Genomic DNA, 57671 nt, shown 5'->3' with positions numbered 1-57671 from the left:
CGGGCGCACGCATAAAGTGGGGAGATTGCTTAAATTTAGGATTAGCAACACACGCCGTTGCTGAAACTGAATTCGATATGATTAGAAAAGCTGTTATTGAGCAAGGAGATCCTACTTTAGCTTTAAACGAGCGAGCAATTACAAAAGACTATGAAACAAGTCATGAAATACGTTGTATTATTAACAGTTGTTTTAGTGCCCATAGCTTAGAAGAATGTCTTGAGTTGCTACATAAAAAAAGCAATGAAGATGTTTTATTTGCTAAAGAATGTTATGATATTTTGCAGTCACGTTCCCCGACAAGTTTAAAAGTTATCTGGAAACAAATGAAACAAAATTCATCTCAAACGTTGGAAGATTGTATGAAAATTGAAAACCGCATAGCGCATCATATGATTCATTCACATGATTTTTATGAAGGTATACGTGCTATGTTAATCGATAAGGATAAAAGACCTCAATGGCAGCCAGATAAACTTTCAAATGTGACAGATGAAATGGTAGATTCTTACTTCCAACCTGTTGAACAAGAGTTATTATTGTGAAAAATAATTCTCACAAACAGATTTCAAAAATCAATTTAATCTATAACTGTTACTTACGGTTTTTGGCACTTATTTGCTTAGTTCTAGGTATTTGTTATTGGATACGCCTTGTTGGTGTTTTTCCAGGTATTCTATGGCGTTTTGATCTTATGCCTTGGCAGTGGCAATTTGCATCAGTTATATTGGCTATTCTCTATCCTATTGCCTTAGTTGGACTTTGGATGTATTCACTATGGGGCATCATTGTGTGGTGTATTGCAGCATTGATTGAAGCAATAACAATGTATTATTCCGATTTTATTTATCAGCCATTTGTACCATTATTTCATGGAATATTGTTTTTAGCTTTTATAGCACTACAAATTGTGATGATTTTTTTTAAAAGAGTAAAAAATAAAAAACATTGTGATTGAAATTTTCAAGCCAGAATAACAGGCTCGATTTTCAATCTTAGCTAACTTAAGTAGCTCATTTTAAAGATTCGTTCTTCAAAGCGCTGATGCTAGATATACTTTTTCTATAAAGTTCCATAATATATATTATGCGATAATATGATACAGAAGATAAATCCTTTATCCAAAAAGAAAACCCTACTTTAAAACATCATCATAATATTTATATCATACAATTTACTTTTAAAATAAAATTTGGTCTTTAAGGTATATACCTTAAAGACCAAAATAGTGATAACGAAATTACGTATAATAAAATAAGGAAAATTATTGCATTATTTTACAACGTTTCATACGTGCAAGATCACTCAAAACAGCATTACGGTTATTTAAAGCCGAAATTTCATTACTTTCACTGGATTTAGTATCCATAAAAAACAAAGCAGGTACAAATACAACACTTGCCGCTGCTAAAGCCACGTTTTTATTTCTTGCTTTAGAACGCTCTGCAATTGTATCATTAATCTGACGTTTATTAGCAAAAAACTCCCGTTGAATATCGGCACAACTCATTGATCCGTCATGTAATGTTGTCGTTGCAATATTTTTTTCTAAACGCCCCCCACATGCTGTTAAGGAAACCGCTAAAACCACAATACATACACCCCGCTTAAAATTCTTATACATAAAAGCCTCATTTTTGACATAAAAAACACTAAATATGTCAAAAATTAAATAAAATAAAGGATAAATTTAAAAGTATTTTATTTAACTTAAAATATTGCGCATAATAAGCTTATGCATCTGTTTCAAAAGTAAGACCTTGATATGCAGGTTTTACATAGGATGGAACGTAATTTATAACCTTATTGTAATCCAGCGATCTGTCCATATGTGTGAGTATTGCTTGTTTTGGCTTTAAATATTCTATCCACTGTAATGCTTGATCAACAGAAAAATGACTCGGATGGGATTTAAATTGAAGAGCTTCAATGATGAGAACATCCAAATCCATTAATTTGGATAAAGTTTTTTCAGGAAATTTACTAACATCCGTACAATAGGCAACATTCCCAATCCGAAAACCTAAGGAATGAATGTTTCCGTGGTGTTGTAAATGTGTATTGACGCTTATTTCTCCGCCCTGCCCCTGAATAATAAATTGGCTATCTTCATTGATAAGATGCTCTTTTAAAATGGGAGAATAAGATGAATCTTTTGGAGTTTGAAAACAATATCCGAAAGCACTTTTGAGATGCTCTAGTGTAAATCTGTCGGCATAGATATCTATTAAACATTTTTGTGCAAGTGCATAGCTGCGTAAATCATCAATACCGTGGATATGGTCTGCATGAGAATGCGTGTAAAGAGCAGCATCAAGATGGCTTACACGCGCATCGATCATTTGTGAGCGAAAATCTGGACCTGTATCAATAACGATCGTTGTTTTTTCTCCTGAAGGTTTAATACGTTCAACTAATAAAGAACTTCTGTAGCGTTTATTTTTAGGGTTATTCGGATCACATGTTCCCCAATCACCATTAGGTCTTGGCACTCCTGGAGAAGGACCACAACCTAATATTGTAAATCGGTATTGATCACACATATCTTTTGCCTTATTTCATTTTGCTAAATAAACGAAAAGCATTACGCGTTGTTATTTGAGCTGTTTCTTCAATGCTTAAGCCAATTGTTTCAGCCAAAACAGCTGCTGTATAACATACAAAAGATGGTTCATTTGTTTTGCCCCGATGGGGACTAGGTGCTAAAAATGGAGCATCTGTTTCCACTAACAAATGCTCATGGGGCACAATTTTTGCTATTTCACGGATTTCAAATGCGTTTTTAAAAGTAAGAATACCTGAAAAAGAAATATAACCACCAAGTTCAATTCCAGCACGAGCAAGTTGCATTCCAGACGAATAACAATGAAGGATAAAGGGAAAAGCTCCTTCTTTTGTCTGTTCACGTAATATTTTCTCCATATCGATATCGGCATTGCGTGAATGTATAACAAGAGGAATCTGTGTTTCTCGAGAAGCAATGATATGTTCATAAAAAACTTTCTTTTGCTCTTCTGGAGTAGAATAATCATAATGATAATCAAGTCCCCCTTCCCCAAACGCAACAATTTTAGGGTGATTCGAGAGCTGTATAAGCTCTTCCGCTGTAATATTTTGTTCTTCATGCGCATGATTGGGGTGTGTTCCAACGGAACAAAAGACTTGATCATAGCTTTGCGCAATGGCTAACAGCTTATCTAACTTATAAACATGGGTTGAAATTGTTATCATACGTTTAACGTCAGCATCTAAAGCCCGTTGGATAACATTATCCAAATCTTGTGAAAAATCTTCAAAATCAAGATGACAATGTGTATCAATCAACATGATGAGTATCTTCTTTCTTCAAGATATAACGAGGAAAAATTGGTTCTGGTGGTGGAAGATCAAGCCCTTCTTGAATTTTTGAATGACTTATATGATACAATAACCGATCATCTTCAGCAACCGCAAGGCTATCAAGAAGTTTCGCTGCTGATTGGGGTATGAAAGGCAAAAGCATAATTCCTATTCTCCGCAAGATTTCTACAGTTATATAAAGAACTGTAGAAAATCGCTCTCGATCATTTTTACGTAAACTCCAAGGTTGTTCGTTGGCAAAATAGCGATTGGCATCTGCTACAATTGAAAAAATAGCTGAAAGTGCTAAATGCATACTATAAGAAGACATAGCTTGGTGTACAGTTTCAAGTACTTGAAGAGATTGTTCTAAAAGCTGTTTATCTTGAGCTGAAAATGAAGCTGGTTTCGGGACTTGTGCATTACAATTTTTGGCAATCATAGACAAACAGCGCTGTGCTAAATTACCAAGATCATTAGCAAGATCAGCATTAATACGGTTCACAAGGCTTTCATGACTATAACTACCATCTTGTCCGAATGGCACTTCACGGAGAAGGAAATAACGGACCTGATCAAGACCATAGTGTTCAACCATTTCAAAAGGATCAACGACATTTCCAATAGATTTTGACATTTTTGCACCACGATTAAGTAAAAAACCATGTGCAAAAATATTTTTAGGCAATTCAATTCCAGCAGACATTAAAAATGCCGGCCAATAGACTGCATGAAAACGAATAATATCCTTACCAATAATATGCGTATTTGCAGGCCAAAAATCACGTTTTTTTGAATTTTCATTGAAAAAACCTATTGCTGATAGATAATTTGTAAGCGCATCAACCCAGACATACATCACGTGCTTTGGATTCTCAGGAACAGCAATTCCCCAGTTAAAACTTGCGCGTGAAATAGAGATATCTTTTAAACCTGATTTGATAAAACTTATAATTTCATTACGCCGCTCAAATGGAGCAATAAAATCAGGATGTTTTTCATAATATTCAAGAAGAGCCTTTTCATAATGAGAAAGTTTAAAAAAATAACTTTCTTCTTCATTCCATTCAACTGGAGAGCCTAATTCCTTCTCACGACGGATGTTGTCTGGTCCAACTTCCGTATCTTTTTCTTCATAATAGGCTTCTTGGCGAACCGAATACCACCCCGTATAACGACCGAGATAAATATCGCCATTTGCTTCCATCTTTTTCCAAATTTCTTGACAAGCTTGATAATGGCGTTCTTCTGTCGTACGGATAAAATCATCGTTAGAACAATTTAATACTGCAAGCATTTTTTGAAACACCGCACTATTACGATCTGCAAGCTGCTGAGGTGTCATGCCTAATGCAGCTGCGGTTTGTTGCATCTTGAGACCATGCTCATCTGTACCAGAAAGAAAAAATACATTTTTTCCGTTTAACCGTTGAAAGCGGGCTAAAACATCGCTTGCAATTGCACTATAAGCATGTCCAATATGTGGAGCACCATTAGGATAAAAAATGGGAGTTGTTATGTAATATGTGTCACGCATGTCATACTCGTTGTAAAACGCTATAAATAAAAGATATTATGACATAACGTTTGTTTATCGCATTGTCACGGAAAAACTAATCCTCATGAATGATCTTATGAACTTTAAAAAGCAAGTTAATAACAAACTGCTTTTTATCGAGATTAAACAGTTGTATTTCCTCTATTTCTTGATGAATCTCCCGCCATTTTTCCGCATATTTTTTTGAGAGAAATAAGTCTCCCTTTTCAACGAGCATGATAGCTTTTTTTTGAATTTTATTAAGAATTTCATCACAAAATTGTTGAAATTGGAATGTAGAAGAAACAGATGAAAATGTTTGTGCAAGAGTATGTACAATCATTGCGTTACAAACAGGTTTCTCTAGGAGAGCATCAATTGTTTTAATAATTTCAAAACCGCCATGGCAAACAAGTAAAGCAGCTTTTCGAGGACTTCCTTTAGATTTTTCAATAATCATTTCAATTGTTTTCTCATCAGGTAAATCCTGATTGGCGAAAATATGTGTAATAACTTTTTTCATTTCATCGTTATTCAAGGGACGAAAAGAGATTTTTTGACACCGTGAATGGATTGTTGGAAGCAATTTGCCAGAAGAATGCGCGATAATAACAAATAACGTTTTTGTAGGTGGTTCTTCAAGTATTTTAAGAATTGCATTTGCTGCATTTCTATTCATATCATCTGCAGAATCAACAATAACTATACGCCATCCATTTTCTTGTGATGTTCGGCTTAAAAAATGCATAATATCACGGATATCATCAACGAGTATTCCTGTTTTAAACTTTTGCGTTTTCACATCAAATCGACGTGAAATATACAAAAGACCAGGGTGACTTCCTTGTGTAATTTGGCGCCATGGGGTAGAATAAGGATCGGGTTTCAAGAAAGCACTCTGTTGAAAACTTAAAATGTTCCAAGCAAGATGAAAGGCTAATGTAGCCTTTCCAATCCCATATTCTCCTTCAAATAATAATGCATGATGTAAACGCTCTTCTTTAAGCATTTGTGTCAAAAAATGACGCACATCCTCATGACCAAAGATAACATTGTTCTGGGATGGTGATAAAATTGTATCAATATCATCATATTGGCGTAAGGTATTTACATTACTCATGAAAGCTGATCCAACAATACCTGATGACAAATATTTTTTATTTGATGAGCAATGGCTTCCACTGAGCCAGTGGCATCAATAACTCGAAATCTATGGGGTTCCTGTTTGGCCAATTGAAGAAAAGCCTGACGCCTTTGTTCTTGAATTTCCAACAGATCTTTTTCAAAATAATCAATTTCTTCTGTTTTTTTTCTTCGCAAATTTGCACGCTTCATACCACACATTGCAGGCATATCTAATAAAAATGTTAAATGAGGCAAAATACCATTGAGCGCAATACACTCTAAAACAGAAAGAAGAGAAGAACTGACGGTATCATTGAGTCCTTGATAAACGCGTGTAGAATCAATAAAGCGGTCACATAAAACGATTTTACCTTTTTGCAAAGAAGGTGCGATAACCTCAGTAACATGGTCGACACGTGCAGCTGTAAACAAAACAGCTTCAATCAACGGTCCATACTGTCGCGCCTGCCCCGACAACAAAATATGCCGGATTGCTTCTGCTCCTGGTGTTCCTCCTGGTTCTCGTGTTGTGACAACATCATAACCTTGGTGTGAGAGAGACTCAGCAAGTAAAGAAATCTGCACCGTTTTCCCTACCCCGTCCCCTCCTTCAAATGTAATAAAATAACCTGACACGTATGATCTTAACCTTATTAGCGCGTAACTACAAATATTTTCGTAACCATCCAATTGTTATTTCATAGAATGCATTTTTTACTTTTGCAAAGAAACTTCCTTCCTGAACATTCATTCCGGCAAAAACTGGTTTTTCCAGAAGAACCTTTTTATCTTCTAAAATTTGAATAACGCCAACTGATTGCCCAGAAACGATGGGAGCTTTCAATGGACCATGATATTTAATTTTTGCTTTAACATTTACTTTTTTTTCATTCGAAAGCATAAAACTTATTGGTGTTTTAACAATGAGTGGAACAAAATTTTGTTTACCACCATAAACAGAAGCACGACCAACCGTTTCTTCTTTTGTAAAAATCGTTTTGAGATCAAAAGCCGTCATTCCCCATTGAAGAATGCGTTCTATTTCTTTTGTATATTTTTTACCATCTTGCAAACCATTGATTGCTAAAAAAAGACGTCGATGATTTTTAGAAATGGTGGCAACCATTGAAAAACCTTCTTTTTCACTGTAGCCAAAACCAAATCCTTCTACACCAATTTCCTTAGAAATAAGAGGATTTTTATTACGTTGAAAAATATTATTCCATGTAAAATGAGGCTCACAATAAAGTGCATAATAGTCCGGATATTCCTGAACAATATGACGTGCTAATATAATCATATCACGCACAGTTACAAATTGTCCCTCTTCGGGTAACCCTGTTGCATTAACAAAATGACTCTGAGATAATCCGATTATTTTTGCGCGCTGATTCATCAACTTTGTGAAATGAGCTTCATCTCCCGATATTCCTTCAGCAAGAATAATAGCAGCATCATTTCCATTCACAATAATTAAACCACGCAACAGATCAGAAACACTGATTTCTGTTTTTATCTTTGCAAACATAGTGGTTGTACCGGAAGGTGCTCCACCCTTGCGCCAAGCATTTTCACTGACCTTAAATTTCTGCGTACTTTTTAATAATCCTTTTTTTAATTGATGAAATACAACTTCTGCTGTCATCAATTTTACTAATGAAGCAGGAAAAAAAGGAATAGCACTTTGTTTTTCATAAAGTATTGTCTCTGTATCATCATCGAGTAATAACAATTGTGAAGCAGAAATTTGAAAATCTTCTGCTTTCCCCCACATGACAAATACCAATATCCCCCATAAGGTCAATAAGATCCTTAATATTGTGTACATAGCTGCTCCTCCCATCCCAAAGATCAACATAAAGAATCTTATATAGGAAAAAACTTTTTTATTTCCGCAAATTGAGGAATTATTGATAACTCAAGAAAAGATTTTATTTTTATTCAGCGTTAGCAAAAGTAAAATGATGCACTTCTTATCTTCCACCTAGATTCAATTTTATGTTTTAAAGCATGAGAGACAAAATTTTTTTTTATTTGTTGTTTTATATTGATAGTAGATTGATTTATTATGATAAATTATAATCTTTTAACGTGGATCTGATTCAAAATACTGTAAGATTCTTTCGTTATATTTCCTCTCATATTGAATTCAATAAAATCGCTTGCTTACGCATCATAAGTAGGGTTCGTATATAGATAAAAATTATTAAAAAAGAGAGTAAAAATACTTCTTATCAACCTCTCAAGTGTTAAGAATTATCGCATAAAACATTGGGGCTTGCAAAGTGTATGACGGTGTCGGTTTATATCTTCATAAGTGTGAAGATGGTGATATCTAAAGGCGTTACAGTTATGCCATTCACAGGCGCTGTCGTAAAATAGACCTGTAGCGTGTTGAAGTATGTCTCTTTTAAATAAGTTCGTGAATTGGCAATGTAAGCGTATTTTGTTTGAGACGCTCTGTTTTTCGTGAGGGAACTTACTCCATTAAAGAACATGATAAACAAAAGCATGAGGTAATATATAATCTCTTCATAAGATATTACCGTGGATACTTTGGAAAATTGCAAAGCCGAATCAAAAGAAAATATTTTTTTACTTGTTAAGCTTTTTATTCCTCTCAAATCGATTGTACAGTTGTTTTGGAGATTACACAAACAGACTGATACAATAATCTACCTTCGTCTAGCAAAAGCTATTACAGTAAGAAAAGTACGCGCTTTATTAAGCAAGCAATATCATAAAACGACGAATAGACCAGCAATGGAGTAGAAAGGCCGTACTGAATTTATAATAATAGCACCCCACCACGCTTTTTGAAAAGGACAAAGCGCTTTAAGATGAAAATCTTACACTAAATCCGTAAGTTCTTACCTTTTTTACTAGAAAATTATATAGATAAAAAATCAATGCATTTTTTCTTAAAACAGTTGTAGCCAATTGACCTTTGTTTTTTTGTTTAGCTTATTTATAGAAGCAACTTGATCGAATGGAATCGGCTTATCAACCATGATAGGACCAATTTCTGGCAATTTAACTGCAACAGTTTTATTACGTTGTTCCTGTTCAACAGCAGCTGCTTTAGCTAGTTCCTTTTTGTTTCCTGTATTGCGCTGCTCTTTTAACAAAACAGTTTCTCTTTTTTTCGAAACATTTTCCGACGCTAATGAATATGGGGCAGCATTTCCAGGAGTATAAGAGGACATTAAATATGCACCATCATAATAGCCAACAGGTGCTTCAGCAATATATTCTACTTTAACATCTGCAACCCCCCTATCTACATACCCCAGTATTGTCGCAGCTTGCCTTGATAAATCAATGATTCTGTCTTTCATAAAAGGTCCGCGATCATTCACTCTAACAACGATTGAAGATCCATTTTTCAAATTAGTGACACGAGCATAGCTAGGTAAAGGCATTGTAGGATGAGCAGCAGTCAAAAGATTCATGTCATAAATTTCACCGTTGGCAGTTAAACGTCCATGAAAATCTGAACCATACCATGATGCTTCGCCAACACGTTTATAAGTTGGATCACTTTGAGGATAATACCACTTTCCTTTTATTTGATAAGGTTTACCAACAATCGCTCGTCCACGCTTTTTTTCTTCCGATTGATTCTTCTTATTGGAGACTTGTTGAGGTAGTACAGAAGTGTTTACGTTAATTGGTTTATTATGATAGGAATCTTTTATTGAAAAATTCATAGTTTGGCTTGCGCAACAAGATACCAGTGACTGAGAAATGACGATCATAGAAAACAATTGAAGTGTTGGTTTAATCATAAAAGTAAATTTCTTTTTTCTATTTGAAGGCATCTATTCAGTCCACTTATTTCTGTTAAGTACTACTGTAAAAACCACGTCACGCTTTTTGTACGCAACGGAAGAATTTACGTTTTTAAATGATTCCCCTCGCGCATATACCACTCTTGAATTGGCCCCTTCTATCAAGAAATTAACGTATTGTTAACCTTTTTATGATCTTCATAAGAAATAAATGTACTATAGTAGATGTTAAAAAGAGTAAAAATTAAATAAATCAACATCTTATAGAAAAGTCATTTCATAATATAAAGTGTGAATAAGTGGTGATTTTAGCAACTTGTTTTGCGAATCATGTAATGCAGTGGGTATTAAAAAATCAACCTATAGATTGAGAAAATTAGAAACCACATGTGCTGCCAACGCAGGTACAATCCTATCGTAATCTTAAAGCTCTTTTTTGTTGGACAGGAGACAGCATAGCATCGCTCTATTTCAAAACAGCTGATAGAAAATGACAGGTTATAGAATCAACAAAAAACTTCAAAAAGAATAAAAACAAGAAAGATTCTTAAATTTTTTATAGCCTATTGATATTAATTTAAATTTGGTGAGCGCGCAGGGATTCGAACCCTGGACCTACTGATTAAAAGTCAGTTGCTCTACCAGCTGAGCTACGCGCTCTCATACAAGCTATCTAGTTTGCACACTATCTAATTTGTAGAAAGTGAAGGGAACATACGGTTGACTTTCCATTTGGTCAACACCTTTTGGAGAAAAATATTATTATTTTCTTCAATTATCAATAATTTTTCGTTTTCACCCCTTTACTTCATCATTGTATAAGTACTCTTTAATCTTATTTTTGAAGTTTCAATAAAGGAAAAATTTCACTGCAAAATATTGCATAGATTCGAAGCGTTAAAATTATGAGAAATTACCCCCTTCCCCTCACATGGGTTGTTGAGCATAATGGGTAGAGAAGAAAAAATACCTTTTATTATAATATTATTTTTTATATCTTTATATCTTAGTGTTCAATTTTCAAATATAAATACAGATTTATAAGATAATATATTGATTTATAATAATTTATCATTTTTATCACTTGAGTGATAAGTCTCAAATACTGTAAGCTTATCTCATTTCAAATCTTTTTTATATTGAAACAATAAAAAGCATTTTCTTGACCAATATAAGTGAGAGAATAAAACTATAAAAAAGAAATGAAAATACCTTTTATGCCTCCTTTCAATAATCAAAATTTATCGTAACATTAGGGTTCATGAAAATAGTATATAGCAGTTGACACGTTAGACCTGAAAATGGAACAATGAGCAACAATGGCATTTTGAGAGTATAATTTTATTTATGCATAATGAATATATAACGAAAGCCAGTTTATCCTATAGAATAAAGTAGATATGAAGCAAAAATTTAGTCTCATTGAAAATATCTCGAATGACTATAAATTGTGTTCACTATTAGAGCTGTAGATAATTTTACTAAGAATAAAAAAGCAGAAATAATATGCAGTATGTAAAATGATTTTAAATACCCATAGAGAGTTCTAAATATATAGAATACCTTCTATTTAACTTTTTTATATCAGAAATTACAAAACATGTAGATATATTTTTAGAAGAAAAGGATAATACTGGTCATAAAATTTGGTGTTAGATAATTCAGTCAGAACTATAAAGTATTTTATACATTATTTAATATTAATGTAGCTATATAGTATATAAATAATAATTTAAATATATCTATAAATAAACATATTGCTTTATTAACATATAAGATCAAAAACAAAGAAAATAATTTTGATTTGGCGATAAAAATTGTAAAAATGTTATATATACATGTATTTTTACTTTACTAATTTTTATTATTTTGATTGGAATATTGAATGCTAACATGTAAACAGTATGAGCTACTCTTGTTTATTCATAACCATATAAAAGAAACTGGTGTTCCTCCTTCTTTTGAAGAAATGAAAAATGCATTAGAACTTTCTTCAAAGTCTGGTATTCATAAGCTCATTATAGCCTTAGAACAAAGAGGTTTTATACGTCGTTTGCCCAATCGTGCTCGTGCTGTGGAGGTAATTCGACTTCCTGAGAAAATAACATTTAACCTTTCTTTAGCACGTAAAATTTCTCCCAGTATAATAGAAAGAAATAAAAGGGAAATATCAAAAAGCTTGAGTCCCTTTGATGAAGAAGAAAAAAAAAATATCACCATTCCTATTATGGGACGTATTTCTGCAAGCGTACCCGCCTCTGCTATACTGCAGCAAATAAACAGCCTTTCTCTTCCACTCGATATGGTTAATACAGGTGAGCACTACGCATTAGAAGTTAAAGATGATTCTATGATGGAGGCTGGTATCTTTGATAAAGATACGATCATTGTGAAACGTCAAAATACAGCAATAACAGGTGAAATTATTGTTGCGTTTATTGATAAAAAAGAAGCAACATTAAAACGTTATCGACGCAAAGGAGCTTCTATTGCATTAGAAGCTGCAAATCCTCATTATGAAGTACGGACATACGAATCCGAGCGTGTAGAAATACAAGGCAAACTTACCGGACTTATTCGCAAATATTAAAAAATAAACCTTATAGTACGCGATATATATCGCAATAAGAAGCTGTTGAGTATTTTTTTATTGTGCCACACGCAATTGACTTCTTCTCCACAGCCAAAGGATGCCCCCAATTCGGTTTATAAACAATCCAGATCCTTATCGAGCGGATTTCACTTTCCCTTCCCTCCATGTTCTTCACTTATGCAAGGCTTGGCAAGTAAGCTTTAAAATATTCACCACGTACTTTGAAAAGAACTTGAATGCTTTTAAGAAAGCAGCCTTATATCCTCGTCCTCAATGATGGAATTTTACGATATAATAAGACAAAATTGTATGCATGCATAAAAACACATAAAATTTTGTAGAAAAAAATCAAATAACTTTGTAACAGACTGTATTGCATAGGTATAAAAATAAAGAACATTATTTTTAAGTTAATAAAAACGTAACTGAATCATTCATAGTAATTGTAGGATCATCATGGTAGCACCTCGTATTAGTTTTGTCTCCCTCGGATGCCCAAAAGCACTCGTAGATTCTGAGCGAATTATTACACGCCTTCGCTCCGAAGGGTATGAGATTTCACGTCAACATCAAGGAGCTGATGTCGTTATTGTGAATACCTGTGGTTTTCTTGACTCGGCAAGGAAAGAATCATTAGCCAATATTGATGAAGCTCTTAAAAAAAATGGAAAAGTTATTGTAACAGGGTGTCTTGGTGCTGATCCTGATGCTATTCGCCAAACATATCCTAATGTATTGGCTATTACAAAACCGCAAGCTTATGAAAGCGTTATAGAAGCTGTTCATACAGCAATTCCTCCAATTCATGATCCTTTTCTTGATTTAGTTCCTCCCCAAGGTATTCGTTTAACACCTCGCCATTACGCCTACTTAAAGATTTCTGAAGGATGCTCTAACCAGTGTAGTTTTTGTATCATCCCTACTCTGCGTGGTGATCTCACTTCACGTCCCATCAGCGATGTTCTTCGTGAAGCTGAAAAACTCGTGCAAGCGGGTGTAAAAGAACTTTTGGTTATTTCACAAGATACGAGTGCTTATGGTGTTGATCTTAAATATCTCGAAAATTCTTGGAAAGATCGTACAATCAAAACGAAATTCTTTGATCTTTGTCGCGAACTAGGCGATATGGGTATTTGGGTACGTATGCATTACGTTTATCCTTATCCCCATGTTGATGAAGTTATCGAACTTATGGCTGCAAAAAAAATTCTTCCTTATCTGGATATTCCTTTTCAGCATGCATCACCGGCTGTTTTGCGTCACATGAAGCGTCCCGCACTTATGGAAAAAACAAACCGTAGAATTGAAAAATGGCGGAAAATCTGTCCAGATCTTACTTTGCGATCAACATTTATTGTTGGTTTTCCTGGTGAAACGAATGAAGATTTTAATATACTTCTAGAATGGCTAGAAGAAGCAAAAATTGAACGCGCTGGGTGCTTTAAATATGAAGAAGTAAAAGGAGCTGCCGCAAATGATTTGGGATTAGAAAATATTCCTGAAGAGGTGAAAGAAAACCGCTGGCATCGTTTTATGGCAAAACAACAACAAATTTCTACATATCTTTTAAAGAAAAAAATTGGAAAAAGACTCCAAGTTCTTATTGATGAAAGTCAAGGAAAAGTTGCCAAAGGACGGAGTCAGTACGATGCTCCAGAAATAGATGGTGTTGTCCATATATCATCACGACGCCCACTGCGTGTTGGTGAATTTGTCACCGTTAAAATCGAACAATCGGATGCCTATGACCTTTATGGTATAGCCGTTTAAAAATTTAACTCCTTCTCTGTCCTCAATGATGAAGATTTCTATCAGCATTGGTTTATAAAAGGTCGGCTACTCACAATCGAACTTGATCACTTATGTAACTCACTTCATGAGAATTTACGAGCAATTCTTGCCCTGAGTGTTGCTATACACTCCCAAAATATCAAGCAGTTATATATTCTCTTAATTTAATACCTTAAATGACGGTGATGGCGGCGCAACAGAATAAAATAAAATCCACAAGGTTCACTATTTTTAATTAACAAAAGAGCAAATCAACAATCGTACTATTTTCCTATTTTTGATATTGCGACAGTCATTGGTTAGTGAAAGAAAAATTTTTTCAAGAGAGTTTGATGCACACGAGAATTTCCTTTGTGATATGCAGGCAGATGTTTTTTATAGATGCAATATAAGAGAATTTGAAACAAAACAATCTGACGTATCTAAATTAAAAAACAATAAATTATCATTATAAATAAGTATCTTATCTTAAACTCTTTGAACTTATTTTTTTAAATATCTAATTATTATTAACACGTTTTAAAATCAAAGAATTTCTTATCAAGCAAATGACTTGGGCGTACATTTGTTAAAGCGCGAATCATCGTATCTTTACGTCCTGGCATTTGTCTTTCTATATTTTTCAGCATTTCTTTCATGGCATTACGTTGCAAACCATCTTGACTACCGCAAAGATTACAAGGAATAATCGGAAATTGCATTGCTTGAGAAAATTTTTCCATATCTTCCTCAGCAGCATAAACAAGAGGACGTAACACAAAAAGATCTCCTTCATCATTTTTAAGCTTTCCAGGCATGGCAGCTAATCGGCCACCGTGAAACAAATTCATAAAAAATGTTTCTAAAACATCATCACGATGATGACCTAAAACTAATGCAGAACATCCCTCTTCACGTGCAATACGATAGAGATTACCACGTCGTAATCGAGAACAAAGTGAACAATATGTCTGCGACTCTGCCAATTTATCTGTAACAATGGAATAAGTATCCTGATATTCAATACGATATGGAATTTTATAAGAACTTAAAAAGTCTGGAAGAATATGCTTAGGGAATCCTGGTTGCCCTTGATCAAGATTACAGGCAAGAATTTCAACGGATAAAAGACCTCGCCACTTTAAGTCTAAAAGAAGCGCTAATAAACCATAAGAGTCTTTTCCACCCGATAAAGCAACAAGCCATTTTTCTCCTGTAGAGAGCATAGAAAAATCATCCAAAGCTTGTCGCATATGACGTAAAAGTCGTTTGCGTAATTTATTAAATTCTACGCTTGAAGGAGCAACACGAAACATTGGATGACAATTATCTGCTTCGCTTATTAAAGGATCATCTCTCCCTTCGTTTTCTTCTATTACTTGATATTCAACTGGAACATCATTCATAATACCATATCCTGCACAATAAACAGCTCGTTTTGCAAAGATAAAAACAAATATTAAAGCAAGCTTACATTTATGTTTTTTGAATTTATAAATTAGATACACAAAAAAGAAATGGAACTATATAAGTCTATGACTATAAAACATAGCAATAAACTTAATATAGAACCATTCACAAAAAATACTTACTAACTTCAAAGATTGTAAAAATAACACAATATTTTGAAGTTATCATAATAGAAGAGAGAAACAATTTCTCTTACAGAAAAATTATCGAGAATAAAATTCAACAACCAAATTAGGTTCCATTTGCACAGCATAAGGAACATCTGCAAAAGCAGGAATACGTGTAAAGGTTGCTTTCATCTGTTTATGATCTGCTTCAATATAATCAGGGACATCACGTTCTGCCAATTGCACTGATTCTAAAACTAAAATAAGTTGTTTCGATTTTTCCCGAACCTCAATAACATCACCTGGTTTACAACGATAAGATTGAATGTTTGTGCGCCGCCCATTGACATTAACATGACCGTGATTGATAAATTGGCGAGAAGCAAAAATCGTAGGTACGAATTTTGCACGATAAACAACAGCATCCAAACGTGATTCTAACAGACCGATAAGATTTTCGCCAGTATCGCCCCGTCGACGAGCAGCCTCTTCATAGGTTTTATGAAATTGTTTTTCTGAAATATCTCCATAAAACCCTTTCAATTTCTGTTTAGCGCGCAACTGCACCCCATAGTCAGAAAGTTTTCCTTTACGACGCTGTCCATGCTGACCTGGACCATAATCACGACGATTGACAGGAGATTTTGGACGCCCCCAAATATTTTCTCCCATACGACGGTCAATTTTATACTTTGTTGTTTCGCGTTTACTCATCGCATTTCCTTATAAAATAAAACACGAGATCTTAAGATCCCAAGGAAACGCGCCCTCCTCTGCCTTTAAATACTAAAGACTGACAGAATACCTTAACATATCAATATGCAAAGTTATCCACGGGACACGTCAATTAATGCTATTTTCTTGAAAAAATAGCCAGATCATCATTATTGGTCTCGTAACCCAAAGTCAACTCCTTTCATGAGTTTTAAGCCAAATCCTTTAAACAAATTCTCCGTTAAAGAAGTGATATTTTTAGATGTCAACAACGCAAAATCTTGATATTTCTTTATATATTGATGGTGTATTTTTCCCGACAATGGTAATAAAGATCTGATATGTTTGGCGATCGCTTTCGCCGGATCAATCCACTCAACGGACCATAAAGCATGTTCACGAAAGAAATTAATCAAAAAAGGATAATGTGTGCAGGCTAAAACAATAACATCCGTATATTGTCCATTTTTTTCCACAAAACATGGCAGGATTTCTTTTCTTAACTCTTCTGAATCGATAGATTTTCCCCGTAAATAATCTTCAGCAAGTCCAGCCAGCTTTTTACTTCCCACAAGCTGAACATGACACTGTCCAGCAAAAGAGTTAATTAATTCATTTGTATAAGCACGTTTAACTGTTCCTGGAGTCGCTAATACGGAAATAAAACCAGATTTTGTTTGTTCTGCAGCTGATTTAATTGCAGGAACCGTTCCTACAAAAGGGACATGAGGAAAATTCTGTCGTAAATCTGCTATCATCAGTGTAGAAACAGTGTTGCAAGCAATCACACATAAAGCTGGATTGTAGCGTGTTAAAAGATTTGTAAAAATCTTCAAAATACGCTCTTTCAAAATATTTTCTTTCCAATTTCCATAAGGAAATCCTGCATCATCAGCAACATAGATAAATTGCATTTCAGGAATAAGAATACGCGCTTCCCTAAACACTGTTAAACCACCAATACCGCTATCAAAAAAAAGAACAGGTCGTTCATCCATTAGTTTTCACACTTATTTTTAATTTTTTTACGATCACGTTCTTCAGGTGCTCTACTCCCCCGTGGATATTGTGGCGAAAAATGATCCAAAGAAGATATAATGCCTCGCAATAAACGAACCTCAGGTTCACTAAAGTTAGCGCGCGTAAAAACAGAGCGCAAATTTGCAAGCATTACTTCTTTGCGTTCTGGGGGTCTAAAATACCCACGGATATTCAAAGCCTCTTCTAACTGAGATAAAAAACCATGAAATATTGTTTTATTTGCAGGTTCCATCTCTGCGGCACGAAATGCCGTATCGCTGACATTCTCTAAACCAGTTTTCATCCATTCGTAAGACATTAAAAGAACCGCTTGCGCAATATTAAGTGACGCAAAAGCAGGATTAACTGGAAAAGTAATAATTTCATCAACAAGGCTGATTTCATCATTTTCTAGTCCCCATCTCTCTCTTCCAAAGACAATACCTGTCTTATGTCCGATACTTTCACGCTGACGTAATACGCTTGCTGCTTCGACAGCACTTTTTACAGTTTTAAATCCACATCTTTCACGTGCTGTTGTGGCAAAAACATAGTGTAAATCTGCAATTGAATCACGCAATGTGTTAAAAATCACAGCATTGTTAATGACATGATCAGCTTTACTTGCAGCAGCTCTAGCTTTTTCATTTGGAAACATTTCTCGAGGTTTGACTAATCGAAGCTTAGAAAGCCCAAAATTCGCCATTGCCCTTGCGACCATACCAATGTTTTCAGGAAGCTGCGGTTCAACTAAAATAATAATGGGACCATTTGTTAAATTTTCACGATTCTTATTCGTTCCTGCCATCAATCTTACCTAGTTTCACTTAAACTATCTCCCTCTCCACTATTTTTTACGAAACCTTTTTCACAATACTCTAATGCTGTTTAATAATAAATTATAGACAATGTTATCTTTTCATTCAAAGATAATAGTTTCTAAACCTAATAATAAATTTTAAAAGCCATTAAAGTGAACGATATCGTAGCGTTTTTTACATCAATTTTATCTACTTTTAATAGGAAACAGCCCCTGCAAATCATAATCTCAGTTGAATTATGAAATCATAAATCCTAAAAAGGGATATGCACTTTATTCCCAAACTTTTTCCTGCAAAGCTTATCCGTCGTTATAAACGTTTCCTTGCAGATGTTCAACAAGATGATCAGCATGTCCTCACCGTGTCTGTACCTAATACAGGATCAATGCTTGGATTAACAGCTTTCAACTCCAATATTTGGCTTTCTTATCATAACGACATCAAACGAAAATATGCCTATCAATTAGAAATTATTGAAGCCGATAATACTTTGGTTGGCATTAATACTTCTTTACCCAATAAGCTTGCGTTAGAGGCAATTCAAAACGGATTACTACCAGAATTAAGTGGATATAAAACAATTTTAAAAGAACAACGCTATGGGACACAATCACGAATTGACTTTCTTTTACAAGATGACATTCTTCCTGATTGTTACCTAGAAGTCAAAAATGTTCATTTTATTCGTCAGAAAGGATTAGCAGAATTTCCTGATAGCGAAACAAAACGTGGTGCACGTCACCTTGATGAGCTCATAGGAGTTGTACAACAAGGAAAACGAGCTGCTATGCTTTATATTATTCAACGAGAAGATTGCACAGCTTTTACAATTTGTCATGATCTTGATCCACTCTATGGACGTAAGTTTGATTTAGCATTAAAATCAGGGGTAGAATGTTATGCTGTAAAGTGTCATGTAAGTGTAGAAGGCATTTTTCCGATTCAGAGAGTAAAAATAGAAAATAGAAGAAACAATGACTGAGTATATCGAATATAATAAAATCCCTTTAAAATTTAATGGAAAAATCCGCATTTTCGATGATTATGCTTTTGCTAAAATGCGTGAAGTTGGTCGTATTGCTGCAGAATGCCTTGATGCGCTTACGGATATTATTAAGCCGGGCGTTACTACGCAAGAAATTGATGATTTTGTATTCGTTTTTGGTGCTAAGCGAGGAGCACTTCCTGCTGATCTAAATTATCATGGATACAGCCATTCATGCTGTACATCTATCAATCACGTTGTCTGCCATGGCATTCCCAATAAAAGACCTTTGCAAGAAGGTGATATTGTAAATGTTGATGTAACCTTTATCCTTGATGGTTGGCATGGGGATTCAAGCCGAATGTATCCTGTTGGAAAAATTAGGCGTGCAGCAGAACGCTTGCTAAAAATAACCTATGAAAGTCTTATGAAAGGAATCGCTGTCGTTAAGCCTGGAGCAACGACAGGTGATATCGGGGCAGCCATTCAACAGTATGCAGAATCTGAACGCTGTTCAATTGTGAGAGACTTTTGCGGACATGGTATCGGCCAGCTTTTTCATGATGCTCCTAATATCCTCCATTATGGAGCCCCTGGAGAAGGAGTCGAATTAAAACAAGGTATGATGTTTACAATTGAGCCTATGATTAACCTTGGTAAACCACAAGTTAAGATTTTATCTGACGGTTGGACTGCTGTTACCCGTGACCGTTCTCTGACAGCACAATATGAACATACAATTGGTGTGACAAATGAAGGATATGAAATATTTACGCAATCTCCTAAAAATATTTTTTATATTCCAAATTCGCATACCTAACGCAACGTAGAGATGTTATGGCTAAAAAATTAAATCAAAAGGAAGGTACTCAAAGTAATCACTTTGCATTAACATCGAGTTCTCCACTCACCCCAGTATCAGAAAGAAAAAGTGAAGAGCCTCAGAAAAACGCACAGCTTCATAAACATTATCAAGGACATCGTGAACGTCTTCGGAAGCGCTATTTAAAGTCAAAAGGAAATGCAATTGAAGATTATGAGTATCTTGAATTATTGCTTTTTCGCACAATACCCCGTGCAAACACAAAACCCATAGCTAAAAATTTGATAGCGCGTTTTGGTTCATTAGCTGATGTGTTGGGAGCGGACATTCACCGACTTCAAGAAATTCCAGGATGTGGTCCCGCCACTGCAATTGATTTAAAAATTATTTCAGATGTTGCTGGACGTCTTGCTCGTGCGCAATTGTTTAAACGCGATATTTTTTCATCATGGGATAAAGTTTTAGCTTATTGTAAAGCTGTTATGGCTCACGAAACACGTGAACAATTTCGTATTTTGTTTCTTGATAAGAAAAACGGCTTGCTTGCTGATGAGGTGCAACAAACTGGAACCATTGATCATACCCCTGTTTATCCTCGTGAAGTTATTTCTCGCGCTTTAGAGTTATCCGCCTCAGGACTTATCTTAGTCCACAATCACCCTTCTGGCGATTCCACCCCCTCTGATGCAGATATAACAATGACATATAGATTAAAAGATGCAGCAAATGCATTAGGCATTATTATCCATGACCATCTTATTATTGCACGAAATAACCATACGAGCTTTAAAGCGTTAAAACTTATATAAATCTTATGGGTTAAAAAGACTTCATTCAACTATGAATAACAAATCAATTTTCTAAATCAATATCTAATATAGCCATTGAAAAATTATAGGAGAGCTCTTCTTCATCATCATCTCGATAGATAATGCCTAAAAACTCATCTCCCATATAAACCTCACAAGAATCACTCTTTTTAGGCCGTGCTCTGACTTGCAATGCTGAGTTTTGGAATATATTTTTAAAATAATGATCAAGTTTTTTTATTTCATCAGCATTCACTATGCTCTCCTGTTTTTTGAAACGATTAAAATAATTGCGTGTCGCGCAAATAAGACACTCTTATGATTCTGTAAAGTCAGTAAAAAAGCATAATCTGAATATTTACTTAATGTTACATATATTTACAACGTTCTTTATAAATTCATAAAGAACGTTTACAAAAAGAGTCTATCATTATTAAATATACCCGTATAGATTAAAAAATGGCAAAAAAACTGTATATTTTTAATAATTTTACTTTATCTCCAATTTTAGCATCTGTATTTAGAATGCATATTTGTAAGAATAAATTGATCAATAATTTATAATTTTGTTCCTTTTATAAAAAATGTAAATAACAATATTTTTTTATTTAAAACTACATTTTTTAGCAAAAAATATTTATTACATCATTCAAAAATAATTCTTTTTAATAACTTTTAAAGTATAATTATCTAATCTTAGAAGAGTTACATCTCTGAAAAATATACAAAATAAGCTAATAAGAGTTTATTTTTCTTTTCATTCTTTATAAAAACTTATGTCACAAAAGAAAGATTTTTAAATAAGCTTTTTTAATTTATACGAGATAAAAATATTGGGTATTTCTGTAAATTCTAAAAGCTATGAAGAATTCTTATTTTATAGGATAACGAGAAAGAAAATCGATAACACCTTTTTTATAAACTTTATCGCCTACAGCAAGCATATGATCTCGATCAGGAATTGATATAGCTTCACCACAAGGCAACAAGGCTGCCAATGGCTCTGCAGCACCGCCAATTTCATCTAATGAACCAACAGCAACAAGTGCTGGTTGTTTGATTTTGTAAACTTCAGACGCCGTTAACTCCTGTTTTGATGTAATGATACAAGCAGCAAGAGCACGTCTATCGCTTTTCGTTTGATCTGCAAATTTACGGAACATTAAACCGCGTGCATTGGTAATGGTGGAAATATCTTCTGCTAAAAGGGCCTCAGCAACAGGCTCCCAATTTCCTGCTCCCGTCACCATACCAATACCTAAACCACCAAAAATAACACTGTGTACATATGTTGGATGCAAAAGAGCCATAAAAGCACTAATACGAGCCCCCATAGAATATCCCATAACATGAGCTTTAGATAACTCTAAATGCTGTAGTAACTTTACAGCGTCGCCAGCCATAGCTTGAGGTGTATAAAAGACAGGATCATAACTTTTAACTGAATCTCCGTGACCGCGATTATCAAGAGCAATAACACGATATCCTGCTTCAGTGAGAATACGAAACCAACCCGTTGCATACCAATTCACCCGTGCAGAAGATCCAAAACCATGGATCAACAAAATAGGCGCGCCCTGCCCTTCTTCTCGATAAGCAAATCGCAAACCATTATATTCAAAAAAACGAATATCTTCAGCGGTCATTTTTTATTGCACTTTCCACAAAGTACAGGATGAATAACACGTTGCCCTTTTTGTATCTTTTTTTCAGAAACTTCACCAGCGTTAATCTCAAGTGCAAAAGCTGCAGGAACTTCTGATGAAATGGTCTTTGTTGAAAATGGAGAAGTATTTTCAACAATCGATACAATAACTCCCTCAGAGTTTAAAAAAATCATATCTAAAGGTAAAGGGGTATTTGCCATCCACATAAAAATTTTCTGCTCATCTCCCGATTGAGAACTTTTTAGCTGCTTAAAGAGCATTGCACGATCGCGTGGAAAATCAGTTCGATACATTAAACCAGCTGCTGCTTGAGATGGCGTAAAAGCAATCTCTGCCTTATAAAAAACCGGACCTTGCTTTGTATGTATTTCTAAAGGAATCGGATGCACAGGAATCTCTATGGGCTCCTTTGCTACAACAACACGCATATCTAGCATAAAAAGCATCACCAATAAAGCAATATGCCCCTTTTTAAAAGGCTTTAACATTCTTGTCTCCACCACAGAAAAATTTTAAATTTTGTTTATAAAATAAAAAGTACCAGAGCTTAAAAGTCAAAAAACAAGAGAATTGCTTCCTTGTTATTTTCTAGTTTCTTTCAACGTAATATGCACAATTTCCTTCATTTGGTTTATAGATTCACGAGAGCTATATTTTCTTTAAAAATCTACTTCTATAGCAATTTATGAAACAATCACCTTTAAAAATACAGGAAACATACTGATTTCACTCGTGAAATTTAATGCGTAGCTAAAGGAATGCCTATATCCGGATAAATCTCTGCTGTCATTAAACCTTTTTCTCCTTTACCAAAACGTACAAGAACAACTTGACCGGAACGAAGCTCTGCTAAACCAAAACGGCGCAATGTTTCCATATGAATAAAAATATCTTCCGTTCCTTGCCCACGGCTAAGAAAACCGTATCCTTTGTCACGATTAAACCATTTAACAATTGCTCGTTCTAGTCCACTTTCTGGAGTAACAACAACATGGGTACGGGCTGGAACTTCTGATGGATGAATTGCTGAAGAACAATCTATGGATTTCACCTGAACGCACTTTAATCCTCGTTCAGTTTTTTCCACAGCACAAATGACTTTAGCTCCCTCCAAAGCTGTTTGAAAACCATCCCTTCGCATTACTGTAACATGCAATAATATATCGGGGAAATGAGGTAAATCAGGTACAATAAATCCATACCCCTTACTACCATCAAACCACTTAATGACACCACTGATTTCGATAATCTCCCCACAAGCACCTATACTATCCTCAGATGGGGAACAATCCTTTAATGCATCCTTACTCGTCATAATAACGTGATCCTGTAGCTTATAAATTGTACGATATTGATTCTCTAGGTTTAAGTAAACATTGCTCTTGTATCAACACGCAAGCCCCAAGATAAGATTTCCCCACATTGTCGTATCTTCTATGTTAATGTCAGAGAATATCAACATGAATATTTATAAAACTATTTGATTGTACACTTTACATACCTTACAAGAAGTGCCCTACAAAAGAGGTCATATAAAAGTTTTTTTACATAATGATATTTTGATTAATGTGTAACTTGCATGATGAAGAAGTTCAATATAAGGTGAAAAAACGACAATTCAATTAAGGAAAATGCGCAATGCAATTGAAGAAAATCCTTACGATAATCGCAGCATTTATGGCATTTACAGCAAATGTTTATGCGAGTGAACCTATTAAGATTGGTGTTTATCTTCCATTAAGTGGTCAAAATGCATTTGGAGGTCAGCTTGAAATTAGAGGTATAGAATTAGCCCATAAAAAAGTTCCAGAAATTTTAGGACGTAAAGTAGAACTTGTTATTATTGATAATAAGTCTGATAAAGTAGAAGCGGCTAATGCTGTTATGCGTTTAACAGCAAGTGAAAAAGTGAGTGGAATCATTGGTAGCTATGGTTCTTCGCTCTCGTTAGCAGGTGGTGAAATATCTGAAAAGGCAAAGACTCCAACCATTGCAACGTCCTCAACAAGTCCCCTTGTTACACAGGGTAAAAAATATTACTTTCGTGCTTGCTTTATTGATTCCTATCAAGGAGTAGGAATCGCAACTTATGTAAGCCAAACTTTACACGCAAAAAAGGCTGCTATCCTTAAAGATATTTCAAGCGATTATGCTATTGGTCTTGCAAGTTATTTTACGCGTGCTTTCAAAAAATTAGGTGGTGAAGTTATCTCAAATTTAAATTATAATTCTGGAGATCAGGACTTTTCAGCTGTTCTCACGCAAATTATCGCCCAGAAACCTGATATCTTATTCATTCCATCTTACTTTTCTGAAGGTGCTATCATCATGAAACAAGCACGAGAATTAGGGGCTAAGTTTCAAATTATGGGTGGAGATGCTATGGATAATCCAGAAACCATTACGATTGCAGGAAAAGCTGCAGAAGGTTTCTTACATACGACACTTCCCTATAGTGAGGATATGCCAAATATGTCAGTAGCTGCGCAAGAATTCACAAAAGAATGGAAAAAAGCTTACCCTGACAAAGAACCAAATATCAATTCTGTTTTGGGATACACGAGTTATATGATGTTCATGAAGGCTATTGAAAATGCTGGTAGCACTGATCGTGAAAAAATTACTATCGCACTTAGCCAATTAAAAGATTTTCCTACCCCCTTTGGGGATATGTCAATGGATGAAAATCATAATCCTAAAATTCCTATTGGTATCATTAAAATACAGGATGGAAAACGTGTTTATTTAGAAGAAGTTAAACCTGCTTTTTAATTAAAAAGTTGTACTTATTAAAATGCAAGAATTGGTTGAGGATCTTTTTCTCAACCAAAAACTTAGAAATTTCTTATTGTCCTATGTAAATTAACAAATGTGGAAGGATGAGAGATGAGCACTGAAATGTTCATCCAGTACTTTTTTAATGCACTGGCATTGGGATCTCTTTATGGGCTTATTGCTATTGGCTACACCATGGTCTACGGTATACTGAGACTCATTAATTTTGCTCACGGTGATATCTTTATGCTGGGAGCATATTTTGTTTTCTTTTCCACAATTGGCTTTATGCCTGCTTGGGCAGCTTTTCTTCTTTTGTTCCTTGCTGCTCTTGTTTATTATTCGGTCTTTATAGGCTTTAAAAGGCGTCCTCCAATTTATTGGATTGCTACTTTTTTAATTCTTGCGCTAGGATTTGTTTATTATTTTAAAATTTCCCCACAAGATTTTACACCGATTTGGGTTTTAGCTCTTTGTTTTTCCATTTTTATTACAAGTGCTGTGGGTGTTGCTGTTGATCAATTTGCTTATAAACCTCTACGCCATGCTCCGCGCATTTCGGCACTTATCGGTGCAATCGGTGTTTCTTTTTTTATTGAAAATCTTGCTACTGTACTCTTTAGTGGTGTTCCGAAAGGTGTACAACAGCCAGATTTTCTTGTAACACCATTTTTATGGCATCTAGGATCAGGAGCAGATGGTATCATCAGAATTGCTCCCATGTCTTTGATCGTTCCCTTTGTGTCATTAATTCTTATTTTATTACTATTATGGATTATCCATAAAACAAAACCGGGTCTTGCTATGCGCGCAATCTCCCATGATATTGAAACAACACGTTTGATGGGTGTGTCTGTCAATAAAGTTATTGCGTTTACATTTGGAATAGGCTCAGCTCTTGCCGCTATAGCAGGCATTATGTGGTCTTTACGTTATCCTCAAATTCAGCCTTATATGGGTGTTCTTCCTGGTCTCAAAGCATTTATCGCTGCTGTTATCGGAGGTATTGGTTCGATACCAGGTGCAATGTTGGGAGGATTGTTATTAGGGTTTATTGAAATTATGATTATCGCATTTTTTCCCGCGCTATCTGGATATCGAGATGCCTTCGCTTTCATTTTATTGATTCTGATTTTATTGATATTGCCCACAGGATTAATGGGTAAAAGAAGTCAGGAGAAAATCTAATGGCGAAGTCAGCGACAACTGTTTTATCGTGTATAAGTATTTTCGTTTTTATAGGTTTTTTATTTTATGCTGATAGCCATTTTAATGACTATACGCTTCGTATCATAAATCTGATTGCTATTAATGCGATATTGGCAATTTCGCTTAATTTGATTTACGGTTTCACAGGTATGTTTTCTCTTGGACATGCTGGATTTATGGCTATTGGTGCTTATGTTTGCGCAATTTTACTTCTTTCCCCTGAACAAAAAGAAATGATGTGGATTCTTGATCCTATTGCTGAACCATTATACCATTTACAGTTACCTTTTTTTATCGCTGTTGTTGTAAGTGGTTTGTGTGCTGCAGTTGTAGGTTTATTGATTGCTTTACCAATATTGCGTCTTGGTGGTGATTATCTTGGAATTGCAACATTAGGTTTTGCAGAAATTATTCGCATTGTCATTACGAACGCAACATCGCTCACAAATGGCTCTTTGGGAATCAAAGGAATACCTCAAAATGCAACATTATGGTGGAACTACGGTTGGCTAGCATTTACTGTTCTCTTTATTGTCCTCTTACTGCAAAGCAATACTGGTAACGTATTACGTGCTATCCGTGATGATGAAATAGCTGCGAAAACTATGGGAATTAACGCTTTTTTCTACCGTAGTTTTTCTTTTACTGTTGGAGCGTTTTTTGCAGGTATAGGTGGCGCATTAATGGCGGCTCTTATTTCAACCATTGATCCAAAAATGTTTAATTTTCTTTTGACTTTTAATATTTTGATGATTGTTGTTGCTGGTGGTCTCGGTTCAATTACAGGGAGCATTATTGGCAGCATTATTATTACAGTAATGCTTGAATGGCTTCGTATTATTGAAAGTCCATTTGACTTAGGTTTTATACATATTCCAGAAACCCCAGGACTTCGTATGGTTGTTTTTTCTCTTTTATTGCTGGTAATTATTTTGTTTTGGAGAAAAGGGTTAATGGGACAACGAGAATTCTCATGGAATGGAATTTATAGCTTTTTGACACGCAAAAAGCTTTCTAATACTGAGGGAAAGCTATGAACGACAACATCCTTTCACTCAATAATATTGTAATGCGTTTTGGCGGATTAGTTGCTGTAAATAATGTTAATATGGCAATTAAACGAGGAAGTATTACTGGGTTAATTGGTCCCAATGGTGCTGGAAAAACAACAGTTTTCAATATGATTTCTGGATTTTATGCTCCTACAAGCGGCATCATTCTTTTTGATGAGAAAAAAATTTCTGGAGCGTCTCCTTATATTATCTGTAGAAGCCATATTGCCAGAACATTTCAAAATATTCGTCTTTTTTCAGGGTTAACGGTTTTGCAGAATGTTATGGTAGGAGCGCATGTTCGACAAAAATATCCTTGGTTTTCTTCAGCTCTATTTTTTTCAAAAGCAATGAAAGAAAAGAAGGAAGTTTATAAAAATTCCTTGGAGCTCCTTGAACAGCTACAACTTGATCACCTTGCCAATCAATCGGCAACAGCTTTACCTTATGGTGTGCAACGACGTCTAGAAATTGCACGCGCGTTAGCCACAAAGCCCAAATTGCTTCTTCTTGATGAACCTGTTGCTGGCATGAACCCACAAGAAAGTGAAGATCTTAGAAAATTCATCGCAAAAGTGCAAAAAGACTTTGATCTTACAATTCTTCTTATTGAGCACGATATGAAAGTGGTTATGGGGCTTTGCCAACATATTTTGGTTATGGAATATGGCTGTTGCATTGCCAATGGTACACCAGATGAAATTCGTAATAACCCTAAAGTTATTGAAGCTTATCTTGGCGGAGATGTTTATGGATATTCTTAAAATAAAAAATCTTTACGTTCATTATGGCGCCATTAAAGCTGTCCAAAATCTTTCTATGTCCATAAAGCGGGGCAGTATTGTCACTTTAATTGGAGCCAATGGTGCAGGAAAAAGCAGTATTGTACGTTCTATTACAGGACTTAATCGCTCTGTTTATGGAGAAATTACCTATAATGGCAAATCTATTATTAAAAAATCACCAGAAGAGATTTTGCGATTAGGGATTGCTCTAAGTCCTGAAGGACGACGTATCATGCCCCATCTCACTGTTTTAGAGAATCTTCATTTAGGTGCTTATATTCGTCACGATAAGCAGGGAATTTCCCGTGATATTGAATGGATATTTGACCTTTTTCCGCGCCTACGTGAAAGAGCAAAACAGTTGGGAGGAACAATGTCAGGTGGTGAACAACAGATGGTTGCTGTGGGCCGTGCACTCATGAGCAATCCTGATATGGTCATATTAGATGAACCCTCGTTGGGGTTAGCGCCACTTCTCGTTCGAGAAATTTTTTCTATTATTCGAAAAATTAATGATATGGGAAAAACTGTTCTTCTTATTGAACAAAATGCATTTGCTGCACTTTCCATAGCTGACTATGCTTATATTTTAGAGGTAGGACATATTTTATTTCACGGTGAAGGAAAAACTATGCTCTCTGATTCGCGTGTTAAAGAAGCCTATCTTGGTGGATAAAAACTACGAATTAAGGAAATAGAGCTCATTCCCTCCACCTTTAAAAAAGCATTTCTCATTAAGGATGAGAAATGCTCCTTTGTGAATTTTGACTATTACATCCACCATTTTTCTGCACTGAATATTCCTGCTTCTTGTTCAATAATATGCGCTATCTGAAAAATGACTTCTTCAGAAAAAGGTTTACCAATCAATTGCAATCCTAGAGGTAAACCATTTGATGACAGACCAGCAGGAACAGAAATTCCTGGTAAACCAGCCATATTGACTGGTACCGTAAAAATATCATTAAGATACATTGCTACAGCATCAGTTTTTATTTTTTCATCAGCAATACCAAAAGCAGGTGTTGGTGTTGCTGGTGTCAAAATAGCATCAATGCCTGAAGCAAAACATTGATCAAAATCACGTTTTACGAGTGTTCTTACTTTTTGAGCTCTTAGATAACAGGCATCATAATAACCAGATGAAAGGACATAAGTCCCCACCAAAATACGCCGCTTAACTTCATTACCAAAACCAACAGAACGTGTATTTTCATACATCTCAATGATGTCTTTTCCAGGCATGCGCAAACCAAAACGCACACCATCATAACGCGCTAAATTAGAAGAGGCTTCTGCAGGAGCTATAATGTAATAAGAAGGTAGAGCATATTTTGTATGAGGCAAAGAAATATCCTTAATCTCAGCACCTGCTTCTTTTAACCAATTTATTCCTTTTTGCCAAAGCTCAATAATTTCTGGAGACATTCCATCCACATGATATTCTTTTGGAATACCTATTTTCATTCCTTTGATTGATTGACCAAGATAACTCTCATAATCAGGAACTGGTAAATTGACGGAAGTAGAATCTTTTTCATCAAAAGAGGCCATTGATCTGAGTAAGATAGCACAATCACGAACATCTCTGGCAACAGGTCCAGCTTGATCAAGAGATGAAGCAAACGCGACAACGCCCCATCGCGAACAACGTCCATAAGTTGGTTTTATTCCTACAGTTCCAGTAAACGCTGCTGGTTGACGTATTGAGCCACCTGTATCTGTTGCTGTTGCCCCAGCACAAATTTGTGCAGCAACAGCGGCAGCAGATCCTCCCGATGAACCACCGGGTACGAGTTTTTCATTCGAGCCTTTTTTTCTCCATGGACTAATAACGGGGCCATAATATGATGTTTCGTTGGATGAGCCCATAGCAAACTCATCCATATTAAGTTTTCCTAACATCACAGCACCGTCTTGCCATAAATTAGCTGTGACAGTTGATTCATAGTGCGGTTTAAAACCATCAAGGATATATGAACAGGCTTGAGTATGAACACCATAGGTTGCAAAAAGATCTTTAATCCCCAAGGGGATTCCTTCTAAAAGCCCTCCCTGCCCTTTCGCTAAGCGACTGTCTGATTCAGCAGCCATTTTCATTGCCTGTTCTGCTGTTATTGTTACATAAGCATTCAAAATTGGATTAGCTAATTCTATTGCTTGTAAATAAGCTTCCGTTAATTCTGTTGCTTTGAGATTCTTCTTTGTTAAAACATCACGAGCTTGCGCAATTGTGAGGGTTGTTAAATCAGTCATATTGGTTCTCAAATTTCAAAAATATAAAAAATTACTCAACAATTTTTGAGACAAGAAAAAAATTTTCTTCTGTAACAGGAGCATTGGCTACAATATCTGCTGCTTTATCACCATCTGTAACACTATCTTCACGCATTCGTAGAGTCATTGGCATCACAGATGTTAATGGCTCAATTCCACTGACATCAACTTCATTCAATTGTTCTACAAAACCTAAAATAGCATTGAATTTTTTTGTCACAGGTTCTATCTCATCATCGTGGAGGGCAATCCTTGCTAAATGTGCTATCCGCTTGACTGTCTCTTGATCAACAGACATACTCTTTACGCCTTTCTGCTTTTTTGTTTATTTATTGATCTTTATTCTGGCTATACAAGGCTGCACTTGTAAGTGCAAGAATATTAGATAACATGAATAAAGAATATAACTATAGATCTGAAACATTAAAAAACGTATTATCCCCTTATGACTGTTATTAATATAGATGAAGTTATAACACATCTTTTGCCTAAACAAACAATAGCAGGCTTAGATTTAGGGACAAAGACTATCGGAATTGCCATTTCTGATATGGGGCTGACTGTTTCAAATCCACGTCCTGTACTACAGCGAAAAAAATTTACAGAAGATGCTTACACACTTATTAAAATTTTTGACCGTGAAAATGTAGGCGTTATTATCATTGGCTTACCTCTTAACATGAATGGAAGCAGTGGCTCTCGTGTTCAAGCAACCAGAGCTTTTGTGAGCAATATGAAAGCTTATACAAAAATTCCATTTGTTTTTTGGGACGAACGTTTATCAACAATTGCTGCGGAACGGTCTCTTTTAGAAATGAATGTATCGCGCGCTAAAAGAGCAAGCCGTATTGATTCGGCAGCCGCCGCTTTTATATTGCAAGGTGCTCTCAATAGAATTCAACACTTTCATCATATGGAAGGATAGAGGACATTGAGCAAATGCCCTGCATTATATCGTGCGATGAGCATCCCGTAAGAAGATCTCCATTGTCCCCCAAGGCGGCTTTCCATATAGGCATTTGCAACATGTTCTATGTCTGTAGAACGTAATGCTGCTGCTGCTGCTGCATAAGCTACCTGTTCAACAAAAAACCTTCCTGCACCTTCATTTGCTGATGCCATATCACCTGCTGACTTAATGATTTCAATTGCTCTGGGTCCCGCTGGTCCAATATCAAGAGCAATTTTTTCCAACAATTTCTGAAACAATCCCGGTGCTTTTTCAGCAATAAGAATGGCATCCTTTACCAATTGATTAGCAGAACTATTTCTCACAATTCGCGCAGGCCCATTATGCAACATTTGTGATAATGGATTATTCTCTATAAAACTTTCAATACCAAGTTGTGCAATAATTTCACCAATAATAGGCACAACCAATTGACTTACATGATAAGCAATAATAGGTGTCATAATACGGGCAAAAGCTGCTTCAGAACGGTCATTTGCTGCATTGTCAAATGCTCTCGCTAAACGCAAAACCAATGCTTGTGAGGCAGCTATATCTAATGCAATATCTGCAAAAATACGTTCTGTCAGTGGAGGTAACGGCTGATTGGGCATTTTTTTCCGGAAAAAATCTATACCAAATTGAAGAGCCGCTCGTAAAACACCTGCCGATATGACAGATTGATCGAAACGCATCATCGTCTCGATATCTTTAATAACTTTAAGCCCTTCTCCAGCATTTCCCAAAAGCCAGCCATAACTGCCTTGGAAATCGACAACCCCCTCTGGTGTTAAAAGTTCTCCAGAACGCTGAATTAAATGACGAATCGATATAGATCCATTTAATGCGCCATTTTCTTGTATGCGTGGAATAAAAAAACAACTTAAATGACCATTTAAATCTGCACTAACAAGATATCCGTCAGCGGTAGGATTAATAACATTGGTTTTTACAACATTTAAACGATATAGATCACGTTCCATACTTTCATCGAAAGAAATTTTCTTAACACTTGGAAAATTGAAAGCGTATTTTTCAATATCGTCAAATGCACAAGTTAGAGAAGCAGCCTTTTTATGATGAATAGGCTTTGATGAAGAATCATATTGGCGTGATAAAAGTACATTTTGCCATTTTTTGAAGAGCTCAATATCACTAATTAAAACAGCAATAGCTGCACTCGTTATGATAACTTCATTTAAATGTCCTGTTTCTAAACCAGCAGATAAAGCTAAACGAATCGCACGCGCTTGATAGCGTACTCCATTTTCTGAACTCGCATTTTCCCAAAGTGAGGTAACCAAACCTGCTTGTCTAGAATATTGTTGAAGAGCTTGATAGGAAGAATGGATCTCTAATTTTTCTGTTGGTTGCCCCCATTCATCATTATAGCATAGTAAAGGCTTATAATGATTCGCTAAGCAAGAAAGTTTCCATGCTTCTCGACTCGCGGCAAAATCCCCTATTTCTTCAAAACTTGCTAACAAAAACTTAGGCAAAGTAGAAGCAATACGAAACATAAGCGTATCGCTAAGAAATGTATTTTTTCGACGAGTATTTTGCGCAGATACAGCACTCATAGGTATATTCCTACATTCAAATCATTCATATCATAGACTATTTGTCTTTTTAGAGTTAAGAAACATTTATCATATTCAAACAAATGCTTGTTTAACCTGTTTAGAGAGAGATAAAGAAGAATGCTATGATGCAAGATAATTTTTTTCCACTTTTCCCTCATCAACATCTTTTAGCTATTAAAGATCTAAGTGTACAAGACCTTAATACATTGCTTGATCGTGCAGAAGCAAATGTTATCCTTTCTAACAAAATTGATAAAATAAAATCTACTTTGCATGGACGGACTCAAATTAATCTCTTTTTTGAAGCCTCTACGCGAACACAATCTTCTTTTGAATTAGCGGGTAAAAGGCTAGGTGCACATGTGATGAGTCTTGCGATCGGCAACTCATCTGTAAAAAAGGGAGAAACATTACTTGATACAGCTACAACTCTCAATGCGATGAAGCCAGATATACTGGTTTTTCGCCATAACAGTGCAGGAGCGGCAGCTTTATTAGCGCAAAAAGTTGATTGTTGTGTTATTAATGCAGGTGATGGTGCTCATGAACATCCAACCCAAGCTTTATTAGATGCTCTAACCATTAAAAGGGCAAAAGGTCGTATTGAAGGATTAACTGTTGCGATTTGCGGAGATATCTTACACTCACGTGTTGCCCGTTCCAATATCTTGTGTCTTAATGCTTTGGGTGCTCGTGTTCGTGCTGTTGCTCCCTCAACACTCTTACCCGCAGAAATCGCTCATATGAGTGTTGAGGTTTTTAACACGATGAAAGAAGGTCTTAAAAATGCTGACGTTATCATGATGTTGCGCTTACAGCATGAACGGATGACAGGCTCTTTTATTCCCTCTACGCGTGAATATTTCCATTATTTTGGCTTACATAAAGAAAATTTAGCCTATGCCAAAAATGATTCTATTATTCTGCATCCTGGCCCATTAAACCGTGGTGTAGAGATTGCATCCGACATAGCAGATGGACCACAAAGTATGATTCATACACAAGTAGAAATGGGAATTGCAGTGCGTATGGCTGTCATGGAGGCTTTATTAGATTCACGCGCAAAGATCAGTGGAGAAAAAAAATGATAAAACCAATTGTTTTTCAAAATGCTCGTATTATTGATCCTTCGCGCACAATCGATGAAATTGGTACAGTTATTGTTGAAAATGGACGAATTATAGCCGCTGGAAAAGAAGCTCTGAATCAGGGATTCCCTGAAGAAGCAGAAGTTATTAACGCACAAAACAAAGCAATTCTCCCTGGACTCGTTGATGCGCGCGTTTTTGTTGGAGAATTAGGGAATGAGCATTGTGAAACAATTGCATCAGCAAGTCAAGCGGCCGCTGCAGGTGGTATTACTTCCTTTCTTATGATGCCAAACACGCATCCAGTTATTGATAATATTGCTCTGATTAAATTTATTACGCATACAGCACAGGAAATCTCATTGGTCAATATTTATCCCGTTGCTTCAATCACACAAGGTTTCAACGGACAAGAAATAACCGAATTTGGTTTGCTCAAAGATGCAGGAGCCGTTGCTTTTAGTGAAGGCAAAAAAACACTTCAAAATTCATCTGTTATGCGGCGTGCAATGACTTATGCACGCGATTTTGATGTTCCATTGATGCATGAAACGCAAGATAAAGATCTTACAGGGCAAGGTGTGATGAATGAAGGACTGCTTGCCAGTTGGCTTGGTCTTTCTGGCATCCCTCGCGAAGCAGAAGTTATTCCACTTGAAAGAGATCTGCGATTAGCAGTATTAACGCAAACACGCTATCATGCCGCTCAAATATCGACAGCACTCTCTGCTGATGCATTTCGTTTAGGTAAAAAACGCAGTGAGAAAATTTCAGCGGGTGTATCTATTAATCATTTATCTTTCAATGAAAATGACATTGGTGAATATCGCACCTCTTTTCGCTTAATGCCCCCATTGCGTACAGAAGAAGACCGTATAGCAATGATTGAAGCAATAAAGGATGGGACTGTAGATGTTATTGTCTCTTCTCATGATCCTCAGAGTATCGACAAAAAACATTTACCATTTAATGACGCGGCAGTTGGCGCTATTGGTATGGAGACCTTATTGAGCGCAGCCTTACGCCTTTATCATGATGAGAGCCTATCTCTTCTACGGATAACGGAACTTTTGTCAACGGCGCCTGCAAAGCTCTTTGGACTCAATGCAGGAACACTCAAAAAAGGTGCTCATGCAGACTTTATTGTGGTTGATCTTGAAGAACCATGGGTTGTTTCGAAAGAGAAGCTCTATTCACGTTCAAAAAATACCCCTTTTGATAATGCACGTTTTCAAGGACGTGTGCTCCAGACCTTTGTGAAAGGGAAATCCGTTTTTAAACTTGATCAACAAACTTAATGAGATTCTTAATGAATGAAGCAGAAATATTTTTTCAGTCCACTCCATGGTTTATTTTCCTCATATCTTATCTCATTGGCTCGATTCCATTTGGTCTTCTTTTTACGAGATTGTTCAAAATTGGTGATATAAGAACAATCGGTTCCGGCAATATTGGAGCAACAAATGTTTTACGAACAGGAAATAAAAAGCTTGCTGCTCTAACACTTCTTTGTGATATGTTAAAAGGAACTATCGTTGTTTTGATTATAAAGTTTTTTAGTAATCCGCTAGACAATAGTATACTTGTTTCTCTAGCGGGTTTTTTTACTTTCTTAGGACATCTTTTCCCCGTATGGCTTAAATTTAAAGGTGGCAAAGGTGTTGCTACCTATCTAGGGGTCTGTTTAGGAATCTATTGGCCCGCAGCAATTATTTTTATTATTGTATGGAGTGCGATTTTTCTTCTCATGCGTTATTCTTCATTATCTGCGCTTATTGCTGTTACGATCACACCGATATTTGTTTTTTATTTTTCCGCTTCTTATTTCTATTGTATGCTGATTGTGATGAGCGTATTTGTGTTTATAAAACATTCTGCAAATATCAGTAGATTATTAATTGGGGAAGAAAGTAAGATTGGTACGCAACACGGAGATAAATAAAGGAATCCTGCTTACTGATCGTCAACGTCTAAGCTGGTTACGGTTATTGCGCAGTGAAAATATTGGAGCTGTTAGTTTTCGTAATCTCATTGATCATTATAAAACAGCAGAAAATGCTCTGGCAGCGCTGCCAGAGCTTAGTAGAAAAGGTGGTGGTTCTGTATCTATAAAAATAGCAAGCTTAGAAGATGCAGAAAAAGAAATGCAAGAAGCTGAAAGATTAGATATTCGGTTCATCGGTATGGGCGAACCAGATTATCCAGCTTTTCTTAAGGTTACAGAAGCCCCTCCGCCGCTTATTGCTATCAAAGGTAATATTTCAATTTTTCAAAAAACTTCTATTGGAATTATAGGTTCTCGAAATGCTTCAGCTGCTGGGAAAAAGCTTACGGCTCAATTTGCGCGTTTTCTCGGAGAAGCAGACTTTGTAACAATTTCTGGTCTCGCTCGTGGAATTGATAGCGTTGCGCATCAAGCAAGTTTAAAAACAGGAACTGTTGCAGTCATGGCTGGAGGAATTGATCATATCTATCCTCCTGAAAATAAAAAGTTGCACGAAGATATTATCGCCAACGGTGGGGCCATCATCAGCGAAATGCCCATTTCTTGGAAGCCGCGTGCTATCGATTTTCCAAGAAGAAACCGTATTATTGCAGCTCTATCACTTGGTCTCTTGGTTGTAGAGGCAGCCCTGCGCTCAGGGTCCTTAATTACCGCACGTCAAGCAGCTGAAATGGGACGGTTAATTTTTGCCATTCCCGGTTCTCCACTTGATCCAAGATCTGTTGGTACAAACAATCTTATCAAAGACGGTGCTCTACTCACCACACATCCTTCTGACATTATAGAAACACTTACGCCATTAATTTCACCGCTTCCAAATTCGCAACTCAATTTTTTTGAGGAACCATCCTCTTTACAACTTGAAAAGGAGAATTTTAATTTAGCAGATGAAAAAAACAGCGGTCTCTCTTCAGCAGATGACAATGCAGCACGTGCAGCAGTTCTCTCCGCTCTTTCAACAACGCCAATCGATTTAGACACACTTAGTATCCACTCAGGTGTTTCACTCCCAGCTCTCTACCTCTTGTTGGTAGAACTCGACCTTGCTGGAAAGCTTATTCGACACTCTGGTGGTTGTGTGTCATTGTCGAATCTTGATCTTCCCCAAGAGCCTCAGCACTATTAATAATGCTTTGCCCTTCTTTGGCAACCATATCCAAAAGCAATGCTAAAAGCGGACTATGCGCCTGACGCGCCATCTGATTCATTTGCTTTGACATGTCTGTAATATATTGGATAACTTTTAAATGATTTATAAACATAATCCTCTATCCTTGAGCATTTCCCCTCCTACCTCTCAATAGACGTCTTAGTATTTCGCCGTATGTTTTTGTAATAACAGTGGAAAATAAATCGTGTAATTCTATATAGGGTGTATTCTAATAATGACAATCATAAGTTGTACAATATTCATGTTTTTTATATGGCTAATATTTTTTTATGTGCTCTTAAGCAATTGGCATTAGCTATTCGCGTAAAAGGCGTTTATAAAAAAATTTTTATTTCAATATTTGGGTAAAATTATGAATATCGTTATCGTTGAATCTCCAGCAAAAGCAAAAACAATTAATAAATATCTTGGATCTCAATACAAAGTTGTCGCATCATTTGGACATGTTCGTGATTTGCCTGCAAAAGATGGTTCTGTTTTACCGGATCAAGATTTTTCTATGAAATGGGATATAGATTCTGCTGCCGCTAAACGTTTAAATGAAATAGCAAAAGCCGTTAAAGAAGCCGATAGCCTTATATTAGCAACAGACCCTGATCGTGAAGGGGAAGCTATTTCATGGCATATTCTGGATGTTCTCCGTCAAAAAAAAGTTTTAAAAGATAAACCTATTAAAAGAGTTGTCTTCAATGCCATCACCAAAAAGTCTGTGCTTGATGCTATGAACAATCCACGTGATATTGATACATCACTTGTAGATGCTTATCTTGCACGTCGCGCTCTTGATTATCTCGTTGGTTTTACACTTTCACCTGTTTTATGGCGGAAACTTCCTGGTGCCCGTTCAGCAGGACGCGTTCAATCGGTTGCTTTGCGTATTATTTGTGATCGTGAATCAGAAATAGAACATTTTATCAAAGAAGATTATTGGTCCATTACAACACAGTTAAAAACCATCCGAAATGATAGTTTCCAAGCAAGATTGACAATGTTTAATCAAAGAAAAATAGGCAAGCTTGATATTCAATCTCAAGAACAAGCAGACCAAATTCGCCTTATGTTGGAGCAAGCCCAATATCATACACTCAGTGTTGAAGCAAAACCTACAAAGAGAAATCCTTTTCCTCCATTTACAACCTCCACACTACAACAAGCAGCTTCTTCAAAATTAGGATTTTCAGCTTCTCGCACTATGCAAATTGCCCAAAAGCTTTATGAAGGCATTGAAATTAATGGTGAAACGGCAGGGCTGATTACTTATATGCGTACCGATGGTGTGCAAATAGCACCAGAAGCTATTGATTCAGCACGAAAAGTTATTCATGAAACTTTCGGTAAAGACTATATTCCTGAAAAACCACGTTTTTATTCAACAAAGGCAAAAAATGCACAGGAAGCACACGAAGCGATCCGTCCAACAGATTTTCAACGCAATCCTAGTCAAGTCCGTAATTTTCTCGATAGCGATCAAGCAAAGCTCTATGAGCTGATATGGAAGCGTGCTATTGCCAGCCAAATGCGTTCTGCTGACATTGAACGTACAACCGTTGAAATTGAAGCACAGCAAGGAGAAAACCGTGCAAATCTACGAGCAACAGGATCTGTTATTCGCTTTGATGGCTTTATTTCCGTCTACACGGATCAACGAGACGAAGAAAATAATGAAGAAAATGAAACAACACGTTTACCACAAATAAACACTGGTGAAGCACTTACAAAAGAAAAAGTTGAATCCGTACAACATACCACAGAGCCCCCTTCTCGTTATTCTGAAGCTTCATTAATTAAAAAGCTTGAGGAGTTAGGAATTGGTCGTCCTTCGACTTATGCCTCCACATTGGCGACATTGTGTGACCGTGGATATATTGTCATTGATAAACGAAAGCTTATTCCCGATGCTAAGGGACGTATTGTTACGGCCTTTCTTGAAAATTTCTTTAATCGCTATGTAGAATATGGTTTCACAGCAGATCTTGAAGAAAAGCTGGATCTTATATCTGACGGCAAACTTTCTTGGAAAGACGTCTTAAGGGATTTTTGGGATGGATTTAATGCATCTATTAGCAATATCCAAGAACTCCGTATAACCAATGTCCTTGATGTTTTAAATGTAACATTAGCACCTCTCGCCTTTCCTGAACGCGAAGATGGAAGTGATGTGCGTTCCTGTCCTCTTTGTAAAAATGGTCAATTATCATTAAAACTCGGTCGTTATGGTGCTTTTGTTGGCTGTTCCAATTATCCCGAATGTAAATACACACGCCAACTTGGTACAGATACTGGAGAAGATAATGAAGCTGTACGCAATGATGAACCTGTTATACTTGGTATTGACCCTGAAACAGGAAAAGATATCTCTCTTCGCAATGGCCGGTTTGGACCCTATATTCAACTTGGTGAAAGCAAAGAAGTTAAGCGTGCAGGACTACCAAAAGAGTGGCAGGCAGAAAATGTAACCCTTGATAAAGCCTTGGCTTTACTATCCCTTCCCCGTGAAATTGGCATTCATCCTGAAACTGGAAAAATAATCACGGCTACGATTGGACGATATGGTCCCTATCTTAGCCATAACGGAAAATCTGCGCGCCTTCTTCATGCAGATGAAGTTTTTGATATTGGTATCAATCGCGCTGTTACAGTATTGGCAGAACAACAAGAAAACAAAACCAAGCAAAGCAGAACAACACCTGAAGCATTGGCAACATTAGGAGAGCATCCAGAAGGAGGAACCATTACCGTGCGCAACGGGCGTTATGGTCCTTATGTCAATTGGGGTAAAATTAATGCAACATTGCCAAAAGATAAAGATCCCATTAGTGTAACACTTCCAGAGGCACTAGAACTTATATCGGCTAAAGCATCGAGTAAAAAAACAACTTCAAAAAGAGCTTCTTCTAAAACAAAAGCAAAAATAAAAGAGACATAAATTTTGGCTAAAGGTGAAAAAAACATAAAATATCTCTCTTCATTCAAGGGGAAAACTTTTCCCAATAAGGAAGCAATCCTTTCCTTTATAATTGAGAATCCTAACTACTCAAGTAAACGAGAAATCGCTAAAGCTTTTAACTTAAAAGGCGATTCTCGTATCTGGCTTAGAGATATGTTACGTGAGTTAAAGGATCAAAATCTCATATCTAAACACCACAAAAGAGCAATAAACAAAGGAAAATTACCCCCTGTTTCTTTAGTAAAAATTAGCGGACGTGATAAAGATGGAAGTTTTATTGCACAACCTCTTGAATGGGAAGATTCTCCAAAGCCCAATATTGAAATACACTCTTTTCATCACATAACAGGAAGTAATATTGGTGTTGGAGATCATATTCTTGTAAAAGTTTTTCGAAATAAAAATTCTGAAAGCTCAAGCCATCCTTATACGGGACGAATTATTCGTAAAATTGATGTATCTCCCAAAAGCGCATTTGCTATTGTACAAAAATTTGAAAATAATCAATGGCGCCTTGATCCTATAGACCGCAAAACCAATGAACTCATTGTTGAAATGTCTCCAGAAATGAAGATTCAAATTGGTGATCTCGTTGAAGTCGAAATAAAAAAAAATACTGGTTACGGATTAAAAAGCGCAAAAATAAAGAATGTTTTAGGGCACATTAAGAGTGAGAAAACACTCTCAATGATAGCGCTTCTTTCGAAAGGAATGCCTTATATTTTTCCTGAAAGTGTTCTTGAGCAAGCCAAACATATCAAAGCTGCCAATATGGATAATCGTGAAGATTGGCGACAATTACCCTTTATTACAATTGATCCACCAGATGCAAAAGACCATGATGATGCAGTTTATGCAACCAAGGATAAGGATCCAGCAAATAATGATGGTTGGATTATTATTGTAGCCATTGCAGATGTTTCTTATTATATCAAAACAGGAAGCGCTTTAGATAAAGAAGCATTGAAACGTGGAAATTCTGTTTATTTTCCCGATACCGTTGTGCCAATGTTACCTGAACGCCTTTCTCATGATTTATGTTCTCTTCGTGAAGGAAAAGAAAGACCAGCTTTAGCCGTTCGTATGATTTTTGATGCAAACGGTAATAAACGAAAACATAGTTTTCATCGTACTATGATTCGTGTAAGAGCCAAACTTTCTTATCAAGAAGTACAATTGGCAATTGAAGGTAATATAAATGAAAAAATAACCCCTCTTTTTGAGAGCATTTTGCACCCCTTATGGGAAGCCTATGCATGCCTTAAAGCTGCGAGAAATCGTCGCCAACCACTAGAATTAGAAATTGCAGAAAAAAAGATTATTCTTGATCAAAATGGATGCATAAAAGATGTTGTGAGTGAAACACAATTAGAAGCGCATCGTTTAATTGAAGAGTTTATGATACAAGCTAATATTGCAGCTTCTGAAACATTAAAACAACATCACCAGCCGCTCATTTATCGTATTCATGAAAAACCTTCTCTTGCTAAGCAAGAAATACTTCGGAGCTTTCTTCAAAGTTTGGGGATACCACTCTCCCGCGGAAGCGAACTTACCTCAGCGCGCCTTAATAGAATTTTAGAAAAGGTCGCTCATACTCAACAACAAGAACTAGTCAATCAAGTTATTTTGCGTTCACAATCACAAGCAGAGTACAACCCTAAAAATAGTGGCCATTTTGGTTTGAATTTGCAGAACTATACACATTTTACATCACCAATCCGTCGTTATGCTGATCTCATTATTCATCGAGCACTCATTAAAGCTCTCAAATTAGGAAATGATCAATTAACAGATACACAAGAACAAAATCTTGCAGAAATTGCTACGCAAGTTTCTTTATACGAACGCCGTGCAATGATGGCTGAAAGAGAAACGATTGATCGGCTTGTTGCTCACTATTTAACGAATAAAATCGGTCGTATTTTTACAGGCCGCATTTCCGGAGTTACAAAAGCAGGTCTTTTTATCTCACTTGATAAACTCAATACAGATGGTTTTGTCCATATTTCTACACTTAAAAATGATTATTATCATTTTGATGAAGCACAACATGCTCTTGTAGGACAGCGTAGCCATAAAGGCTATCAGCTCAGTGATGTTGTAGAAGTAAAACTTATAACGGTACAACCTTTTGCTGGCGCTTTATGCTTTGAACTGTTAACAAAACCTCGTCCAATAAAATTTTCACCGACATCCTACCATAAAAACAAATTAAAAAAACAAAAGTATACTTTTTATGGGAAAAGAAAAAATTAAGCTTCTTGCCCTCCATTGAATATAATATGAATAATAAATTCAATTTAAGAAATGACTTATATTATATAATATTTATATGTACAATCTTCTTTCTTTAGTATACAAGAGGATAAATTTTATTGTTAAGTCTATAATAACCATATAAAAATCTTGCAGTTTTTTATACTTAGAAAATGAGAGAAACTGCAAAGGATAGTTTTGGCTCCCTTTCATTTCAGCTCATCTTTTCATTGTTTAAATAAACAAGAGTACCTTAAGCCATTCTCATGAAAAAAAAACCTTTTGACTCTCAAAATAATTCTTTGCGTGCAATTATTGCCGCTATTGCAACTATTGGCACTGTTGGAACAGCATTGGCAATGGGAACACAACTTGTCTCTCTTCTTATGGCAGAGAAAGGACTTTCCAACAGTACAATCGGCTATAGTGGAACAGTTGGTGGAATCGCCACAATTATTGCAGCTATTTTTACGTCTCGAATTGCCTTATGCTTAGGAATCGCTCAAACAATATTGCTTATGATGGCGATAGGATCTTTAAGTTTTTTAGGATTCTATTTTTTTGATCCCATATGGATTTGGTTTATTTTAAAGTTTATATTACATTTCAGCATGACAGTTATGTTTATCCTATCAGAGTTTTGGATCAACAGTTATGCTCCCCCCAAAAAACGCGGTTTGATCCTTTCTATTTATGCTATTGTCTTAGGATTAGGGTTTATAATAGGTCTAACGCTGCTGGCAAAAGTGGGAACACAAGGATTTATTCCTTTTGCTGTTGGATATAGCCTTATTATACTTGCTACTATACCAATTCTTACCGCTTGGAAATTAAGTCCAGAATTTCAAAAAAATCAATATATGCCATTTTTTCGTTATCTTTTTCACGTTCCAAGTGCAATGATGGCGGTCCTTGTTTACGGGGCCATTCAAATGGGCGTATTAACTCTTATAATACCCTTTAGTTTATCCATTGGTTATAATGAGAATGAAGCAGCACATTTTATGGCAACCCTTGCATTTGGGAATATTTTCCTCTTAATTCCTATCAGCATTATAAGCGACTACGCCAAAGATCGACGCTACCCGCTGATGAGTTGCGCTATTTTAGGTTTTATAGGAACTTTTATAGTACCATGGATTCTTCAATATCCATGGATTCTGATGCTTGATTTGTTTTTTCTGGGTGGTGTATCAGCGAGCCTTTATACAATTAGTCTTGCACATTTAGGAGCCCGTCTCAAGGGGCAAGAGCTTGCTGCTGCTAATTCTGCTTTTATTTTTTGTTATGGAATTGGTATGCTCATCGGACCGACCTTTATCGGAAAATCCATGGATATCTTTAAACACTTTGGTTTTTCAATAGCCATGGCTGTTTTTTTCGGTTTATATGTCATTTTGGTGTTTGTCCAACTTATGAGAAAATTAATCAGCTCTTGACTTTTTTGAGAACATCCGTAGTGTTGCCGGAAAATCTGATGATGTCGGAAATAAGTTTTGACAGAAATAATATTTTTTCAGTATAAATAGGGTATTTACATTATGGCTAAAGCAGCAACCATTAAGATCAAGCTTTTATCAACTGCAGATACTGGTTTTTTCTATGTAACAAAGAAAAACAGCCGTACAATGACAGATAAAATGAGCAAGCGTAAATATGATCCAGTTGTAAAAAAGCACGTTGAATTTAAAGAAACAAAAATTAAATAAATAAAATTATTATTAAATTGATAGATTTTATACTCCAAAAGAAATGTTGGAGTATTGCTCTTCAAAGTTATTTTTTGAGGGGTGTTTTTTTATTTCCTTAAGTTTAAAAAGTTTACTTTAAACTTTGTATGTTTTGTACGGATTTGGATAAGTTGATTTATTATTTAAGTTGCTTACATATATTCTGTATGAGTATTTGATTATTGTGATATCTAATGAAAATTTTGTCATTAAAACGAAACACTGTTTCGTCATATGAATAAAGTTTCTCGGGTCAATTATAAACAATACTAAAATAGAGTTATAATAATGTTAGCAGTTTCTTTATTTCATGAAAAAATCTTTTTCTCATTTTAATCTAAGAAGCTTTAATCTAAAAGTTATCGGTTTCAGTATTTTTGTCGCTGCTAGCATTCTTATCATTATGTCAACTTATTTTAAGAAAACTCAGCTGTTGCCTCAAAAAGAAAAATTTTCTTCTCAAAACACTGTTGAAGGAAATGCATTAATCATTGATGGCGATACCATTATGATTTCTTCAATTAAGATTCGACTAGCTGGAATTGATGCTCCTGAACTCCACCAATTTTGTGGAAAAAAGGAAGCGCGCTACCCTTGTGGGCTTGAGGCAAAGAAATATTTAGAAAAACTATTAAAAAATCAAACTGTTACATGTCACTGGCAAAAAACAGATAAATATCGCCGTATTCTTGCAACATGTAAAACAAAACAAGTTAGCAATATCAACGCAACACTTGTACATAATGGTTGGGCTGTAAATTATTATGAATACCCCAAAGAAGAGCAAGAAGCTAGAAAGAAAAAGAAAGGAATATGGGCATCAAGTTTTCAACGACCAAAAGAATGGCGCAAAGCAAATCCTCGCACAGAATAAGAAAAATATTTTTTAATTTTATTTACCAATGAAACAATGTAGCCAAATTATCAAACTTGAAAAAGAGATCTATTCCTGTCGTGTTTGCGTCCAACAACCCCATTATTTTCCTCCTCTTCCTCATGAACCAAACCCTGTCGTTTATTTATCCGATACCGCTTCGATTGCAATTGCAGGCCAAGCACCAGGGTTGCGTGTCCATGAAACTTCTATCCCTTTTAATGATCGTTCTGGCGAAAAATTGCGTAATTGGCTGGGTGTCACGAAAGAAGAATTTTATAATAGATCTCTTTTTGCTATTGTTCCTATGGGATTTTGTTTTCCAGGCTATGACAAAAATAAAGCTGATTTACCACCAAGACGTGAATGTCGAGAAATATGGCATGAAAAGATATTTCAAGCGATGCCTCAAATAAAGCTTGTTCTTGCTATTGGCAGTTATGCGCAAAAATGGCACATTACAGAATTAAAATATAAAACCGTTTCTGCAACTGTTGGTGATTGGAGAAATATTCTTTCCATTCCCCAACCTCGAGGCTATAATGTTATGCCTTTGCCTCATCCATCATGGCGAAATACTTCTTGGTTACAGAAAAATCCATGGTTTAATGATGAGCTTATTGTATATCTGCGTTGTTTAGTGCGTAAATTTTTATAAATTAAAATATTGAGAATAAATATGGACCGTCTTGACCGAAAAATTTTACATCTTTTGCAAGAAAATGCGACACTTTCTGTTGCTGATATTGCTAAAAAAGTGGGACTTTCGACCACTCCTTGCTGGCGTAGAATTCAAAAACTTGAAGAAGATGGCGTCATTCAGCGTCGTGTTGCTGTTCTTTCTCCTGAAAAAGTAAACGCACACGTCACTGTTTTTGTGTCTATTCGCACAAACACACATAGTCATGAATGGTTTAAGCGTTTTTCAAAAATTGTGCAAGAATTCCGTGAAGTCATTGAATTTTATCGAATGAGTGGAGATATTGACTATTTATTGCGTGTTGTTGTGCCCAACATTGAAGCTTATGATCTTTTTTATAAAAAATTAATTTCTAAAATTGATATCCGTGATGTCTCATCTTCTTTCGCAATGGAACAGATTAAATATACAACGGAACTTCCACTTAATTATATTAAATTACACGACAAGACGCATGAACAAAACTCTTAAGATTTTTATATCCGTCTCATGATCTTTTAGGCATTCAAACTTTCTTGTTGAAAAACGACCATTTGTGCATGTGTTAAAACAGCAGCTTTGACAATACCAGCTGCCATAGCTGCTCCTGTCCCTTCACCAAGACGCATCCCCAAATCTAGAAGTGGTTCTTTGCCAATTTTTTTTAAAAGTTTACGATGAGCTGTCTCAGAAGAAACATGTCCAACAAGGGTATGATCAAGAGCTTTTGGATGCATTTTATAAAGGACCGCTGCAGCTGCTGTTGCCACAAAACCATCTAAAATAACGGGTATTTTTTCTATTCTTGCTGCTAAAATAGCACCAACCATAGCAGCAATTTCACGTCCTCCTAAGCGACGCATTATCTCAAAAGGATCATTGAAATAATCCTTGTGCAAAGAAATAGCTGTCTTAACCGCTGCAATTTTACGCTGATAAAAATCACCTTCTGATTCCATAGCATTTCCTGTCCATTCTTCCACTTCCCCTCCAAACAATGCTAAGCATAAAGCTGAAGCTATTGCTGTGTTTCCAATTCCCATTTCTCCAATACATAAAAGATCTGTTCCACCCGCAATGGATTCCATTCCAAATGCCATTGTAGCAGCCGCACTCCGCTCATCCATTGCGGCATCCTTCGTAATATTCATTGTTGGATATTCCAATGCTAAATCAAATATTTTTAATCCAAGATCATAAGCAATACAAATTTGATTGATAGCAGCTCCACCAGAGGCAAAATTTTCTACCATTTTTTGTGTCATAGATTGTGGAAATGGTGTAATATTCTCCTCTACAATACCATGATTTCCAGAAAAAATAGCGACCAAAGGTCTCGTTACGATAGGTTTTTCTGTACCCCTCCACCCCGCATACCAAACAGCAATATCTCCTAGTTTTCCTAATGTTCCTTGCTCTTTTGTTAAGTCTTTTTGCCGTTTTTTTGCCAAAATTATAGAAAACTCATCAGCAACAGGTAAATTTGTAAGCAAAGCACGAAAATCATCAAATGGACTAGCGGTCATAAGGATACCTTTTAAAATCTACAATGTTTATGAAAATCCCGTCATATATACAGGATATGAATAATTTATTGTTTTTTTAACAGTGCTTTAAAAATGTTAAATACTATGAAAGCAATAATTTCTACATTCTATTTTCAACCCTAATAACAAACGTGCAAGATTCAAAATGTTATTAATATCTTATGATTACCTTTACAGTGATACCCTTAACCTATTTTTTATTTAATAGGCATAATCAGCATGCCGTTTAATTATACATTCCAACAATTCTTATGCATAATAAAAGTTATAAACTTTCAAAAACTTATAAAATTGAAGAGATCAAAATTATCGCAAAGACATCCAAACGCAAAGGATCTCAACTTTAATATATGTTAATTATTAGGCTATTATTAAATGAGAGCATAAAAAGCTTCTTTTAAAATACATATATCTGCATTTGGTTTTGTCGCATCATTTGATAATATTTGCCTCCATCGACGTGCCCCACCCCGCCCATGAAATAAACCAATCATGTGACGTGTCACATGAGAAAGCCGCCCCCCCGATGCAATATGTCGAGCTGCATAATCACACATAACCTCAATAAGATCACTCTCACTCAGATTATTTTGCGTCTCACCATAGAGTTCAAAATCAATATGTTTTAACAAAGCTGGATTATGATAAACTTGGCGACCAACCATGACAGAATCACAGAAAGTTAAGTGTTCTTTGATCTCATCAATCGATTTAATTCCACCATTTATCCCAATGAATTTATGAGGATATTTACGTTTTAATTTGTAAACTCTTTCATAATTAAGGGGCGGAATATTACGGTTTTCTTTCGGACTCAATCCTTGCAGCCATGCCTTGCGTGCATGTATCCAGAGCGCATCACATCCAGCATTCCAAACCTGATTAGCCAAAAGATCTAACGCTAACTCTTCATCTTGTTCGTCCACTCCAATCCGACATTTGACAGTTACAGGTATAGTAACCTCTCGTTTTATCGCTTCCACGGCATTTGCCACAATGTCTGGATGTAACATCAAACAAGCCCCAAAGACACCTGCTTGAACACGATTTGATGGGCACCCGACATTAAGATTTATTTCGTTGTAGCCAAAATCCTCAGCAATTCGTGCAGCTTCTGCTAACTTTTTCGGATCAGCCCCCCCTAGTTGTAATGCAACTGGACGTTCTTTATCGCTAAAAGCCAACAATTGTTCGCGAACACCATGAATGACAGCATCTGCTACCATCATTTCCGTATAAAGGAGAGCTTTTTTCGTTAAAAGACGATAAAAAAACCTGCAATGTCGGTCTGTCCAGTCCAACATTGGTGCTACTGCAAATTTTATAGGCGATGGAAGGTTGTAAAATATCATGAGGGTATTACTCTCACGTCCCTATAGCTCTCTCTTTATACATAGAAAAATACTTACTTTTAGTTTACGGAAAATTTTATTCTCTTATACTATCATGAGTATAATAACAGTTCATTATTTTCAATTGATATCAAGGTTTACTACAATCAATCATGATAAAACACAATATCGCATTTCTCATAGATTAGTGTTTAGGTATATAAACATGAAAAAAGAAGATTTTCACCATAATATAAAAAACTCATTTACAAGTTCTTCTTACGCTCATCAAGCGTCCATCCTTACATGATTTAGCACAGCATTTAAGATAATAAATGCTAAACTAACACATTATACAATTTTTTATAATAGATTTAATGTTCTATAGATTTTTTTAACTTATTGTACAAATAAATGCTACAGAAAGTATCTTTATCTTCTCCTAAAGAAAGAATAAAAATCCTTATTTCACATGAATCTAATTATAAATCATTTTTTTTCAATGAGTTATTCTTGGTAACATTCTTGAATTTTACTTTATAAGATAGACAAATTTCATCCTAAATATTCTATCTAATTTTGCCATTTTATGATTCTTGCAAAAAAAAACTAAAATCAGGGTATAGACAGCCATTGCCTTTTTAATATCTATGACTGATATCAGTATCTCTTTAAGGAAAATATTTTACAATATTGCAGATAAAATCTGTAAAATGAAATGATCATAAAAGTTGTTCAATCTCTTGTTGGCTTTGCATATAGGAAGAAAGAGTATCAACCTCTTGTTCATTAAATAGGAGACCCAGTTTTGAACGACGCCATAACACATCTTCACATACTTTAGCCCATTCTTTTTCCATCAACCATTTTACTTCTACTTCATAAAGCCCATGTCCAAAATTTTTTCCTTTATTTGCCTTACCATGTGCAAAGATCACCAATGCTTCCGTACCGTAGGAGCGTGCAAGCCTGCGATGTGTAAAAGCATCTAAATCTGGCATCAAAAGAGCAATCCTATTTTCGATTGTATCTAATTTGTTATAGGGAAAATCACCCCCAGGAAGCACTGCCTTAGCCGTCCATGATGCTCCCTTTTTACCAAGCTCTTTTTCAACAAATTTCATCGCATCTTCAGCCAACTTACGATAAGTTGTAATCTTTCCACCATAAAGATTAAGAATCTTTGGTGTTGTTCCTGTTCCCATTTCTTTTAAAACATAATCGCGCGTAATTTCTTGTGCTTTTGAAGCTCCATCATCATAGAGTGGACGAACTCCAGAGTAAGACCAGACAATCGTTTCAGGCAACACTGGTTGTATGAAATATTCACTGGCTGCTGCACAAATATAATCAATTTCTGTATCAGTAATATGAACGTCAGCCGGATCTCCTTGATAATTACAATCTGTTGTTCCAAGCAAGGTAAACTCTTCTTGATACGGAATAGCAAATATAATACGCCCATCACCATTTTGAAAAATATAAGCACGATCATGAGTATAAAGCTTGGGAACCAAAATATGAGAACCTCTAACAAGCCGTACTGGTGGATGTTCTTTACAATCTAATATGCTTGCCAAAACATGATCAATCCAAGGTCCTGTCATATTCGCGACATAAGAAGCTGTGACACTATATTCTTTGCTACTTAACTTGTCTTGAAGAAAGATACGCCATTTATTGTCTTCTTTTTTTAAAGAGAGAACTTCTGTTCGTACTTTTATATCAGCTCCCCTCTTTTCTGCATCACGAGCATTGCCAATAACTAAACGCGCATCATCTACTCTTGCATCAGAATATTCAAAACCTCTCTGATATTCTTTCTTCAGTGTAGAGCAAAATTTTTGTGAAAAATTAATCGTTTTACTGCGCCACAATTTCTGATTCCAATTCCCTAAATAATCATAAATAAAAAGTCCAAAACGCAACATCCAAGCAGGGCGCAATTCTTTATGATAAGGAAGGAGAAAACGCAAAGGACGCACAATATGTGGAGCCATGCGTAAAATGATCTCGCGTTCTTTCAATGCTTCACGAACAAGTTTGAACTCATAGTGTTCAAGATAACGAAGCCCACCATGAATAAGCTTTGTTGACGCACTTGAGGTCCCAGATGCAAGATCGTTCATTTCAGCCAATCCCACTTTAAAACCGCGTCCTGCTGCATCTCTTGCCAATCCACACCCGTTTATCCCTCCCCCAATGATAAACAGCTCATAATGTGTTGTGGTTTTCATAATTTCACTTTTCATTATTTAATTTTTTTCTCAGTACTCAATAAAGCAACAGGAAAAAATAATACAAGTGTTCTTCATTGTATTATCAACGTACTTTTCCCTAAAATAAACACGCACAAAAAGCTTTTGATACCCTTATACATCAAAACAACATTTGACAAATTAAAGAGATTTTTTTTATCTTTTACAAAACATAATCCTTGCCAAGCCACGGTTCATCATATGAAATCCTTTAAAGAAAAATTGATGTTTTTCTCATTCTTAAATACACACTATAGCTAAATGCTTTATTGCACAGAGATAACGCTTTTCATATAGTTCACTCAATGACACACTAGAAAATGTGAAGGTATACAGATGACTTATCACTCTCAAAACTCGAAAATAACACTTTTTTCAAAAATTTTAGTCCCAGTTATGTCGAGTATTTTAATCTTTTTACCTTCTTTATCAAACGCAACATCACACTCAAAAACAGCAAATCATTTAAGCTTAGAAAAGCTTAAAACACAACTTTTGGAAGATTCTAGCTTTTTATCTAAGCTTAAAGAAAAAATGATACCACATACTGATTCTCATCATATTCAACAAATTGTCAAAGAATACCTTCTTACTCATCCAGAAATTCTGATTGAAATGCAGCTTATTCTTCAAGATAAGCTGGAAAAACAGAATGAATATGAAAACCAAATACAAACTTCTGTCATTCATTTATTAGAAAAAGAAATTTTTCATTCTCCACATGACGCTGTTTTGGGAAACCCAAATGGTAAAAGAGTGCTTGTCAATTTTTTTGATTACAATTGTGGATATTGTAAAACTTCCTATTCAAATATAGAAGGCTTGATAAAAGAATATCCAGATTTAAAGGTTATTATTAAGGATTTACCAATTTTAAGCTCTGATTCTATGGCAGCCCATACTGTTGCCTACGCATTTCGAAAACAATTTCCAGAGAAATATCCTCAGTTTCACAAAACGCTTTTAATGTATCAGGGGCGTGCAAATGAAGCTAAAGCTATTAAAGTAGCTGTTTCACTAGGAGCAGATGAAAAAAAACTACGTAATGCAATAAAAGATCCCACTCTTCAAAACGTTTTTAAAAAAAATATCCAAATTGCCTCTAAACTTCATATTACGGGAACACCTTCTTACATCATTGGTAATAAAATATTCATTGGCGCAGCCAGACAAGATATTCTAAAACAAGCGATAGACAATATACAGTGAATACCTGATCAGTTTTAGGAAGAATACTGTAAATGAGGTAATTTTATGCTTTCTCTTTTTTGACAACAGGCTTATAAGTGCAATTTTGCGTAAAGCAGATACGAGTTTTAAATTGCAAAGTATAATAATTTAAAGGAAATAAAAATCTTTAAAGCCTCAAAAGATGTCATCCCTAATCTAGAGATATTCGGTCATAAAATGAGATAATGACGATCTTCATTGATCAAGGAGTTAGAAATAAAATGACAACAAAAAAAATGGATTCGGCAAAAACCGCAATTGATACGAAAATTATTCGTGATCTTGCTGAAATTTTGAATGATACAAATTTAACGAACATTGAAGTTGAACAAGGGGAGCTTCGTATTTGTGTCTCACGCCAAAATACCTTAATTTCTTCTGAGCAAGCAATCTATGCTCCTGTTTCTACTCCTACTTTTTCTGTAACATCTTCTCCAGTTCCAACAGTTGAATCTCCTATACAATCTATCCAAGAAGATAAATCAAAAAACACAATAACCTCTCCCATGGTTGGAACAGCTTATCTTGCACCTTCACCAGGCGCGCAACCTTTTGTAGAAGTAGGACAAAATGTTTCTGAAGGGGAGACATTACTTATTATTGAAGCCATGAAAACAATGAATCAAATTTCATCACCACGCTCAGGCACAGTAACCACTGTTCTTGTCAAAGATGGTCAACCTGTTGAATTTGGTGAACCACTTATTATTGTTGAATAAAGCGAGGGGCAACCATGATTCGAAAAATCCTCATTGCTAATCGGGGAGAAATTGCTCTTCGCGTTTTACGTGCATGTAAAGAACTTGGCATAAAAACCGTGGCTGTTCACTCTACCGCTGATGCAGATGCAATGCATGTTCGTCTTGCTGACGAAAGTGTTTGTATTGGACCTCCTCCCGCTCGCGATTCTTATTTGAGTATTCAGCAAATTATTGCTGCTTGTGAAATTACAGGAGCTGATGCTGTTCATCCAGGTTATGGCTTTCTTTCTGAAAATGCAAAATTTGCGGATGTTCTAGAAGCCCATGATATTACATTCATCGGTCCAACAGCTACTCATATCCGAATCATGGGCGATAAAATCGAAGCAAAGAAAACCGCCAAAAAACTTGGTATTCCTGTAGTTCCCGGTTCAGATGGGGCCGTCACTGAAGAATCAGATGCTTTACGCACTGCTCGTGAAATTGGTTATCCAGTTATTATCAAAGCTTCTGCCGGTGGTGGTGGACGTGGTATGAAGGTTGTTCATTCTGAACAAGAATTTTCTATAGCTCTCAAAACAACACGTTCAGAAGCGAAAGCTGCTTTTGGTGATGACGCTGTTTACATAGAAAAATATTTAGAAAAACCCCGTCATATTGAAATTCAAGTCATAGGTGATGGTGCGGGAAATGCTATTCATTTAGGAGAACGCGATTGTTCACTTCAACGACGGCATCAAAAAGTATGGGAAGAAGCTACATCACCTGCACTTAATGAAACAGAACGGAAAAAAATTGGAAGTATTGTTGCAAATGCCTGTGCCAAACTTGGATATCGTGGAGCTGGTACTATTGAATTTCTTTATGAAAATGGCGAATTTTATTTTATTGAAATGAATACACGTTTACAAGTCGAACATCCTGTAACTGAAGCAATTACAGGTATAGATTTAGTCCATGAACAAATCCATATTGCATCAGGCTGTAAGCTTTCAGTGACACAAGATGAAGTCTGTTTTTCTGGTCATGCCATTGAATGCCGTATTAATGCAGAAGATCCTATTAACTTTACGCCATCACCTGGAACCATTACACATTTTCATACACCTGGAGGTTTAGGGATTCGTGTTGATTCAGGCGCTTATTCAGGTTATCGTATCCCTCCTTACTATGATAGCATGATTGGAAAGCTGATTGTTCATGGACGTACCCGTTTAGAATGTATGATGCGTTTACGGCGTGCTTTAGATGAATTTGTCGTCGATGGGATAAAAACTACACTACCTCTTTTTCGCGATCTTATTAATAATCAAGATGTTGCTGATGGTAATTATAATATTCACTGGCTTGAAAAATACCTTTCTCATCAATCAAAGTCTTCAGATTCGTAATTTGATAGCAAAATAGTGCATTCTTATAAAAGATTCTATAAGATATCAACATAAGGATAGTGCCAACCTTGCTGTAAAAAGTGGTAAAAGAGGAAATAAGTTAGTTATTTTTATTTATTATATAGTTTTCACTTAATATGCACAAAATTTGATAATTTTCTGTTTTCCTTTTTGTGAGTTTGTGCTAATCCCTACATGGTTACGCCCTTATAGCTCAGTTGGTAGAGCACCTGATTTGTAATCAGGGGGTCGGGAGTTCGAGTCTCTCTGGGGGCACCATTTTATTTCTTAAACATATTGAAATATATAGTTTTTTTCTTTAAATAGCTATTTTCAGACCACCTTTTAGACCACCTTCTACAGTTTATATAATTTTACCTAATTTGTTCTTATTTGCTCCTTATTTTTCTTTGGAGTGAAGTCTAAGATCTCTTTTTTTCTCCATCTCACTGCTCTCCCTAGCTTATATGGCTCCGGAAACAACCCCTGAAGCACCCAATTGCGAATCGTTGTTGTGGATACACTAAAAAGCTGTGCACACTCACGTGTCGTTACATATCTATCTCCATCATCAAATATCATCTCATTACCTTTCTCTTTTTTATGTTAATTAAATGGGTGGGGGGCTGGAAGGCATGTGAAGCACTCCAACTTTTAAAAATTTGCAAGTTTATTTTTTAGATGTGCTTAATTTCATATTTCCAATCAGGAAATTGAGTAAGAGCTAATGCGAGTTGTCCTCTATGACACATGCATACATTGGCTTCAAAACAGGTGATTGCAACGCGCTTTTTGTTTAAAAACATTTTATATAATTTGTTTATTGCACAAGAATTATTCTTGAGAGTTGTATTTTGATAATCTTCAAAAAGGCGGTCATAATCTTTTTGTGTTTTCAAATTTCTTCGTTTTTCAGAGGCAATTCCAAGTTCAGGCATATGCATATATTCAATATCAATGTTGCTTACAGCTTGCTCTAATTGTCTTTTTGAAAATCCGTGTTTTCTACTTATTGGATTTTTACGAACATCACATAAAGTTTTGATATTGTTTTCTATGAGACAATTAAGATAATTCTCAAGGTACTTACCTTCATAGCCAATGGTAAAAAAACAAAATTCCTCATCTTTAGCAGGCTGTATGATAATATGTTTGGTGTTACACACGTTTAATTTCCTTAGTAAATGGGTGGGGGTGCTGGGAGGAGAGAGCACCCCCATAGGTTTAAGCAGCTTTTGTCAAAATCTTTTGCATCTCTTGTTCTATTTCCCCTAAAAATATTTCGACAGCTTTATTAATCTCTTCAATGTGTTCCTCATCGCGGAGGATGCGTTTGATTTTCATTCTCAAACCAGTAGATTTGCCTACAAAGTTTGAATTATAGCTCATGAAATCACACCACTTTCGTCCAGTGCATGCCATTTGGAATTGCATTTGTGCGTGATATTCTGGTTTGATTTCGTCATACATAAAAAAACGAAGATGAGTTGTTGATTGTGGACATTTGACTTCGATTAAACCGTCCTCTCCAATCAACCCATCAGGACTAGCCCCCGCCATTTCCATTTTTGGGTGTGGGATAAACCCGCATCTTGTGACTTCTGCGTCATAAATGAATTCATATTCTCTCAAGGCATTCTCTTCATGTTCAATGCCCCATTGCATAGCAGGTGTTGTATAAGATTGGCTTATTTCCCCTATTAAGCGTTCTGTCATGAGTTTCGTTTTGTAATCTTCATATTTGCTTGTAGGCAAACCTTTAGCTGTCTTACTGAGTACGTTGTAAACATTAGATGCGGTGACTTTTCCTAAGCGCGCTTGAAACCATTCTGCTGTTCTTTGTTCCATCTCACACCGCCGTTTGTTGCTCTTGTGGTGGTAAGGATTGTTGTGCTTTATTCATTTGTGAACGTTGCTTTTTTTTCAAAGAAAACAAAGCGATTTGTGCGTGTTTATAAGACATATCTGTTAGATTTTTTGCTCCTACGAAAGAGATAAGCTTACTTTCTTCAGATTGTATTTTTTTAATTAATTCTTTGATTTCATTCATTTGTTCAGGAGATATACCTGCAAGAAGCGTGTTGCCATCTGTATCGTCTTCTTTTCTTGCAACATTAAGAAGCATGCCTAAGAGATATCTACGTGCGTAGGTGAGAGTAGAACCACCCGCTTGTATGTTATTTTTGCTCCCTGTAGCATCAAAAGGAAATGTTCCTTCTGTTGATATTTCATTGCCCGATATATGCTTTAAAGTCATTTCTACAGTTATGTCATTTGAACTCTGGTCTTTGATACGAGAAAACAAGGCAAAGTGATGTGTTGCAAGAGGTCCTTTGATAGCATCAATATATTTATCAAGCGTGGTACAGAGGCTTTTAGTATGTGTATTAATGGCGTTTTGTTCGATATTTTTGTATTCCATTTGCGTAGCCGAAAGATCACGGACAAAGTTTTGGCGCTCTTGTCGTTTTATCTCTTGTTCTCGCAATTCAAGAAGACGCTTGAGACGATCCATATCGACATCATTTTCTAAAGCTCTTTCTAAAATAAGCTCCATAGCTGTAGGTTTGATTTCACAATCGTTCGTTGTTTCCACTAATTCCGTTTGTGTGGTACTTAGTTCACTCATCTTGATTTCCTCCTATTTGAGCGCAATTCTCCCGTGGCGTGAATCACGCATGTTTTAAAAAGTTGTTTGTGTGGTTAGAAACGGCTTATAGAGACACTATAAGATTAGTAGTCGGTATTTTTTCATCTGGTTTGTTCTCTAGTTGAGGTGAGGTCAATATTATCAACATACCCATAAGCACCTGCATCATTGGCAATGTATATAGCATCGCAGTTACCAAAAACACGTACATCGCCGTAAACTTCTATATATCCATAAAAATGTATACCCTCGTAAACTTCTGCATTACCAAAAACTTGAACATTATCAGAAATTTGTGCATCATCATAAACACGGGCACCTTCATAAACCCATGCATTATCACCAACCCAGCAATCCCCTTCGTGACTTAAATTGCCCTCATGCTCTATCCCCCCCCCTAAATCGCCTTTCTCGACGTTTCCAAAGTCTCGTAAGGCGCGAATGCGGTGGAGAGTTCTGCCATTAACTTCGATTGTTGCGTCTGTCAGTTCGTATTTCTTTTTTATCATAATAACCTCCTCTTAATGCATGCTTTGTCTTTTAAGCTCTTGAGACAGCACACCAATTCCTTTTGCTGTGATTTTTGCGCAAGGAATGACTTTTTCTATT

General features: G+C 35.9%; 54 protein-coding genes, 2 tRNA genes and 2 pseudogenes (1 of these 58 running past the window's edge). 29 read left to right on the top strand and 29 right to left on the bottom strand.

Annotation, left to right across the window (positions count from 1 at the left end):
- Nucleotides 1–545, top strand: partial view of an enoyl-CoA hydratase/isomerase family protein gene (locus ACFIK3_RS03500; protein WP_375676258.1) — the 3' portion only. 502 nt of this gene lie to the left of the window's left edge; 545 of the gene's 1047 nt are visible here — the last part of the coding sequence; its start codon lies beyond the left edge, outside the window; its stop codon occupies nucleotides 543–545.
- Nucleotides 542–958: a DUF6163 family protein gene (locus tag ACFIK3_RS03495; protein ID WP_273791052.1), complete on the top strand. Its 417-nt coding sequence runs from the start codon at nucleotides 542–544 to the stop codon at nucleotides 956–958. The genes ACFIK3_RS03500 and ACFIK3_RS03495 overlap by 4 nt, the downstream gene beginning before the upstream one ends.
- 306 nt (nucleotides 959–1264) lie before the next feature.
- On the opposite strand, the gene ACFIK3_RS03490 is transcribed toward ACFIK3_RS03495, so the two are convergent.
- From ACFIK3_RS03490 to ACFIK3_RS03455, 8 genes are all read right to left on the bottom strand, one after another.
- Nucleotides 1265–1624 carry a hypothetical protein gene (locus tag ACFIK3_RS03490; RefSeq protein ID WP_375613428.1) on the bottom strand — a complete coding sequence of 120 codons (360 nt, stop codon included), beginning with the start codon at nucleotides 1622–1624 and terminating at the stop codon, nucleotides 1265–1267.
- A 109-nt stretch (nucleotides 1625–1733) separates the two neighbouring features.
- A complete protein-coding gene (locus ACFIK3_RS03485; RefSeq protein WP_375664185.1) occupies nucleotides 1734–2543 on the bottom strand; it encodes an MBL fold metallo-hydrolase in 810 nt (269 codons plus the stop codon).
- Nucleotides 2544–2553: 10 nt separating this feature from the next.
- Nucleotides 2554–3327: a TatD family hydrolase gene (locus ACFIK3_RS03480; protein ID WP_375657783.1), complete on the bottom strand. Its 774-nt coding sequence runs from the start codon at nucleotides 3325–3327 to the stop codon at nucleotides 2554–2556.
- Nucleotides 3317–4876, bottom strand: a complete 1560-nt coding sequence (gene metG / locus ACFIK3_RS03475) for a methionine--tRNA ligase (protein ID WP_375631131.1) — start codon at nucleotides 4874–4876, stop codon at nucleotides 3317–3319. The genes ACFIK3_RS03480 and metG overlap by 11 nt, the downstream gene beginning before the upstream one ends.
- A gap of 76 nt (nucleotides 4877–4952) precedes the next feature.
- Nucleotides 4953–5996, bottom strand: a complete 1044-nt coding sequence (locus ACFIK3_RS03470) for a DNA polymerase III subunit delta' (protein WP_375611915.1) — start codon at nucleotides 5994–5996, stop codon at nucleotides 4953–4955.
- Nucleotides 5993–6637 carry a dTMP kinase gene (gene tmk, locus ACFIK3_RS03465; RefSeq protein WP_273791046.1) on the bottom strand — a complete coding sequence of 215 codons (645 nt, stop codon included), beginning with the start codon at nucleotides 6635–6637 and terminating at the stop codon, nucleotides 5993–5995. The genes ACFIK3_RS03470 and tmk overlap by 4 nt, the downstream gene beginning before the upstream one ends.
- Nucleotides 6638–6665: 28 nt before the next feature.
- On the bottom strand, nucleotides 6666–7829 hold the full coding sequence (locus ACFIK3_RS03460; RefSeq protein WP_273791045.1) for a D-alanyl-D-alanine carboxypeptidase family protein: 1164 nt from the start codon (nucleotides 7827–7829) through the stop codon (nucleotides 6666–6668).
- 1093 nt (nucleotides 7830–8922) lie between these two features.
- The gene (locus ACFIK3_RS03455) at nucleotides 8923–9822 is read right to left on the bottom strand and encodes a septal ring lytic transglycosylase RlpA family protein (RefSeq protein WP_273791043.1); all 900 of its coding nucleotides are present in this window, start codon (nucleotides 9820–9822) and stop codon (nucleotides 8923–8925) included.
- A gap of 277 nt (nucleotides 9823–10099) precedes the next feature.
- On the opposite strand from ACFIK3_RS03455, the pseudogene ACFIK3_RS03450 reads away from it, so the two are divergent.
- Nucleotides 10100–10286 (top strand): annotated as a pseudogene (locus ACFIK3_RS03450) (hypothetical protein); the annotation flags it as partial.
- A gap of 90 nt (nucleotides 10287–10376) precedes the next feature.
- Here ACFIK3_RS03450 and ACFIK3_RS03445 read toward each other — a convergent pair.
- Nucleotides 10377–10452: transfer RNA gene (locus ACFIK3_RS03445), tRNA-Lys, on the bottom strand.
- A 1225-nt stretch (nucleotides 10453–11677) separates the two neighbouring features.
- Here ACFIK3_RS03445 and lexA point away from each other — a divergent pair.
- Nucleotides 11678–12382 carry a transcriptional repressor LexA gene (gene lexA / locus ACFIK3_RS03440; protein ID WP_273791042.1) on the top strand — a complete coding sequence of 235 codons (705 nt, stop codon included), beginning with the start codon at nucleotides 11678–11680 and terminating at the stop codon, nucleotides 12380–12382.
- A gap of 459 nt (nucleotides 12383–12841) precedes the next feature.
- Nucleotides 12842–14155: a 30S ribosomal protein S12 methylthiotransferase RimO gene (gene rimO / locus ACFIK3_RS03435; protein WP_273791041.1), complete on the top strand. Its 1314-nt coding sequence runs from the start codon at nucleotides 12842–12844 to the stop codon at nucleotides 14153–14155.
- A gap of 530 nt (nucleotides 14156–14685) precedes the next feature.
- Here rimO and ttcA read toward each other — a convergent pair.
- From ttcA to ACFIK3_RS03415, 4 genes and pseudogenes are all read right to left on the bottom strand, one after another.
- Complete coding sequence (gene ttcA / locus ACFIK3_RS03430; RefSeq protein WP_273791040.1) at nucleotides 14686–15561, bottom strand: tRNA 2-thiocytidine(32) synthetase TtcA; 876 nt, start codon at nucleotides 15559–15561, stop codon at nucleotides 14686–14688.
- Nucleotides 15562–15828: 267 nt separating this feature from the next.
- Nucleotides 15829–16446 carry a 30S ribosomal protein S4 gene (gene rpsD, locus ACFIK3_RS03425; protein ID WP_375663492.1) on the bottom strand — a complete coding sequence of 206 codons (618 nt, stop codon included), beginning with the start codon at nucleotides 16444–16446 and terminating at the stop codon, nucleotides 15829–15831.
- Nucleotides 16447–16616: 170 nt separating this feature from the next.
- Complete coding sequence (gene murI, locus ACFIK3_RS03420) at nucleotides 16617–17444, bottom strand: glutamate racemase (RefSeq protein WP_375664666.1); 828 nt, start codon at nucleotides 17442–17444, stop codon at nucleotides 16617–16619.
- A pseudogene (locus ACFIK3_RS03415) lies at nucleotides 17437–18274 on the bottom strand (RNA methyltransferase). The gene murI and the pseudogene ACFIK3_RS03415 overlap by 8 nt, the downstream one beginning before the upstream one ends.
- Before the next feature lie 278 nt (nucleotides 18275–18552).
- Between ACFIK3_RS03415 and sfsA the strand changes: the two are divergent.
- The 3 genes from sfsA to radC are packed head-to-tail and all read left to right on the top strand — an operon-like array spanning nucleotide 18553 to nucleotide 20904.
- Nucleotides 18553–19269, top strand: a complete 717-nt coding sequence (gene sfsA, locus ACFIK3_RS03410; protein WP_273791037.1) for a DNA/RNA nuclease SfsA — start codon at nucleotides 18553–18555, stop codon at nucleotides 19267–19269.
- Nucleotides 19262–20092: a type I methionyl aminopeptidase gene (map, locus tag ACFIK3_RS03405; protein WP_375638409.1), complete on the top strand. Its 831-nt coding sequence runs from the start codon at nucleotides 19262–19264 to the stop codon at nucleotides 20090–20092. The genes sfsA and map overlap by 8 nt, the downstream gene beginning before the upstream one ends.
- 17 nt (nucleotides 20093–20109) lie before the next feature.
- Nucleotides 20110–20904 (top strand): DNA repair protein RadC, encoded by a 795-nt coding sequence (gene radC, locus ACFIK3_RS03400; protein ID WP_273791035.1) that lies wholly within the window; start codon nucleotides 20110–20112, stop codon nucleotides 20902–20904.
- Between the two features lie 43 nt (nucleotides 20905–20947).
- Here the strand turns inward: radC and ACFIK3_RS03395 are convergent, their stop codons facing one another.
- The 4 genes from ACFIK3_RS03395 to ACFIK3_RS03380 all read right to left on the bottom strand — a co-directional run bounded on the left by ACFIK3_RS03395 (nucleotide 20948) and on the right by ACFIK3_RS03380 (nucleotide 23886).
- Nucleotides 20948–21160: a DUF3126 family protein gene (locus ACFIK3_RS03395; protein WP_375631125.1), complete on the bottom strand. Its 213-nt coding sequence runs from the start codon at nucleotides 21158–21160 to the stop codon at nucleotides 20948–20950.
- A gap of 616 nt (nucleotides 21161–21776) precedes the next feature.
- On the bottom strand, nucleotides 21777–22550 hold the full coding sequence (locus ACFIK3_RS03390) for an alpha/beta fold hydrolase (RefSeq protein ID WP_273791033.1): 774 nt from the start codon (nucleotides 22548–22550) through the stop codon (nucleotides 21777–21779).
- Complete coding sequence (locus tag ACFIK3_RS03385; RefSeq protein ID WP_375676257.1) at nucleotides 22547–23059, bottom strand: DUF192 domain-containing protein; 513 nt, start codon at nucleotides 23057–23059, stop codon at nucleotides 22547–22549. The genes ACFIK3_RS03390 and ACFIK3_RS03385 overlap by 4 nt, the downstream gene beginning before the upstream one ends.
- A gap of 251 nt (nucleotides 23060–23310) precedes the next feature.
- Complete coding sequence (locus ACFIK3_RS03380) at nucleotides 23311–23886, bottom strand: cold-shock protein (protein WP_273791031.1); 576 nt, start codon at nucleotides 23884–23886, stop codon at nucleotides 23311–23313.
- A gap of 323 nt (nucleotides 23887–24209) precedes the next feature.
- On the opposite strand from ACFIK3_RS03380, the gene ACFIK3_RS03375 reads away from it, so the two are divergent.
- From ACFIK3_RS03375 to ACFIK3_RS03355, 5 genes are all read left to right on the top strand, one after another.
- Entirely contained in the window at nucleotides 24210–25343 is a 1134-nt protein-coding gene (locus ACFIK3_RS03375) for an ABC transporter substrate-binding protein (protein WP_273791030.1), read from the top strand.
- A 114-nt stretch (nucleotides 25344–25457) separates the two neighbouring features.
- Entirely contained in the window at nucleotides 25458–26534 is a 1077-nt protein-coding gene (locus tag ACFIK3_RS03370) for a branched-chain amino acid ABC transporter permease (protein ID WP_273791029.1), read from the top strand.
- Entirely contained in the window at nucleotides 26534–27592 is a 1059-nt protein-coding gene (locus tag ACFIK3_RS03365; protein WP_273791028.1) for a branched-chain amino acid ABC transporter permease, read from the top strand. Before ACFIK3_RS03370 ends, ACFIK3_RS03365 begins: the two co-directional genes overlap by 1 nt.
- Entirely contained in the window at nucleotides 27589–28371 is a 783-nt protein-coding gene (locus ACFIK3_RS03360; protein WP_273791027.1) for an ABC transporter ATP-binding protein, read from the top strand. The genes ACFIK3_RS03365 and ACFIK3_RS03360 overlap by 4 nt, the downstream gene beginning before the upstream one ends.
- The gene (locus tag ACFIK3_RS03355; RefSeq protein WP_273791026.1) at nucleotides 28358–29068 is read left to right on the top strand and encodes an ABC transporter ATP-binding protein; all 711 of its coding nucleotides are present in this window, start codon (nucleotides 28358–28360) and stop codon (nucleotides 29066–29068) included. The genes ACFIK3_RS03360 and ACFIK3_RS03355 overlap by 14 nt, the downstream gene beginning before the upstream one ends.
- 95 nt (nucleotides 29069–29163) lie before the next feature.
- Here ACFIK3_RS03355 and gatA read toward each other — a convergent pair whose 3' ends face one another.
- Nucleotides 29164–30648, bottom strand: a complete 1485-nt coding sequence (gatA, locus tag ACFIK3_RS03350) for an Asp-tRNA(Asn)/Glu-tRNA(Gln) amidotransferase subunit GatA (protein WP_273791025.1) — start codon at nucleotides 30646–30648, stop codon at nucleotides 29164–29166.
- A 31-nt stretch (nucleotides 30649–30679) separates the two neighbouring features.
- Nucleotides 30680–30967: an Asp-tRNA(Asn)/Glu-tRNA(Gln) amidotransferase subunit GatC gene (gene gatC / locus ACFIK3_RS03345; RefSeq protein WP_273791024.1), complete on the bottom strand. Its 288-nt coding sequence runs from the start codon at nucleotides 30965–30967 to the stop codon at nucleotides 30680–30682.
- A 147-nt stretch (nucleotides 30968–31114) separates the two neighbouring features.
- Between gatC and ruvX the strand changes: the two genes are divergently transcribed.
- Complete coding sequence (ruvX, locus tag ACFIK3_RS03340; RefSeq protein ID WP_375625758.1) at nucleotides 31115–31594, top strand: Holliday junction resolvase RuvX; 480 nt, start codon at nucleotides 31115–31117, stop codon at nucleotides 31592–31594.
- Here the strand turns inward: ruvX and ACFIK3_RS03335 are convergent.
- Nucleotides 31579–33198, bottom strand: coding sequence for an acyl-CoA dehydrogenase family protein (locus ACFIK3_RS03335; protein ID WP_273791022.1), 1620 nt, complete (start codon nucleotides 33196–33198; stop codon nucleotides 31579–31581). The two genes, ruvX and ACFIK3_RS03335, sit on opposite strands and share 16 nt — an antisense overlap.
- Nucleotides 33199–33323: 125 nt before the next feature.
- Between ACFIK3_RS03335 and ACFIK3_RS03330 the strand changes: the two genes are divergently transcribed.
- Genes ACFIK3_RS03330 through dprA form a run of 4 tightly spaced genes read left to right on the top strand, consistent with a single transcriptional unit; the run spans nucleotide 33324 to nucleotide 37420 of the window.
- Nucleotides 33324–34289 carry an aspartate carbamoyltransferase catalytic subunit gene (locus ACFIK3_RS03330; RefSeq protein ID WP_273791021.1) on the top strand — a complete coding sequence of 322 codons (966 nt, stop codon included), beginning with the start codon at nucleotides 33324–33326 and terminating at the stop codon, nucleotides 34287–34289.
- Complete coding sequence (locus ACFIK3_RS03325) at nucleotides 34286–35587, top strand: dihydroorotase (RefSeq protein WP_273791020.1); 1302 nt, start codon at nucleotides 34286–34288, stop codon at nucleotides 35585–35587. Before ACFIK3_RS03330 ends, ACFIK3_RS03325 begins: the two co-directional genes overlap by 4 nt.
- Before the next feature lie 11 nt (nucleotides 35588–35598).
- Complete coding sequence (gene plsY, locus ACFIK3_RS03320; protein ID WP_273791019.1) at nucleotides 35599–36231, top strand: glycerol-3-phosphate 1-O-acyltransferase PlsY; 633 nt, start codon at nucleotides 35599–35601, stop codon at nucleotides 36229–36231.
- The gene (gene dprA, locus ACFIK3_RS03315) at nucleotides 36188–37420 is read left to right on the top strand and encodes a DNA-processing protein DprA (RefSeq protein ID WP_375637615.1); all 1233 of its coding nucleotides are present in this window, start codon (nucleotides 36188–36190) and stop codon (nucleotides 37418–37420) included. Before plsY ends, dprA begins: the two co-directional genes overlap by 44 nt.
- On the opposite strand, the gene ACFIK3_RS03310 is transcribed toward dprA, so the two are convergent.
- Nucleotides 37350–37556 (bottom strand): hypothetical protein, encoded by a 207-nt coding sequence (locus tag ACFIK3_RS03310; protein WP_005773510.1) that lies wholly within the window; start codon nucleotides 37554–37556, stop codon nucleotides 37350–37352. The genes dprA and ACFIK3_RS03310 overlap by 71 nt on opposite strands.
- A 261-nt stretch (nucleotides 37557–37817) precedes the next feature.
- On the opposite strand from ACFIK3_RS03310, the gene topA reads away from it, so the two are divergent.
- The 7 genes from topA (at nucleotide 37818) to ACFIK3_RS03275 (ending at nucleotide 46446) form a co-directional block, all read left to right on the top strand.
- Entirely contained in the window at nucleotides 37818–40391 is a 2574-nt protein-coding gene (topA, locus tag ACFIK3_RS03305; protein ID WP_273791017.1) for a type I DNA topoisomerase, read from the top strand.
- Between the two features lie 3 nt (nucleotides 40392–40394).
- Complete coding sequence (rnr, locus tag ACFIK3_RS03300) at nucleotides 40395–42671, top strand: ribonuclease R (protein ID WP_273791016.1); 2277 nt, start codon at nucleotides 40395–40397, stop codon at nucleotides 42669–42671.
- A gap of 266 nt (nucleotides 42672–42937) precedes the next feature.
- Nucleotides 42938–44110: an MFS transporter gene (locus tag ACFIK3_RS03295; RefSeq protein ID WP_375667937.1), complete on the top strand. Its 1173-nt coding sequence runs from the start codon at nucleotides 42938–42940 to the stop codon at nucleotides 44108–44110.
- Nucleotides 44111–44212: 102 nt separating this feature from the next.
- The gene (gene rpmG, locus ACFIK3_RS03290) at nucleotides 44213–44380 is read left to right on the top strand and encodes a 50S ribosomal protein L33 (RefSeq protein WP_004864083.1); all 168 of its coding nucleotides are present in this window, start codon (nucleotides 44213–44215) and stop codon (nucleotides 44378–44380) included.
- Nucleotides 44381–44711: 331 nt separating this feature from the next.
- Entirely contained in the window at nucleotides 44712–45275 is a 564-nt protein-coding gene (locus ACFIK3_RS03285; protein WP_375611942.1) for a thermonuclease family protein, read from the top strand.
- Nucleotides 45276–45303: 28 nt separating this feature from the next.
- Nucleotides 45304–45933, top strand: a complete 630-nt coding sequence (locus ACFIK3_RS03280) for a uracil-DNA glycosylase family protein (RefSeq protein WP_375637613.1) — start codon at nucleotides 45304–45306, stop codon at nucleotides 45931–45933.
- 21 nt (nucleotides 45934–45954) lie between these two features.
- Nucleotides 45955–46446: an Lrp/AsnC family transcriptional regulator gene (locus ACFIK3_RS03275; protein ID WP_015856433.1), complete on the top strand. Its 492-nt coding sequence runs from the start codon at nucleotides 45955–45957 to the stop codon at nucleotides 46444–46446.
- Between the two features lie 26 nt (nucleotides 46447–46472).
- Here ACFIK3_RS03275 and cobT read toward each other — a convergent pair whose 3' ends face one another.
- From cobT to glpD, 3 genes are all read right to left on the bottom strand, one after another.
- The gene (cobT, locus tag ACFIK3_RS03270) at nucleotides 46473–47480 is read right to left on the bottom strand and encodes a nicotinate-nucleotide--dimethylbenzimidazole phosphoribosyltransferase (RefSeq protein ID WP_375637612.1); all 1008 of its coding nucleotides are present in this window, start codon (nucleotides 47478–47480) and stop codon (nucleotides 46473–46475) included.
- 392 nt (nucleotides 47481–47872) lie between these two features.
- The gene (dusA, locus tag ACFIK3_RS03265; RefSeq protein ID WP_375676256.1) at nucleotides 47873–48853 is read right to left on the bottom strand and encodes a tRNA dihydrouridine(20/20a) synthase DusA; all 981 of its coding nucleotides are present in this window, start codon (nucleotides 48851–48853) and stop codon (nucleotides 47873–47875) included.
- 701 nt (nucleotides 48854–49554) lie between these two features.
- Nucleotides 49555–51084: a glycerol-3-phosphate dehydrogenase gene (gene glpD / locus ACFIK3_RS03260; protein WP_273791010.1), complete on the bottom strand. Its 1530-nt coding sequence runs from the start codon at nucleotides 51082–51084 to the stop codon at nucleotides 49555–49557.
- Nucleotides 51085–51426: 342 nt separating this feature from the next.
- Between glpD and ACFIK3_RS03255 the strand changes: the two genes are divergently transcribed.
- The 4 genes from ACFIK3_RS03255 (at nucleotide 51427) to ACFIK3_RS03240 (ending at nucleotide 54691) form a co-directional block, all read left to right on the top strand.
- Entirely contained in the window at nucleotides 51427–52299 is an 873-nt protein-coding gene (locus ACFIK3_RS03255) for a DsbA family protein (protein WP_375676255.1), read from the top strand.
- A 242-nt stretch (nucleotides 52300–52541) separates the two neighbouring features.
- Nucleotides 52542–53039 (top strand): acetyl-CoA carboxylase biotin carboxyl carrier protein, encoded by a 498-nt coding sequence (gene accB, locus ACFIK3_RS03250; RefSeq protein WP_375631109.1) that lies wholly within the window; start codon nucleotides 52542–52544, stop codon nucleotides 53037–53039.
- A gap of 14 nt (nucleotides 53040–53053) precedes the next feature.
- Nucleotides 53054–54412 carry an acetyl-CoA carboxylase biotin carboxylase subunit gene (gene accC, locus ACFIK3_RS03245; protein ID WP_375657794.1) on the top strand — a complete coding sequence of 453 codons (1359 nt, stop codon included), beginning with the start codon at nucleotides 53054–53056 and terminating at the stop codon, nucleotides 54410–54412.
- 203 nt (nucleotides 54413–54615) lie between these two features.
- Nucleotides 54616–54691 (top strand) — tRNA-Thr (locus ACFIK3_RS03240).
- 99 nt (nucleotides 54692–54790) lie between these two features.
- Here ACFIK3_RS03240 and ACFIK3_RS03235 read toward each other — a convergent pair.
- The 5 genes from ACFIK3_RS03235 to ACFIK3_RS03215 all read right to left on the bottom strand — a co-directional run bounded on the left by ACFIK3_RS03235 (nucleotide 54791) and on the right by ACFIK3_RS03215 (nucleotide 57571).
- Complete coding sequence (locus ACFIK3_RS03235) at nucleotides 54791–54994, bottom strand: AlpA family transcriptional regulator (RefSeq protein ID WP_273790351.1); 204 nt, start codon at nucleotides 54992–54994, stop codon at nucleotides 54791–54793.
- A gap of 95 nt (nucleotides 54995–55089) precedes the next feature.
- Nucleotides 55090–55578 carry a DUF488 family protein gene (locus ACFIK3_RS03230; RefSeq protein ID WP_375676254.1) on the bottom strand — a complete coding sequence of 163 codons (489 nt, stop codon included), beginning with the start codon at nucleotides 55576–55578 and terminating at the stop codon, nucleotides 55090–55092.
- A gap of 58 nt (nucleotides 55579–55636) precedes the next feature.
- Nucleotides 55637–56260 carry a lambda exonuclease family protein gene (locus ACFIK3_RS03225; protein WP_375676253.1) on the bottom strand — a complete coding sequence of 208 codons (624 nt, stop codon included), beginning with the start codon at nucleotides 56258–56260 and terminating at the stop codon, nucleotides 55637–55639.
- Nucleotide 56261: 1 nt separating this feature from the next.
- Complete coding sequence (locus tag ACFIK3_RS03220; RefSeq protein WP_375676252.1) at nucleotides 56262–57041, bottom strand: ERF family protein; 780 nt, start codon at nucleotides 57039–57041, stop codon at nucleotides 56262–56264.
- Nucleotides 57042–57163: 122 nt separating this feature from the next.
- A complete protein-coding gene (locus ACFIK3_RS03215) occupies nucleotides 57164–57571 on the bottom strand; it encodes a hypothetical protein (RefSeq protein WP_375637864.1) in 408 nt (135 codons plus the stop codon).
- Between the last annotated feature and the right edge of the window lie 100 nt (nucleotides 57572–57671).

The organism is Bartonella sp. CB10SXKL (assembly GCF_042195515.1).
Taxonomy (GTDB): domain Bacteria; phylum Pseudomonadota; class Alphaproteobacteria; order Rhizobiales; family Rhizobiaceae; genus Bartonella.
This window is presented reverse-complemented; position numbering and strand designations above follow the sequence as displayed.

Coding starts and splice junctions, on each gene's coding strand:
- rimO (WP_273791041.1), top strand. CDS start 12,842: ATGGTAGCACCTCGTATTAGTTTTGTCTCCCTCGGATGCCCAAAAGCA.
- ACFIK3_RS03285 (WP_375611942.1), top strand. CDS start 44,712: ATGAAAAAATCTTTTTCTCATTTTAATCTAAGAAGCTTTAATCTAAAA.
- cobT (WP_375637612.1), bottom strand. CDS start 47,480: ATGACCGCTAGTCCATTTGATGATTTTCGTGCTTTGCTTACAAATTTA.
- ACFIK3_RS03390 (WP_273791033.1), bottom strand. CDS start 22,550: ATGACCGCTGAAGATATTCGTTTTTTTGAATATAATGGTTTGCGATTT.
- accB (WP_375631109.1), top strand. CDS start 52,542: ATGACAACAAAAAAAATGGATTCGGCAAAAACCGCAATTGATACGAAA.
- rpmG (WP_004864083.1), top strand. CDS start 44,213: ATGGCTAAAGCAGCAACCATTAAGATCAAGCTTTTATCAACTGCAGAT.
- ACFIK3_RS03455 (WP_273791043.1), bottom strand. CDS start 9,822: ATGCCTTCAAATAGAAAAAAGAAATTTACTTTTATGATTAAACCAACA.
- ACFIK3_RS03335 (WP_273791022.1), bottom strand. CDS start 33,198: ATGAGTGCTGTATCTGCGCAAAATACTCGTCGAAAAAATACATTTCTT.
- ACFIK3_RS03295 (WP_375667937.1), top strand. CDS start 42,938: ATGAAAAAAAAACCTTTTGACTCTCAAAATAATTCTTTGCGTGCAATT.
- plsY (WP_273791019.1), top strand. CDS start 35,599: ATGAATGAAGCAGAAATATTTTTTCAGTCCACTCCATGGTTTATTTTC.
- ACFIK3_RS03480 (WP_375657783.1), bottom strand. CDS start 3,327: ATGTTGATTGATACACATTGTCATCTTGATTTTGAAGATTTTTCACAA.
- ACFIK3_RS03215 (WP_375637864.1), bottom strand. CDS start 57,571: ATGATAAAAAAGAAATACGAACTGACAGACGCAACAATCGAAGTTAAT.
- lexA (WP_273791042.1), top strand. CDS start 11,678: ATGCTAACATGTAAACAGTATGAGCTACTCTTGTTTATTCATAACCAT.
- murI (WP_375664666.1), bottom strand. CDS start 17,444: ATGGATGAACGACCTGTTCTTTTTTTTGATAGCGGTATTGGTGGTTTA.
- map (WP_375638409.1), top strand. CDS start 19,262: ATGACTGAGTATATCGAATATAATAAAATCCCTTTAAAATTTAATGGA.
- ACFIK3_RS03225 (WP_375676253.1), bottom strand. CDS start 56,260: ATGGAACAAAGAACAGCAGAATGGTTTCAAGCGCGCTTAGGAAAAGTC.
- ACFIK3_RS03330 (WP_273791021.1), top strand. CDS start 33,324: ATGATGCAAGATAATTTTTTTCCACTTTTCCCTCATCAACATCTTTTA.
- ACFIK3_RS03325 (WP_273791020.1), top strand. CDS start 34,286: ATGATAAAACCAATTGTTTTTCAAAATGCTCGTATTATTGATCCTTCG.
- ACFIK3_RS03360 (WP_273791027.1), top strand. CDS start 27,589: ATGAACGACAACATCCTTTCACTCAATAATATTGTAATGCGTTTTGGC.
- ttcA (WP_273791040.1), bottom strand. CDS start 15,561: ATGAATGATGTTCCAGTTGAATATCAAGTAATAGAAGAAAACGAAGGG.
- rpsD (WP_375663492.1), bottom strand. CDS start 16,446: ATGAGTAAACGCGAAACAACAAAGTATAAAATTGACCGTCGTATGGGA.
- ACFIK3_RS03365 (WP_273791028.1), top strand. CDS start 26,534: ATGGCGAAGTCAGCGACAACTGTTTTATCGTGTATAAGTATTTTCGTT.
- ACFIK3_RS03470 (WP_375611915.1), bottom strand. CDS start 5,996: ATGAGTAATGTAAATACCTTACGCCAATATGATGATATTGATACAATT.
- gatA (WP_273791025.1), bottom strand. CDS start 30,648: ATGACTGATTTAACAACCCTCACAATTGCGCAAGCTCGTGATGTTTTA.
- ACFIK3_RS03355 (WP_273791026.1), top strand. CDS start 28,358: ATGGATATTCTTAAAATAAAAAATCTTTACGTTCATTATGGCGCCATT.
- ACFIK3_RS03460 (WP_273791045.1), bottom strand. CDS start 7,829: ATGTACACAATATTAAGGATCTTATTGACCTTATGGGGGATATTGGTA.
- ACFIK3_RS03280 (WP_375637613.1), top strand. CDS start 45,304: ATGAAACAATGTAGCCAAATTATCAAACTTGAAAAAGAGATCTATTCC.
- ACFIK3_RS03235 (WP_273790351.1), bottom strand. CDS start 54,994: ATGATATTTGATGATGGAGATAGATATGTAACGACACGTGAGTGTGCA.
- accC (WP_375657794.1), top strand. CDS start 53,054: ATGATTCGAAAAATCCTCATTGCTAATCGGGGAGAAATTGCTCTTCGC.
- ACFIK3_RS03255 (WP_375676255.1), top strand. CDS start 51,427: ATGACTTATCACTCTCAAAACTCGAAAATAACACTTTTTTCAAAAATT.
- ruvX (WP_375625758.1), top strand. CDS start 31,115: ATGACTGTTATTAATATAGATGAAGTTATAACACATCTTTTGCCTAAA.
- gatC (WP_273791024.1), bottom strand. CDS start 30,967: ATGTCTGTTGATCAAGAGACAGTCAAGCGGATAGCACATTTAGCAAGG.
- ACFIK3_RS03220 (WP_375676252.1), bottom strand. CDS start 57,041: ATGAGTGAACTAAGTACCACACAAACGGAATTAGTGGAAACAACGAAC.
- ACFIK3_RS03375 (WP_273791030.1), top strand. CDS start 24,210: ATGCAATTGAAGAAAATCCTTACGATAATCGCAGCATTTATGGCATTT.
- ACFIK3_RS03385 (WP_375676257.1), bottom strand. CDS start 23,059: ATGTTAAAGCCTTTTAAAAAGGGGCATATTGCTTTATTGGTGATGCTT.
- ACFIK3_RS03380 (WP_273791031.1), bottom strand. CDS start 23,886: ATGACGAGTAAGGATGCATTAAAGGATTGTTCCCCATCTGAGGATAGT.
- radC (WP_273791035.1), top strand. CDS start 20,110: ATGGCTAAAAAATTAAATCAAAAGGAAGGTACTCAAAGTAATCACTTT.
- dusA (WP_375676256.1), bottom strand. CDS start 48,853: ATGATATTTTACAACCTTCCATCGCCTATAAAATTTGCAGTAGCACCA.
- sfsA (WP_273791037.1), top strand. CDS start 18,553: ATGCACTTTATTCCCAAACTTTTTCCTGCAAAGCTTATCCGTCGTTAT.
- ACFIK3_RS03310 (WP_005773510.1), bottom strand. CDS start 37,556: ATGTTTATAAATCATTTAAAAGTTATCCAATATATTACAGACATGTCA.
- glpD (WP_273791010.1), bottom strand. CDS start 51,084: ATGAAAAGTGAAATTATGAAAACCACAACACATTATGAGCTGTTTATC.
- ACFIK3_RS03490 (WP_375613428.1), bottom strand. CDS start 1,624: ATGTATAAGAATTTTAAGCGGGGTGTATGTATTGTGGTTTTAGCGGTT.
- ACFIK3_RS03485 (WP_375664185.1), bottom strand. CDS start 2,543: ATGTGTGATCAATACCGATTTACAATATTAGGTTGTGGTCCTTCTCCA.
- metG (WP_375631131.1), bottom strand. CDS start 4,876: ATGCGTGACACATATTACATAACAACTCCCATTTTTTATCCTAATGGT.
- ACFIK3_RS03275 (WP_015856433.1), top strand. CDS start 45,955: ATGGACCGTCTTGACCGAAAAATTTTACATCTTTTGCAAGAAAATGCG.
- topA (WP_273791017.1), top strand. CDS start 37,818: ATGAATATCGTTATCGTTGAATCTCCAGCAAAAGCAAAAACAATTAAT.
- ACFIK3_RS03370 (WP_273791029.1), top strand. CDS start 25,458: ATGAGCACTGAAATGTTCATCCAGTACTTTTTTAATGCACTGGCATTG.